General features: G+C 68.5%; 47 protein-coding genes and 2 tRNA genes (1 of these 49 cut by a window edge). 15 read left to right on the forward strand and 34 right to left on the reverse strand.

The window, feature by feature from the left end; genetic code table 11:
• Positions 1-380 precede the first annotated feature (380 nt).
• On the forward strand, positions 381-3,785 hold the full coding sequence (locus ACJ8AT_RS13925) for a hypothetical protein (RefSeq protein WP_407738200.1): 3,405 nt from the start codon (positions 381-383) through the stop codon (positions 3,783-3,785).
• A complete protein-coding gene (locus ACJ8AT_RS13930) occupies positions 3,786-6,329 on the forward strand; it encodes a hypothetical protein (protein WP_407738201.1) in 2,544 nt (847 codons plus the stop codon).
• Between the two features lie 87 nt (positions 6,330-6,416).
• Here ACJ8AT_RS13930 and ACJ8AT_RS13935 read toward each other — a convergent pair whose 3' ends face one another.
• From ACJ8AT_RS13935 to ACJ8AT_RS13960, 6 genes are read right to left on the reverse strand one after another with little or no spacing between them, the layout of a single operon-like run.
• Positions 6,417-8,990, reverse strand: a complete 2,574-nt coding sequence (locus tag ACJ8AT_RS13935) for a response regulator (RefSeq protein WP_407738202.1) — start codon at positions 8,988-8,990, stop codon at positions 6,417-6,419.
• A gap of 9 nt (positions 8,991-8,999) precedes the next feature.
• Positions 9,000-9,581, reverse strand: a complete 582-nt coding sequence (locus ACJ8AT_RS13940) for a chemotaxis protein CheW (RefSeq protein ID WP_407738203.1) — start codon at positions 9,579-9,581, stop codon at positions 9,000-9,002.
• A 7-nt stretch (positions 9,582-9,588) separates the two neighbouring features.
• Positions 9,589-10,005 carry a two-component system response regulator gene (locus tag ACJ8AT_RS13945; RefSeq protein ID WP_407738204.1) on the reverse strand — a complete coding sequence of 139 codons (417 nt, stop codon included), beginning with the start codon at positions 10,003-10,005 and terminating at the stop codon, positions 9,589-9,591.
• Complete coding sequence (locus ACJ8AT_RS13950; RefSeq protein WP_407738205.1) at positions 10,002-11,633, reverse strand: methyl-accepting chemotaxis protein; 1,632 nt, start codon at positions 11,631-11,633, stop codon at positions 10,002-10,004. Before ACJ8AT_RS13950 ends, ACJ8AT_RS13945 begins: the two co-directional genes overlap by 4 nt.
• 45 nt (positions 11,634-11,678) lie before the next feature.
• On the reverse strand, positions 11,679-13,022 hold the full coding sequence (locus tag ACJ8AT_RS13955) for a CheR family methyltransferase (RefSeq protein WP_407738206.1): 1,344 nt from the start codon (positions 13,020-13,022) through the stop codon (positions 11,679-11,681).
• The gene (locus ACJ8AT_RS13960) at positions 13,019-13,582 is read right to left on the reverse strand and encodes a chemotaxis protein CheW (RefSeq protein ID WP_407738207.1); all 564 of its coding nucleotides are present in this window, start codon (positions 13,580-13,582) and stop codon (positions 13,019-13,021) included. Before ACJ8AT_RS13960 ends, ACJ8AT_RS13955 begins: the two co-directional genes overlap by 4 nt.
• Positions 13,583-13,818: 236 nt before the next feature.
• Here ACJ8AT_RS13960 and ACJ8AT_RS13965 point away from each other — a divergent pair, with 236 nt between their 5' ends.
• Positions 13,819-15,828: a TonB family protein gene (locus tag ACJ8AT_RS13965; protein ID WP_407738208.1), complete on the forward strand. Its 2,010-nt coding sequence runs from the start codon at positions 13,819-13,821 to the stop codon at positions 15,826-15,828.
• Positions 15,829-15,864: 36 nt separating this feature from the next.
• Here ACJ8AT_RS13965 and ACJ8AT_RS13970 read toward each other — a convergent pair whose 3' ends face one another.
• Genes ACJ8AT_RS13970 through ACJ8AT_RS13985 form a run of 4 tightly spaced genes read right to left on the reverse strand, consistent with a single transcriptional unit; the run spans position 15,865 to position 18,983 of the window.
• Positions 15,865-16,563 carry an HAD family hydrolase gene (locus ACJ8AT_RS13970; RefSeq protein ID WP_407738209.1) on the reverse strand — a complete coding sequence of 233 codons (699 nt, stop codon included), beginning with the start codon at positions 16,561-16,563 and terminating at the stop codon, positions 15,865-15,867.
• Positions 16,564-16,573: 10 nt separating this feature from the next.
• A complete protein-coding gene (locus ACJ8AT_RS13975) occupies positions 16,574-17,518 on the reverse strand; it encodes a myxosortase-dependent metalloprotease, MXAN_2677/MXAN_2678 family (protein ID WP_407738210.1) in 945 nt (314 codons plus the stop codon).
• Complete coding sequence (locus ACJ8AT_RS13980) at positions 17,515-18,411, reverse strand: myxosortase-dependent metalloprotease, MXAN_2677/MXAN_2678 family (RefSeq protein ID WP_407738211.1); 897 nt, start codon at positions 18,409-18,411, stop codon at positions 17,515-17,517. Before ACJ8AT_RS13980 ends, ACJ8AT_RS13975 begins: the two co-directional genes overlap by 4 nt.
• On the reverse strand, positions 18,408-18,983 hold the full coding sequence (locus ACJ8AT_RS13985; RefSeq protein WP_407738212.1) for a hypothetical protein: 576 nt from the start codon (positions 18,981-18,983) through the stop codon (positions 18,408-18,410). Before ACJ8AT_RS13985 ends, ACJ8AT_RS13980 begins: the two co-directional genes overlap by 4 nt.
• 112 nt (positions 18,984-19,095) lie before the next feature.
• Here ACJ8AT_RS13985 and gltX point away from each other — a divergent pair, with 112 nt between their 5' ends.
• The 4 genes from gltX (at position 19,096) to ACJ8AT_RS14005 (ending at position 21,274) form a co-directional block, all read left to right on the forward strand.
• Complete coding sequence (gene gltX, locus ACJ8AT_RS13990) at positions 19,096-20,535, forward strand: glutamate--tRNA ligase (protein WP_407738213.1); 1,440 nt, start codon at positions 19,096-19,098, stop codon at positions 20,533-20,535.
• Positions 20,536-20,600: 65 nt separating this feature from the next.
• The gene (locus tag ACJ8AT_RS13995) at positions 20,601-21,014 is read left to right on the forward strand and encodes a hypothetical protein (RefSeq protein WP_407738214.1); all 414 of its coding nucleotides are present in this window, start codon (positions 20,601-20,603) and stop codon (positions 21,012-21,014) included.
• 58 nt (positions 21,015-21,072) lie between these two features.
• Positions 21,073-21,143, forward strand: a tRNA-Gln gene (locus ACJ8AT_RS14000).
• A 59-nt stretch (positions 21,144-21,202) separates the two neighbouring features.
• A tRNA-Glu gene (locus ACJ8AT_RS14005) sits at positions 21,203-21,274 on the forward strand.
• Between the two features lie 50 nt (positions 21,275-21,324).
• Here ACJ8AT_RS14005 and ACJ8AT_RS14010 read toward each other — a convergent pair.
• Positions 21,325-22,296: a response regulator gene (locus ACJ8AT_RS14010; protein ID WP_407738215.1), complete on the reverse strand. Its 972-nt coding sequence runs from the start codon at positions 22,294-22,296 to the stop codon at positions 21,325-21,327.
• A gap of 68 nt (positions 22,297-22,364) precedes the next feature.
• Between ACJ8AT_RS14010 and ACJ8AT_RS14015 the strand changes: the two genes are divergently transcribed.
• Complete coding sequence (locus ACJ8AT_RS14015) at positions 22,365-22,952, forward strand: hypothetical protein (RefSeq protein WP_407738216.1); 588 nt, start codon at positions 22,365-22,367, stop codon at positions 22,950-22,952.
• On the opposite strand, the gene ACJ8AT_RS14020 is transcribed toward ACJ8AT_RS14015, so the two are convergent.
• Positions 22,924-24,081 carry a sensor histidine kinase gene (locus ACJ8AT_RS14020; RefSeq protein WP_407738217.1) on the reverse strand — a complete coding sequence of 386 codons (1,158 nt, stop codon included), beginning with the start codon at positions 24,079-24,081 and terminating at the stop codon, positions 22,924-22,926. The two genes, ACJ8AT_RS14015 and ACJ8AT_RS14020, sit on opposite strands and share 29 nt — an antisense overlap.
• Positions 24,082-24,287: 206 nt before the next feature.
• Entirely contained in the window at positions 24,288-24,602 is a 315-nt protein-coding gene (locus ACJ8AT_RS14025) for a DUF2795 domain-containing protein (protein WP_407738218.1), read from the reverse strand.
• A gap of 153 nt (positions 24,603-24,755) precedes the next feature.
• On the opposite strand from ACJ8AT_RS14025, the gene ACJ8AT_RS14030 reads away from it, so the two are divergent.
• Entirely contained in the window at positions 24,756-24,962 is a 207-nt protein-coding gene (locus ACJ8AT_RS14030; RefSeq protein WP_407738219.1) for a hypothetical protein, read from the forward strand.
• Between the two features lie 66 nt (positions 24,963-25,028).
• Here ACJ8AT_RS14030 and ACJ8AT_RS14035 read toward each other — a convergent pair whose 3' ends face one another.
• The 4 genes from ACJ8AT_RS14035 to ACJ8AT_RS14050 form a co-directional block, all read right to left on the reverse strand.
• The gene (locus ACJ8AT_RS14035; protein WP_407738220.1) at positions 25,029-26,609 is read right to left on the reverse strand and encodes a pyruvate dehydrogenase complex dihydrolipoamide acetyltransferase; all 1,581 of its coding nucleotides are present in this window, start codon (positions 26,607-26,609) and stop codon (positions 25,029-25,031) included.
• Between the two features lie 5 nt (positions 26,610-26,614).
• The gene (locus ACJ8AT_RS14040; RefSeq protein ID WP_407738221.1) at positions 26,615-27,601 is read right to left on the reverse strand and encodes a pyruvate dehydrogenase complex E1 component subunit beta; all 987 of its coding nucleotides are present in this window, start codon (positions 27,599-27,601) and stop codon (positions 26,615-26,617) included.
• Between the two features lie 56 nt (positions 27,602-27,657).
• Positions 27,658-28,779, reverse strand: coding sequence for a pyruvate dehydrogenase (acetyl-transferring) E1 component subunit alpha (gene pdhA, locus ACJ8AT_RS14045; protein ID WP_407738222.1), 1,122 nt, complete (start codon positions 28,777-28,779; stop codon positions 27,658-27,660).
• 117 nt (positions 28,780-28,896) lie between these two features.
• The gene (locus ACJ8AT_RS14050) at positions 28,897-29,643 is read right to left on the reverse strand and encodes a hypothetical protein (protein ID WP_407738223.1); all 747 of its coding nucleotides are present in this window, start codon (positions 29,641-29,643) and stop codon (positions 28,897-28,899) included.
• A gap of 191 nt (positions 29,644-29,834) precedes the next feature.
• Here ACJ8AT_RS14050 and ACJ8AT_RS14055 point away from each other — a divergent pair, with 191 nt between their 5' ends.
• On the forward strand, positions 29,835-30,518 hold the full coding sequence (locus tag ACJ8AT_RS14055) for a hypothetical protein (RefSeq protein WP_407738224.1): 684 nt from the start codon (positions 29,835-29,837) through the stop codon (positions 30,516-30,518).
• Between the two features lie 68 nt (positions 30,519-30,586).
• Here ACJ8AT_RS14055 and ACJ8AT_RS14060 read toward each other — a convergent pair whose 3' ends face one another.
• From ACJ8AT_RS14060 to ACJ8AT_RS14070, 3 genes are all read right to left on the reverse strand, one after another.
• On the reverse strand, positions 30,587-30,787 hold the full coding sequence (locus ACJ8AT_RS14060; RefSeq protein ID WP_407738225.1) for a hypothetical protein: 201 nt from the start codon (positions 30,785-30,787) through the stop codon (positions 30,587-30,589).
• Positions 30,788-30,938: 151 nt separating this feature from the next.
• The gene (locus ACJ8AT_RS14065) at positions 30,939-31,709 is read right to left on the reverse strand and encodes an SDR family oxidoreductase (protein WP_407738226.1); all 771 of its coding nucleotides are present in this window, start codon (positions 31,707-31,709) and stop codon (positions 30,939-30,941) included.
• A gap of 112 nt (positions 31,710-31,821) precedes the next feature.
• Positions 31,822-32,229, reverse strand: coding sequence for an acyl-CoA thioesterase (locus ACJ8AT_RS14070; RefSeq protein WP_407738227.1), 408 nt, complete (start codon positions 32,227-32,229; stop codon positions 31,822-31,824).
• Positions 32,230-32,438: 209 nt separating this feature from the next.
• Between ACJ8AT_RS14070 and ACJ8AT_RS14075 the strand changes: the two genes are divergently transcribed.
• Complete coding sequence (locus ACJ8AT_RS14075; protein WP_407738228.1) at positions 32,439-33,137, forward strand: hypothetical protein; 699 nt, start codon at positions 32,439-32,441, stop codon at positions 33,135-33,137.
• Between the two features lie 36 nt (positions 33,138-33,173).
• Here the strand turns inward: ACJ8AT_RS14075 and ACJ8AT_RS14080 are convergent, their stop codons facing one another.
• The 5 genes from ACJ8AT_RS14080 to ACJ8AT_RS14100 form a co-directional block, all read right to left on the reverse strand.
• Positions 33,174-35,726, reverse strand: coding sequence for a tetratricopeptide repeat protein (locus tag ACJ8AT_RS14080; protein WP_407738229.1), 2,553 nt, complete (start codon positions 35,724-35,726; stop codon positions 33,174-33,176).
• A 66-nt stretch (positions 35,727-35,792) separates the two neighbouring features.
• A complete protein-coding gene (locus ACJ8AT_RS14085; protein ID WP_407738230.1) occupies positions 35,793-36,731 on the reverse strand; it encodes a hypothetical protein in 939 nt (312 codons plus the stop codon).
• A 265-nt stretch (positions 36,732-36,996) separates the two neighbouring features.
• Positions 36,997-38,568, reverse strand: a complete 1,572-nt coding sequence (locus ACJ8AT_RS14090) for a hypothetical protein (RefSeq protein ID WP_407738231.1) — start codon at positions 38,566-38,568, stop codon at positions 36,997-36,999.
• 86 nt (positions 38,569-38,654) lie between these two features.
• Complete coding sequence (locus ACJ8AT_RS14095; RefSeq protein WP_407738232.1) at positions 38,655-38,801, reverse strand: hypothetical protein; 147 nt, start codon at positions 38,799-38,801, stop codon at positions 38,655-38,657.
• A 91-nt stretch (positions 38,802-38,892) separates the two neighbouring features.
• Positions 38,893-39,564, reverse strand: a complete 672-nt coding sequence (locus ACJ8AT_RS14100; protein ID WP_407738233.1) for an NUDIX hydrolase — start codon at positions 39,562-39,564, stop codon at positions 38,893-38,895.
• 120 nt (positions 39,565-39,684) lie between these two features.
• Here ACJ8AT_RS14100 and ACJ8AT_RS14105 point away from each other — a divergent pair, with 120 nt between their 5' ends.
• From ACJ8AT_RS14105 to ACJ8AT_RS14115, 3 genes are all read left to right on the forward strand, one after another.
• Complete coding sequence (locus ACJ8AT_RS14105) at positions 39,685-42,039, forward strand: bifunctional metallophosphatase/5'-nucleotidase (protein WP_407738234.1); 2,355 nt, start codon at positions 39,685-39,687, stop codon at positions 42,037-42,039.
• Entirely contained in the window at positions 42,039-44,102 is a 2,064-nt protein-coding gene (locus ACJ8AT_RS14110) for a hypothetical protein (RefSeq protein WP_407738235.1), read from the forward strand. Before ACJ8AT_RS14105 ends, ACJ8AT_RS14110 begins: the two co-directional genes overlap by 1 nt.
• A 68-nt stretch (positions 44,103-44,170) precedes the next feature.
• Complete coding sequence (locus ACJ8AT_RS14115) at positions 44,171-45,706, forward strand: hypothetical protein (RefSeq protein WP_407738236.1); 1,536 nt, start codon at positions 44,171-44,173, stop codon at positions 45,704-45,706.
• A gap of 30 nt (positions 45,707-45,736) precedes the next feature.
• Here the strand turns inward: ACJ8AT_RS14115 and ACJ8AT_RS14120 are convergent, their stop codons facing one another.
• The 6 genes from ACJ8AT_RS14120 to ACJ8AT_RS14145 all read right to left on the reverse strand — a co-directional run bounded on the left by ACJ8AT_RS14120 (position 45,737) and on the right by ACJ8AT_RS14145 (position 53,089).
• Entirely contained in the window at positions 45,737-47,557 is a 1,821-nt protein-coding gene (locus ACJ8AT_RS14120) for a PAS domain-containing protein (RefSeq protein WP_407738237.1), read from the reverse strand.
• 55 nt (positions 47,558-47,612) lie between these two features.
• On the reverse strand, positions 47,613-48,104 hold the full coding sequence (locus ACJ8AT_RS14125; protein ID WP_407738238.1) for a DUF6855 family protein: 492 nt from the start codon (positions 48,102-48,104) through the stop codon (positions 47,613-47,615).
• Between the two features lie 73 nt (positions 48,105-48,177).
• The gene (locus ACJ8AT_RS14130) at positions 48,178-50,001 is read right to left on the reverse strand and encodes a GspE/PulE family protein (RefSeq protein ID WP_407738239.1); all 1,824 of its coding nucleotides are present in this window, start codon (positions 49,999-50,001) and stop codon (positions 48,178-48,180) included.
• Entirely contained in the window at positions 49,986-51,776 is a 1,791-nt protein-coding gene (locus tag ACJ8AT_RS14135; protein WP_407738240.1) for an adhesin, read from the reverse strand. The genes ACJ8AT_RS14130 and ACJ8AT_RS14135 overlap by 16 nt, the downstream gene beginning before the upstream one ends.
• Complete coding sequence (locus tag ACJ8AT_RS14140; RefSeq protein WP_407738241.1) at positions 51,773-52,315, reverse strand: hypothetical protein; 543 nt, start codon at positions 52,313-52,315, stop codon at positions 51,773-51,775. Before ACJ8AT_RS14140 ends, ACJ8AT_RS14135 begins: the two co-directional genes overlap by 4 nt.
• A gap of 12 nt (positions 52,316-52,327) precedes the next feature.
• On the reverse strand, positions 52,328-53,089 hold the full coding sequence (locus tag ACJ8AT_RS14145; protein ID WP_407738242.1) for a uroporphyrinogen-III synthase: 762 nt from the start codon (positions 53,087-53,089) through the stop codon (positions 52,328-52,330).
• 86 nt (positions 53,090-53,175) lie between these two features.
• Here ACJ8AT_RS14145 and ACJ8AT_RS14150 point away from each other — a divergent pair, with 86 nt between their 5' ends.
• Entirely contained in the window at positions 53,176-53,652 is a 477-nt protein-coding gene (locus tag ACJ8AT_RS14150; RefSeq protein WP_407738243.1) for a helix-turn-helix domain-containing protein, read from the forward strand.
• Positions 53,653-53,701: 49 nt separating this feature from the next.
• Here ACJ8AT_RS14150 and ACJ8AT_RS14155 read toward each other — a convergent pair whose 3' ends face one another.
• From ACJ8AT_RS14155 to ACJ8AT_RS14165, 3 genes are all read right to left on the reverse strand, one after another.
• Complete coding sequence (locus tag ACJ8AT_RS14155) at positions 53,702-54,652, reverse strand: site-2 protease family protein (protein WP_407738244.1); 951 nt, start codon at positions 54,650-54,652, stop codon at positions 53,702-53,704.
• Between the two features lie 2 nt (positions 54,653-54,654).
• Positions 54,655-55,260, reverse strand: coding sequence for a hypothetical protein (locus ACJ8AT_RS14160; protein WP_407738245.1), 606 nt, complete (start codon positions 55,258-55,260; stop codon positions 54,655-54,657).
• Positions 55,261-55,393: 133 nt separating this feature from the next.
• Positions 55,394-56,992: part of a hypothetical protein coding region (locus ACJ8AT_RS14165; RefSeq protein ID WP_407738246.1), annotated on the reverse strand (this coding region is incomplete at its 5' end). 540 nt of the annotated region lie beyond the right edge of the window; the window shows 1,599 of its 2,139 annotated nt.

The following is a 56,992-nucleotide window of genomic DNA, read 5'->3' on the forward strand; positions in this document are numbered from 1 at the left end:
CCGCCATGGCGAGCAGAATGCGTGCTCGGCGTGCGATGCGCTGCTCGGTCCGGCCGTCTTGCACCAGACCCTCGAGGTGCGCGACCTCTGATGGCGCGAGGTGGATCAGTCGCGGGGGGCGTCTTCTCATCGAGAAGAGCTATGCATCCCCAGCGACTATGTCTATGCACTTCGTGGACACTCCACTAGCGCACAGCCCAGACTCCATACGTCAGCGGCCCTCCTCGGCCCCTCTGCACCAGCCCACACCCTCAACCGGCCTCCCATTCGCCCTATGCGCAGGGTCTAATAGAGAGCGGAGATGAAGGGCAGGAGGCGAGACGATCCCCGGGCCGCGTTCTGGATCTGCCCGTAAATTTAGGTTTCGATACCCGGCAGCCATGCAGAATGATTCCAAGCGGCTCCAGACACACCGCGCTCGCCCAGAGGCGCTCCCCTACGAATGGGCCGATCTGACCGAGGACCAGCAGGCCGTCGCGGTGGAGATTCACAAGTATCTCCGCGACTTCGTCTCGCTCCCGCTCGGAGGGAAGCGTCCCGCAGGTCCCTTCAGCTGGAGGCCGGATCCCCACCGCGAGTCGAACGTCATCCTGATCGATGGAAGCCGCGGCAGTGGCAAGACCAGTGTCCTACTCACGGTGCTCGAGCTCTGGCTTCGCGTGCTCCGGCAAGAGCCCACCGGCAAGGCCCCCGAGGAGATCGTCGAGTGGCTGCAGCGCGGTGAGCTGGCGGGCAAACTGATCCCGCTCCGAGTGCTCGATCTGCAGCCACTCCCCCAGTCCACCTCGCTGCTCACCTGGCTGGCAGGGCGTCTGCTTGAACTCGTGGACGATCTGGAGGGCGTTGATGGAACGGAGCGGGGGGCTCCCCCTGCCCCGATCGGAAGTTGGAATCCGAAATGGGAGGTCGAGCTCCCCTCGCGAAAAGCCTGGCGCGAGCTGCTCCAAGATGCCGCCATCGGCTGGGAGAGCAACCTCTCGCAGCGAAGAAAGGACCTGGATCCCGAGTCGTACGCCGTCGAGCTCGGCCAAGCCGAGCGGGCCCGGCTCTCCATCCAGGACCGCTGGCGCGAGTTCGTGGACCGCGTCGCCGAGGATGCCTGCCAGCGGCTCCGCATGGTGAAGCCGGATGCACGGTTCATCCTGTCCATAGACGACGCAGACATGAACCCGCACCGGTGTGTCGAGCTGCTCGATTTGCTGCGAACATTTTGGCATCCCCGCCTGGTGTTCGTGCTCACTGGCGAGACGGACCTTTTCATCAAGACGCTCCGGCTCCACTATCTTGGGCGCTTTCGAGAGGCCCTCGGCTCAGGGGATCTCAGCAGCACGGAGAGCGTGGCCATTGATTCCAAGCCGAATGCGCTGGGGCTGGCATGGAACGCGTACAACAAGGCCGTACCTAGAGGGCAGCGCTTCTCCCTCCTCTCGCTCCGGCCACGCGAGCGGTTCAAGCTTCTCCAGCAGGAACTGGACATTCCACTTCGCCGTACCTTCGAGCAGCTGCCCCCCTCGAACCTCGCAGGCTATATCGAGCTGGCTCCGTTCCTGCAGCGCGCACTGCCAGATCGACTGAGGCGGCTTCAGGATCTCAGGCAACGGCTGAGCACTTCCGATCTCCGCAAGCGCGCGGCATTTCTCGTCCACGAGCTCTGGCAAGACAGCATCCGGTTCAGCGACCTCTCTTCGGCGCTCCAGGCATCCCTGTTGGAGTCTGTGCAGCTGCGGGATGAGGGACTCTTCGTTGAACTCCCGGATTATCTCTCGTGGGAGAGTCAGAGCTTCAAGGCAACCGTGCTTCCAGGTTCGAGCAACGCTCTCAGGATCAATATCCCCACTGGTTTTACCTACGCTCCGCTCCCCGATGAACCCCCTCTCCCAGAGCCAGTGACTGCCCTTCTGCAGTTGGCGCTGAATGTCGCTGTAGATGAAGTGGATGGAGAAATGCCAGATCGGTCACTCCCCCAGGGGTTCGACTCCCCTCTGGCGAGCACCGTCATCGCCATTGGCCGCGGCCGGAAGGCAGAGTTCGCTTGGCCCCTTCCCGATTGGACCACGCCTCTCGAGTTCCATCTAGTGATGGCCGCGTGGACCCGGCAGAGCCTCAGCTCGATTCTTTCTCACAAAGCCCCTGGAGCCCTGATAGGGCGGTTCGTCTCCGCTGTCCTCAGCGCCGATGCCCGGCGCCGACCGGACGAGCAGTTCCCTGAGGACAGGAACCTCTGGGAGGACCTAGCGGCGCGCATCTCGGAGGCCCTTCGCCGGCTCGCGGAAAACAGCTCAAGTTCCCCAAGGCAGCGCCGGCTGGATCGCTGGCTCTATGAGCGAGTCGGACTGCTCGCAGCACCCGAGTCAGGGCTTCCTCCTTCACTTGCCAATGACTTCCTTGGTGCACTGCTCGCGCGCATCCCGTCGGAGTTCCAATCTCTCTTGGTCTCTAGGCTGAAGACCGGACGCCGGTCACGAGCCAAGTCCGCACTCGACGAGATCCAGCTGGAGGAAACCGAGACGCCCTCGACCATTCTGCAGAAAATCGATGAGGCGCATCCCTCTTTCGACTGGGGTTCCAGGGTCGAAGATCGGCCGTCGGCTGTCCAAGGCCAGGATCTCACCGAGGCGCTTCAGAAGGCCATGACGAAGATCCCCGTCCACCATCACCCCGCGAGCTCAGCCAAGCTCCCTGAGTCCCTCAAGCATTACGTGGATGAGACCCTCAACCTCTCCACGCAGTTCCAGGGCATCCCAAGAGAGCGGCTCAGCGAATTGGTGGCGGCCATGGAGCGACTCGCCTCCGAGAAGGCATCCGCCAGTCAGGCGCTCCTGACGCTTTGGAATACCTTGATCGAGTCTAGACCACCGTCCGAACAAGCGGTGATCCGGGTCATGCTCTCCCAAGGCGAGGCAGGACTGCAGGTGGTGCTGCCTTCAGAGCTCGCGGGTTGCCTGCAAGATCCCATCGTCAGGCGAGCCGCGCCAGAGAGAAATCTTGAGGCACGAAACGGCATCATCTGGCAATTGCATGGCTACTTGCGTGCCGAAGATCGTGCAAGCGATGAGTTGCACAAGGTCCTGGCTGTGGCTTACGACATCGTGGCAGACGAACGGGATGTCGACGGCTCCACCGCAAGCAATGCTGAGCTCCACGACATAACCTGGGGTGCGGCTCTTCCAGGCGTATCGAGCATGTATCTCTTCCGGGGCAAGCCGGTCCACATCGACTGGCCCGTTCCAAGGTGGCTGTCTTTCTTGGACTGGCACCTGACTGATCAACTCTGGCAACGGTGCCGTCCAAAGCCCATGCTCATCCTCAGGGCTTCCTCTAATCGCACGAGTCTCGTTCGCGACCTGCTCTACCAGATGAGCGCCATCGCCAATGGGAGGCAGCTGACTACATCCAGCGTTCTTCTGTGGGACGATGCTCTGCAGTGGATCCGTACGTCTCCTCAGAAGATCGATCTCCAAGGCACACGCTGGGCACGCATCCGAGAGTGGGCAGAGATAGGCGTGCTCTTGTTCGCTACACCGGAGCTGGGGCTCCCATCCCAAGAATGCACCTTCCTGCTCGGACTGCTCTCGACGCCCGTCGACCCTTCCAGAATTGAAGCCATCGTCGCTGCGCGACGGGCCTGGGCGCGGCGCTCGCTTCACCTTGCTGGGCTCGATCATGATGGTGCATCCGTAGCGCGATTCCTCGCGGAGATGGACGGCTTGGACCCGAATCATCCCTGGAAACAGGTCATTGGAGCCGATGCATCCCACGCGATTCAGTTCGACACTCCCGCGTAGATGCCCAGCTCGGCGAACATCCACCAACTTGAGGCTGAGATCGCGGCTTGGCCGCTGACCTCCGAGGCGGGGTTCCGCCTGGGACTGGACACGCTCACCCGGACCGATGCGGGCGTCCTGGGCCGGGACACCCAGCACCTCTCGAATGCGCTCCTAGCCCACTTGCGGCCGCGCGCACGAGGGCTCTCACTCGAAGTGCTGTCCCAGTTCCGGGATGGGGTGTGGTTCGGCAGCGGCGAGTCGCCTCCAGGCTCTCGCGGCCTGCGCATTTCCTTGGCGTCCTTCGCCCAGAGCCTAGCAGGGCACTTGCTAGCCTTCGTGGGAGATCACGCGGTGCTGCGAATCGAGGTACGCCCGTCTCCCGAAGTGCTCGCTGCGCGCTGGCGCTGGCTCTCCTTCGCGCTCCCACCGGACGTCCTGATCGCGGCCCATGCGGCCGCCGAGCAGACCTCTCCCCCAACAGATTTCGTCAACCTCGGCATCCCCCACCTGGAGCGCTTCTTCGAGACCGAGGGCATCGCGCAGACGCACCTCCACCTGGGCGCCGCAGTGCCCTTCGAGTGGCTCTGGACCCACTTGATGACCCGCGTCGGCGATCACGCGCTTCAGCCCAAGGCACTCCAGTCGGAAGGCTCCTTGCCCTTTGGGTCAGCTCGGGAGTTCCTCGACTGGCTCGTAACTGCGGCCTTCGCCCGCCTCATCCTCGCGGGGTTCCTCTGGCGCCTCGAACTGGGACTGGACTCCCGCTTCGTCTCCTACGTCCGGGCTCAGGCCAGACGAGGGCGGAACGCAGAGGAGAGCCAGGCAGCGCTCAGCGCGCTGTACCGTGGTGCTCGCCCGCAGAGCTTCGCGTCGTTGAGGCCCATCCTACGGCGGCTCACCGGCACGGCTCACCCCTCCTCACCAGCGGAATCGCTGGCGGAACTGCGCCGCCGGGATCCCGTCTCGGAGTGGATCGGCGGTGAGGGTACGCTCCCCGAGACGCACCTGCTGACGCGGGGCCTCCGCTACCTGCTGGGCTCAGCGGGCAGCCGTGACGAAGAGTTCTCCCGGGTGTTCTGGCAGTACGTCCGCATCCGGAGCCTCACCTACCGGCATCTGGTCCTGGAACCAGGCACTGCGGGGCTCGATTGGTTCTCGGTGCACTTCAGGCGCATCTCCGCCCTTCGCGGAGGCATGAGCGAGCGGGCCTTGATGGCCTCCGCCCTCATGCTGGAGTCCCGGGGCCCTCCCTTGAAGTCGATCGAGGTGAGAACTTCCCCCTCCCCTCACTGGCAGGACATTCGCGATCTCGTCCGGCACATCGAGCGAGCGCCCGAGCCTCCGGGAGTCCGGGCGGAGCGAGGGCTCGTCCTTCACTTCACCAAGGTGCGGAACACCCGGCGCAGCGATCATCTGCCCCATGCGGATCCCCGGCAGATTGCGCACCTGTGCCGCTTCGGCAGCTACTTCCACGAGAAGCAGCGCGAGGCACTCGCCATCGAGGCGGCCCTGCAGCACCACCCGGAGTTGCTGATCGTGCTTCGGGGGCTGGATGTGTGCAGCCTGGAGCTGGCTGTTCCCACCTGGGTCTTCCTCCCCATTCTCCAGAGATTGCGCGAGCAGTCCGCGCGCATCGCACGCAGGCTCGCTCCCTATGGCCGAGTGCCTCCTCCGTTCCATCTCACCCTTCACGCGGGCGAGGACTTCCGCCGGCTCATCGAGGGCCTGAGGCGCATCCACGAGCCCATCGAGTTCGGCATCCTCAGAGGGGACGACCGGATTGGCCATGCCGTGGCGCTGGGAGTGGATCCCGAGCAATGGGCCGCCTCCATTCCCCTGGTCCGCCAGCCCGCGGAGGAGCGCCTGGACGATCTGCTCTGGGAACTCGGCCGGTACCGCCGAGCGGAGATGCCCGCAGATGCCGCCAGGGTGGAATACGTCCGTGGGCAGATCGACCACCTAGCCGAGCAGATCTACGGAAGGAACCACTTCACGCCCGAGGTGCTCCTGCGTGCCCGGGAGCTGCGGCACAAACCACGCTTCCTGGCAAGCCTGGGCTATCCATTCATGCGCCCCTCGCTCGGCGTCCACGATGAGGATCTCGCCGGGAAGCTGGTGCTCCGGTACCTCACGGACTTCGAGGTGTATGCCAAGGGGCAGGCGCCACTGGAGATCGAGACGCATCCGTCCGAAGTCCCCATGCTCCATCAGGCTCAGCGATTCCTGCGCACGCTGCTCGCCCGGCTCGGCATCACTATCGAGGCCAATCCTTCGAGCAACATCCTGATTGGCGATCTCCCGCTCGACGAGCACCCCGTGTTCCGGCTTCAGCCGCTTCCGGGACGCCCAGGCGAGCCCGGTGGTCCCGTTGCGGTGTGCCTGGGGGACGATGACCCGATCACCTTCGCCAGCAGCCTGCCGGATGAGTTCTACCACCTCTATCACGCGCTCATCCGCCACCAGGTCTCAAGCCAGGATGCCCTGGCCTGGCTCGATCAGCTCCGAAAGAACGGCGTCAGAGCGCGCTTCACGCTGCCGGACTCCATCCGGCCAGCCAAGTGACGAGCAGTCTTCTCCCCCAAGACCGGCCGATGACGTTGAAAGAAGCCAAGAACCTCTGCCTAATAGCCGCCCCATGGGCCCACGACACTACCCGGGCATCAACTGCCGGACGAGATCCAGCAGCTTGCCACGCTCCACCTCGCGCTTGACGAGGTAGCCGTCCGCGCCCGCCTCGAGGCCCTCGGCCCGCTCCTCGGGGCTGTCGAGCGAGGTGACGAGGATGACAGGCATCCGGTTGAGCGTCGGGTGGGAGCGGATGCGCCGCGTGAGCCCCACGCCATCCAGCCGCGGCATCTGCCAGTCGCTGACCACGAGCTGGCAGGGCGTGCGCTCCAGCACCTCCCACGCCTCCTCGCCGTCCGAGGCGGTGACCACCGGGTAGCCGGCGATCTCCAGCAGCGACTTCATCGCGAAGCGCGTGGTGAGCGCGTCGTCGCACACGAGGATGCGGGGGCGGCGGATCTCTCCCGCCACCGTGCGCGTCGTGGGAGACGCGGCGCGCAGCAACTCCGGCGCGTTGAGCACCGGCACCAACCGGCCATCATCCAGCACGGCCGCGCCGGCCAGGTGCGCCACGCCCTTCAGGTGCGGGCCCAGCGCCCGGACGACGATCTCCTGCTGCCCCGCCACCTCGTCGATGGCGAACACCACCCGGTCCTTGCCGAGCGCGAGCAACATCACCGGCTGCATCTTCCCGTTGTCGAGCGCCAGCGGCAGCCGGGGCAGCCCAACGGCCTCCGCCAGCGAGAGGAAGATGAGCTGCTCGTCCTCCACACGCGCCACCACGCGGCCCGCCACCGTCCCCACATCCTGCGGGGCCAGGCGGAACACGCGCTCGACCATGTCCGAGGGCACGGCGACGACCGAGGTGCCCACGCGGACCAGCAGCCCCAAGGCCGAGGCGAGCGTGAGCGGCAGATCGATCAGGAAGCGAGTCCCCTGCCCCTCCGTGTACGTCACGTCCACCGCGCCCTGGAGGCGCTGCGCCGTGGCGAGCACCACATCCAGGCCCACGCCGCGTCCGGACGTCTCCGTCACTTGATCGCGCGTGGAGAAGCCCGGCTGGAAGATGAGCCGCGCCGCCTGGGCATCCGAGAGCTTGGCCGCGGCCTCCGCCGTCAGCAGGCCGCGCCGGATGGCGGTGGCGCGCACCTTCGCCGGAGACAGGCCTCCGCCATCATCCTCCACGATGACGGCGATACGGGTGCCGCGGGACTCCACGCGCACCCAGAGCCGGCCCTTCTCGGACTTGCCCGCGGCGCGCCGGGCCTCCGGCATCTCGATGCCGTGATCGATGGCGTTGCGCACCAGGTGCAGCAGCGGATCCTTCAACGCGTCCAGGATGCGCCGATCCAGCCGCACGTCTCCACCGGCGACGAACAGCTCCACCTGCTTGCTCAGCCGCGCGCTCACCTCGCGCACCGTGCGCCGCAGCGGCTCGAGCACCTGAAGGGCCGGAACCATGCGCAGATCGCGCAGATCGTCCCGGACCACCTGGGCCACCAGGTTGAGCTGCTCGCCCTCGCGGGTGGCGTCCTTGAGCAGCTCCACGATCCGCTTCTGCATGCCGCGCAGGCTGACCACTCCGGCGCGCAGCGGCTCCAGCGCCTCCGCGCTCCCGTTCCCACTCGACAGGGAGAGCTGCGAGGAGGAGCGCTCCAGGTGCACGATCGTGTCGTGCGTGTTGTCGAGCAGATCCCTCAGGGCATCGGTCCGACGCGCCTGCAGCGCCCGGCCCGCGATCAGGTGCTCCACCTGGAGCCCCAGCGACTCGAGCGTCTTCACCGAGACGCGCACCGCCTGATCGACGCCGCCCTTGGAGCCAGCGGCCCCTTCACCCGCCGCGGGCATGACCGCCGCCTCGCTGGCCGCGCGCAAGGCCTCTGCGGCCTGCTTCGTCGGAGCGGGGGCGCGCTCGGGCTCCGGCGCAGGAGCGGACGCCTTGGCGGGAGCCTGGGGCGCGGCAGGACCGAGTGCACCCCGGATCTCCACGAGCAAGCCCGCGAGATCCGACGCGGCGATGCTCGCGCCATCCCCCGGCTGCTCCATCTTCGAGAAGCCCGCCGCCGTGCGCTCCGCGAGCGGGGCGATCTGCTCCTCTTCAGCAGCCTCGGCCGTGATCCGCAGCGAGCGCGCCAGCATCACCGCCGTCCGCACGGTGTCCGCGCGATCCGGCACGTTCGGAGAGACCAGGGTGACGAGCGCCGCCTCGAGCTTGTCCAGCACTCCCAGCGCGTCCTTGCGGAAGCGCTCGCTGGGGTTCTCCTTCGGCGCCTGGCCACTGCCGAGCGCGGCCAGCAGCCCGGCCAGCCCTTCGATGACGGGGGTCTCGCCCGCATCCCCGAGCCCCAGCGCCAGCTCGATGGAGGACAGCCCCCGCAGGGTGACCTCCACCACCTCACGCGGCAGCCGATCATTGGCACGGTAGCGCGCCAGCCCATCCTCGATGGCGTGGACGACCTGCTCGATCTCCGTCAGCCCCAGGCTCGCGGCCGAGCCCTTCAGGCTGTGCACCAGCCGCTTCAGCGACGGGAGCAGATCGGGATCACGCCCGGCCGGATCTTCCTCCAGCCCGAGGATCTTCGTGCCAATGGCCTGGATCTGCTCCCGCGTCTCCGCGGAGAAGATGGGCCAGATGCTCCGGAGCACCTGTTGATCCATGCGCCGTGCCTACCCTCGCCTCTCGGCGGACGGAGTCCCGAGCTGGGCCACATCGAGCACCGTCAGCCGGTCCGGAGTCAGGTGCAGAAAAGGTCCCGCGGGGGGCTGAGACAGGGTGGCGCGCAGCAGCTCCTGCCGCCCGTCCACCTGCTCCGCCGCGATCCCGAAGGCATCCCCGGTGAGATCCACCACCACCACCTTGCCCAGGTCGGACATGCCGCCGCCCTCGAGCCCCAGCAGCTGGCGCAGGTCCAACACCGGCACCACGCGCGAGCGCGACACGAGCGCCCCCATCACGTGCCGCGGCGCCCCGGGCAGCATGCACAGCCCGCGAGACTCCAGCACATGATCCACCTGCTCGATGGGGACGGCGTAGCGCTCGCCGCCGACGCGGAAGGTCAGCACGGTGAGCACCGCGGGGCGGGCCTGCTCGCGAGAGCCGGCCAGCACGCGCGCCCGGTTGGACAGCACCTCGCGGCGCTTCTCCGGGCTCACCTGCGCGTTCTCGATCAGCGCCCGCGCGTCATCCAACCTCTGGATGAGGCCCGAGTAGTCGATCTCGACCTTGGTGTCGGTGTCTTCCGTGGACATCGGGTGCTCAGCGGCCCGAGGGGCTCTTCACAGGAAGTTTCAACAGCTCGCGCACGCGCTCCCGCAGCTCGTCCACCGAGACGGGCTTGTTGAGGAAGGCGCTGGCGCCCACCAGCCTGCCGCGCTGGCGGCTCGCCTCGTCCTTGAGCGAGGTGAGCAGCAGGAAGGGCGTGGCGTGCAGCGCGCCGTCCGCCCGCACCGCCGCGCACAGCGCGAACCCGTCCATCTCCGGCATCTGTACGTCGGAGATGATCAGATCCGGCTTGATCTCGCGGGCCTTGGCCAGTCCCTGCACGCCGTTGCCGGCGTCAAAGAACTGAAGCCCCCAGCCCATCAGGTACACCTGCAGCAGGTTCGTGATCGTCTTGGTGTCCTCGACGATGAGAACCTTCAACGGCGCTCCCTTTGTCCCGGCCGTGTTCATAGCTGATATCTACCTACGAGCTCCGAGAACTTCTTGGAGAGGTTCGAGAGGTTACCCGCAACCTGTTCAATCTGACGCGTCCCATTGACGCTGTCAGCCATGGCCACCGACAGCTCACTCATCGCGGTGGCGATCTGCTCGACTCCGATGGTCTGCTGCCGCGTGTTGCCGGCGATCTGCCGCGCCGCGGCAGAGGACTCCTTGATGACCTCGGCCAGGCCGAGAATGGCAGAGCCCGCGCTCTGCGCCAGCGCCATGGCGGCCTGGGCTCTGCGGCTGCCCTCGTCCGTGGCGGCCACGGCGGCCTTGGTGCCCTTCTGCACCTCGCCCAGCAGGCCTCGCACCTGGTTGGCGGCCACCTTGGACTGCTCGGCCAGGGCGCGCATCTCCATGGCCACCACCGCGAAGCCGCGGCCATGCTCGCCGGCCTTGGCCGCCTCGATGGAGGCGTTGAGGGCCAAGAGGTTGGACTGCTCGGCCACGTCGCGCACCGTGGTGATGATGTCGCCGATCTGCAGGGTGCGCTCGTTGAGCTCGGTGATGGCCACGGCGATGGCGCGCACCTGCTCGCCCAGCTTCTCCATGCCGGCCACGCTCTCGGCCACGACTTTCTGGCCCTCGGTGGACAGCGCCTCGGAGCGCTGCGTGCCGCTGATCACCGAGTCCGCGTAGCTGGTGGCCTGCTTGGCCGTCTGGGCGATCTCGGCCACCGTGGTGCTCGTCTCGCTGATGGCGGAGGCCTGCTCGTGCGCCATGGCGGACTGCTGCGAGGAGGTGGTGAGCGCGCTGTTGGCCTCGCGCTCGATGTCCGCCGCGGCGCCGCGCAGGTCCGCCACCAGGTGCGTCACCGTCTGCGCCATCTGCCCGAAGCTCTCCGCCACATCGCCGATCTCGTCACTGGAGTGCACATCGACGCGCTGGCGCAGATCGCCCGCGGCGATCCCCACGGCTGCCTGGGCCAGCCGCTCCAGCGGCACCGTCACCAGCCGGGACAGCAGGGCCGCGGCGATCATGCAGAGCAGCAGGACCAGCACGCCCAGCTCCACCGCCCGGACGATGCTGTCGCGCACCGAGGAGGCAAGCGAGTCCAGCTGGATGCCCACCTGCACGGTGCCCACCTGGACCTGCTTCTCGGACGCCGCGGGCTGCCGCGGATCCTCCGCCCGGCCGTAGAAGATGGGCGCCGAGGTCTCCAGCACCGGCCGCCCGCCCACCGTCCGCTCGCGCTCCACGGCCTGCGCCGACTTGACGGGGGCCACCTTGTCGGCGCCCACGTACTCCTTCTCGGCGGCCTGGGCCAGCACCTCGCCCTGGCTGTCGCGCACCACCACGTACGCCACCTCCGGCACGTCGCGCAGCGTGGCATCCGCCGCCTGCTGCAGGCTGACCTGGGAGTTGGCCGCGGTGTGGGCCGCCAGGTTGCTCGCCAGTTGGATGCTCACCACACGCGCGCGCGACGCCAGCTCGTCCCGCAACGCGGAGCGCATCTGCACCGTGAACTCGGCGATCAAGAGACTGGCCACCAGGGCACCCGTCAGCCCCGTGATCAACAGGATCTTGGTGCGCAGGCTGAGCCGTCCCACCGAACGACGTCCCGGCTTGGACAGCTTGATGCCTTGGACTTCCACATGACCTCCCAACTCTCACGAGCGCCGCCCTGCTGGCGCTCCCTGCTAACCCTTCCGCTTCCGCGAAGCCAGCGCCTGCCGCAGGGCTCCCGCTGTCATCGGCTCCAGCCCCCGGAGCAGATGCTCGTCATCCAGCCCATCCAGCGCGCGCAGCGCGTTCTGCTCGGCCCGCTCCGCCTCCTCCCGTCGATTCAATCGCGTATAGAGGTTGACCAGCGTAGCGTGGGCGAGCGCCATTTGCGGATCCAGATACAGCGCCCTGCGGACCAAAGCCACCGCCTCGTTGAGGTTGTCCCGGGCCTCGGCCACCATGGCCAGTAGCTGGTAGGCCTCCGGCATGAGCTTCTTGGCCGCCTCCCGGCCCAGCTCCTCGGCCTTGTCGAACTGGCCCGCCTGCGCCGCCGCGTGCGCCTGACGCAGGATGTCATCACTCCCCGTGGAAGCAGCCGGGACTTTGGGTGCCACGGGGGACGGAGCCGGTGCGAGGGCAGGCACAACGCGAGGCTTGGGGGCAGGCGGGGGCGGCGGCGGCGCGGCCTTCGGCTTTGGCGCGGGCGCTGGCTCCGCGGGCGCCACTCGCAGCCGGGGCACGCGCAGCACGGGGGAGCCCTGCACGTCGATCTGATCCAGGCCCATCCCGTTGGTGAGGGGAATCTCCGCGGGCGCCAGGAAGAGCAGCCCTCCGGGATTGATCGTCGCGATGAGCTTGGCGAGCACCTGCTTCACCAGCTCATGCGGGAAGTAGATGAGGACGTTGCGGCAGAAGACGGCGTCCAGGTCGGCCACCGGCGCCGCCTCGAGGACCAGGTTGTGACGTAGGAACTCCACCGGCCGCCGCGCCTGGGAGTTCACCATCACCAGATCGCCCTGCGGCGTCAGGAAGCGCCGCTCCATGGAGGGCTCGATGCGCCGCACCGACCAGGGGCCGTAGGTGGCGGCGCGGGCGCGCTGCAGCGAGCGGGCGGAGATGTCGGAGGCCATCACCCGGATGCGCTCCACCGGCAGCCCCGCGGCCAGCAGCGTCATCGCGATGCTGTAGGCCTCCTCGCCCGTGGCGCAGCCGGCGCTCCAGACCCGGAACAGGCCGTCTTCCTTCAGGGTGGCCGCCCGGGCCAGCTCGCGCAGGTGCTCGGGGTGGCGGAAGAAGTACGTCTCTCCGATGACGGCGTACTCGATGAAGGACTCGACGAACGCCGGGTCGCGCGCCAGCAGCCGCTGGAGGAAGAAGGCGATCTCCAGCCCTCGCGCCTCGGCCGCCCGCGTGAGCGCGGTGCTCAACGAGCGCCGGACGCTGGAAGCGAGCGTCATGCCGCTGGCCTCGCGCAGCACTTCCTCGACCCGGCCGAGCGTGGCCTCGTCGAGCGCATCCGCGCGCGCTACCTCGCTCACGTCTCCTCCGAGATCGCCAGCAGGGCCGAGGTGCGCAGCAGGGGCCTCAGCCCCTCCGCCGTGCGGCACAGGCCCGCCATCAGCCCCGTCTTGTCCCAGGCCGTCCGCGCCTCGCCCTCGGCCACCTGATCCACCAGGAGCGGCGCCTCGACGATGTCCTGCACGTGGTCCACCAGCAGCGCCACCGTGCGGTCGCCCACGCAGACCACCAGGTGCGCGTCCAGCGAGGGCTCCCGGCGCACGCCCATGAGCGAGGCCAGGTCCACCGCCAGGGCGGACACCCCACGGTAGATGAAGGCGCCAATGATGTGCGCAGGCGTGCCCGGCAGGGGCTGCAGCTCCACCAGGCGGACAACCTCTTGCACGGACTCGGAGGGCAACAGCACTTGCGTGCCCGCCACCTCCACGGTGAGGTAGAGCCCCGGCAGCCGATGCTCACCGCCCAGGTGGACCAGCTCTCGCCGCAGCCGCGTCACCTCGTTCTCCAACGAGTTCAGCCGCTGCTGTACTGACGCACGACGCGCCTGGGCTTCCGCAGGTGTTGTGGGAGTTTCAGCCATCGGGGAGACCCAGCCAAAGCCTCTGCTCGGGTGGGGCCGAAACGTAATCCGCCCGGTGGAGGACCGTCAATGCGGGCGAACAGGCGGCGATGCTTCCTTGGCTGCTCCTAATGATCCTGGCCGACCTGCTACGGTGGGTGCGCGCGCCGGATCGTACAGTGCCTGCGGTTGTGCTGTGATAGGCTGCGGGGATAGCGCATGGAGGCCTGGATGCCGTTTGCGGTGTGGGGGTTTGAATGATCAAGAGTGACGCCTCGGGCCCTGCGGCCCCTGGAACACCTGGTGTGGATCCCCTCGTTGGCCGGACACTGAATGGACGCTTCAGCATCGTGGAGCCCATTGGCATCGGGGGCATGGGCAAGGTCTACCGGGCCATGCAGGCCCCGCTGGATCGCGTCGTCGCCCTGAAGATCCTCAACCCCAGCTTCCCGAGCACCAAGGATCCGGGCTTCCAGCAGCGCTTCCTGCGCGAGGCCTCGCTCACGTCCAAGCTCCGCCACCCCAACACGGTGACGGTGATCGACTACGGGCAGACGGACGACGGCATCTACTACATCGCCATGGAGTACCTGGAGGGTAGGACGCTGGCGCAGGTGCTCGCCCAGACCGGCCCCCTGCCCTGGAGCCGGGTGATCTCCATCGTGCAACAGGTCTGTCGCTCGCTGCGCGAGGCCCACGCGACGGGCATCGTCCACCGGGACCTGAAGCCGGCCAACATCATGCTGCTCAACGAGTCCGATCAGGATCTGGTGAAGGTCCTCGACTTCGGCCTCGTGAAGTCCATTGCCCCGGTGCCCGAGGGTGAGGGCTCGCTCAGCCCGGAGATCACCCAGAGCGGCACGTTCCTCGGCTCGCCGCAGTACATGGCGCCCGAGCAGGCCCGCAATGTGGCGGACGTGCGCAGCGACATCTACTCGCTGGGCGTGGTGATGTACCAGATGCTGCAGGGGCGCCCCCCGTTCATCGCGAGGGATCACCTGGAGCTGATCTTCGCGCACTGCAAGGAGCCACCCCCGCCCTTCAACTCGCTGCGGCCGCACATCCCCGTGCCGCACGACATCGAAGCGGTGGTGATGCGCTGCATGGAGAAGGATCCCGCGCGCCGCTTCCAGTCGATGGACGAGATGCTGGAGGCCATGCGCACGGCCAACATGGCGGCGGGCGGCCACAGCGGCATCTTCAAGCGTCCCGGCGGTGGCACCACGGGCCCGCACCCCTCTCCCCTCTTCGCGAGCGCCAGTGGGCCGGACAGCAATGCCTCCACCCTGGCGCTGGACATCAGCGTGGAGGTGCCCGAGGCGGTGGCCAAGGCGCGCCGCCGCAGGCTGATGGCCACCGGGGCGCTGGTGGCCGGCGCGGTGATCGTCGGCATGGGAGCCACCGTCCTGGTGATGCGCCCCCGCGAGGCGCCGCCCGTGGCGCCGGCCCCCGTCGAGAAGCCCGTCGCGGTGGCCCCGGCTCCAGTGGCGCCTCCGCCTCCCGCGCCCGAGCCCGCTCCGGCCGCGCAGCAGATGGTCCGCCTCCACCTGATGAGCGAGCCCACCGGCGCGCACGTTTATTACAAGGGGAAGGACCGCGGCACGACGCCGTTCGTGCTGGAGATCCCCGCGGGCGGAGATGGCACCGTCACCGCCGAGCTCACCTTCGCGGCCGACGGCTACCAGCCCGAGATCGTCATGACTGGCGGCTCGGGAGACGTGGTGCTCTCGCAGAAGCTTCAGAAGCGCCGGGGCGGCGCGGCGAGCAAGGTCGAGTTCGCCAGCGCCCACAGCGCGAACCTGGAGCCAGCCGCGCAGATGAACTCGCTCGACCCGGCCGAGTCCCTGGCGCCGTCGACCCCCGCGCCCGCGGCGAAGCCGGCCAAGGCCACGGCACCGGAGGATGGCGCGGACATCGGGGGCAACCTCGCCGTGCCAGTGCTCCCCACGGGAGCGCTCGCCGCGGTAGGCAACAGGCCCATGCCCTACGGCGAGGGCATGAGCCGGCCGGAGCAGCTCGATGGCAAGGAGATCGCCTATACCCGCGAGGCGCTCGCGGCCAAGGTGCAGGGCACGATGCTGGTGAAGTGCACCATCACCCGCCAGGGCCACGTGGAGAACTGCCGCATCCTCAAGGCGCTCCCGCACATGGAGGAGGCCGTCCTCGAGGCGCTGCAGTCGCGTGTCTACAAGCCCATCCTCTATAAGGGCCAGGCCGTCGCGGTGGACTACGTGTTCAGCATCAAGCTGCAGCTGCCGCGGCACTGAGCGAGGCTCTCCCGGCGCTGGCTCCCGCCTCCTGAGTCACGGAGCCGCGGACGAGCCGGCGACCGGGACGCCCGCGGCGGGTACTCCCCAGTCCACCACCGGCCAGCCGCGCCGGAGGGCCTCCCGCCGCAGCCGGTAGTCCGGGTGCACGACCACGGGCCGGCCCACCACCTCCAGCACGGACAGATCCGAGTAGGAGTCCGTATAGAAGGAGCACGCGGACAGGGACACGCCCGCCTCGCGTGCATAGGCCTCCGCGTGGGTGCGCTTGCCGGGCCCGAAGCAGACCTGGCCCAGCGGCCGGCCCGTGTGCAGCCCGCGCTCATCCACCTCGAAGCGGTTGCAGAGGATCGCATCCAGGTGGAGCTCCCGGGCGACGAGCTCGGAGAGGTAGCCCGAGGAGGAGGTGAGCAGCACCAGCCGATCTCCCTCGCCGCGGTGCTCCTCGAGCGCGCGCAAGGCTCCGGGGCGGTAGAGCGGGCGGACCTGCTCCTCATAGAAGGTGGCGGTGCGCTCTCGGATCGTCTGGGCCGAGGTGCCCGCAAGCTGAGAGATGGCCACGAGCAACGCGTCCTCCATGGACACGAAGCCCAGGTGGTAGCGAGCGATCCACAGGCTCGCCCGGAGCGCCTGCATCCGGGTGATGTGCCCCAGGGCCAGCTCGCGGCGAATCCACAGCGCCCCGGAGTTCACCGCGAGGAGCGTCTTGTCGAGATCGAAGAACGCAACGCTCATGCACGCACCCTCACGAACCGGAGGCCTGGGCACCGCGCTCGCCGCGTGCCCCCTGACGAGCCCTTCTCCGAGCCCACACCCTCCACACGGACAGCAGCACTCCCGGCAGCAGCGCGCCCGGAGCCGCCGCGCAGCGGGTCCCCGCGTTCTGGGCGGACAGGTTCTTGCTCGACACGCCGAGCCCGGAGCACTGGTTGGGCGGCAGGCCTCGCGGATAGATATCGCAGAAGCCAGCGGCGGTCCCCACGTCGATGATGCGCTTCTGGGTCTCCCCGATGGGCGCGGTGGGCTCCATGGTGGACAGCGGCACGGTCACATGATCCAGCCCCATGGCGTGGCCGATCTCGTGGGTCATGGTGTTCTGGATGTCCGAGCCCACGCACTCCGGCGAGGGCAGCCCCTCGCACGGGGGAGAGCTCACGGTGGTGAAGAGGAAGCCGAGGTTGCCCCCAGGCTGGGCGGCGTTGAGCTCGATGTCCGCGTCCAGGATGACGCCCGTCTTGAAGCTGAACGTCGTCGTGGTCAGCGCGATGGTCAGCTCGCCGTGCTCCCAGCACGAGTAGTCATTGGCGCACGTCTCCGCCGCGCGGCAGGGATCCAGCTCCGGGACAACGTCCTGGCAGGCCGTCTCGCGGAACGTGACGACATTCTCGTTGGTCTGGCCCACGACGTAGCCCACCGAGGGGCGGCTCACATCTCCGCCCCGGACGAAGGTGAAGTCGCTGCACGTGGCCGACAGCGTCCGCCAGGTGTCGAAGGCGGCATCAATGGCGGGGAACTCGGTGTCTCGCGGCGTCCGGAGGCTGCCAGCGGAGTCGATGTGGTAGACGAACTCGCGGCTGAGCCAGTTCAGGCACAGGTCCTTTCCGGGCACCACGGTGCGCTGGTAGGCCTGGGCTCCCGCGGTGGACGCCATGAGCAGGAGCGCCAGCAGGAGCCCCCCACTCTCCTTCACGAGCACGCTCCCCTGCGCCGCCGGGCAAGCATGAGCGCCCAGCCGGCCAGTGCGGGCAACCACGCCTCGGCGCCAGCGGTGGCGCACCCCGCCGACTTACGGCCGAGGTTGATGTCCGTGGTGGGGTGGATGCAGGCCTGGCTGGGCTCTCCCTTCGGATACGCCAGGCAGACGAAGCTCTGAGAGCCCGGGTCGACGGTGCGCTTGGCGGTCTCGCCGGCCGCGGCCTGCGCGTTCATCGTCGAGTTCGGGTAGGTGGTGTGGTCCAGCCCGATGAAATGGCCAATCTCGTGCGTGGCCGTGTTCTGCACGTCCGTGGACACGCAGTTCGTGGTCTCCGCGGGCAAGTTACAGATCCCTGGCCCGTTCGAGGTGGTGAAGAAGAACGAGGGCGAGTTCAGCTCGATGTCCGAGTCATAGATGATGCCGGACTTCTCGTCGTACGTGGTGAGGGTGATGGCGATCGTCTGCGCGAGGCCGTCCCAGCAGTCATAAACATTGGCGCACGATTCCTCGTCCTTGCAGGGATCACCGGCGGGAACCACGTCCGAGCAGCGCCGCGTGCGGAAGAGCACCAGGTTCCGGTTGTCGCCCTTGGCGTCGTAGCCCACCGTGCGGTCGTCCACGATGCCCCCATCCTCGAAGGAGAGGTTGCCGCACCTGTCGAAGACGGCCTCCCAGCTCTGGAAGGAGCGGCGGATGGCGTCGAACTCGGAGCCCGCGGGCTGCGTCTGAGGATTGCCCGCGCTGCTCTGGTAGTAGGTGATCTTCGGCACCGTCCAGAAGAGGCACTGGGTCGAGGGATCTTTCGAATTGACATGACTGCGCGCATACGGATCCGCAGGGACCTTCTGGCCCAGCGCGAGCGCCAGCATCAACGCCGCGATCTTCACTGCTGCTTCTCCTGCCCCGGCTGCTGCAGGGCGGTCCGGATGGCGGCCTTCAGCGCATCCAAGGTGAGCGTCTGCTGCTGGGAGCTCGTGGGCTGACGCGTGGTGGGATCCAGCAGGAGCGCGTCGCTGGTGTTCTCCGGCACTGCCAGCACGGACCGGCTGTCCTCCGAGCGCCGCACCTGGTACTTGCCCTGCGCCATCCCGGTGACCTGGAAGGCATTCGACCCGTGGCGCTCCAGGAAGACCACCACCTCCTCGCCCGGCGAGAAGGAGGCCAGGCCATGGACGATCTGTCCGATATCCCCCACCCGTCCGCCCGGCTGGATGATGAGCACGGTGCTGCTCGCCTGCCCCTTGAGCGTCTCGGTCACCTCGAGCTCCACATCGGTGACGATGCGGCGGTGGTCCCCGCTCCAGCGGCTCTCCATGCGGCGGACCGTGCCGTGCACCACGGTATCGGCGGCCTGGGCCAGGCTGGTCAGGTCCATCCGGAGCATCGTCGTGGCGGCGGCTGGCAGCCCCAGCAACAGGGTGGCAGTCAGGAGTGCGGAGAGCGCGAAGCGCAGTGTCATCGGGTCACCTCGGTTAACGTCAGTGTAGCCCAGGGTCTCCAGTGGTGCTCGAAGCACTGTGGACTCGCGTTGACCACCCATCCGCACCCTTGCTATCCCGCCCGTCCTAAATATGGCTCCTGCACCCCGCGTACGATTCGCACCCTCTCCCACTGGCTACCTCCACATTGGTGGCGCCCGGACCGCGCTCTTCAACTACCTCTATGCGCGTCGCTTCGGTGGCACCTTCATCCTGCGTATCGAGGACACGGATCAGGAGCGCTCCACCGAGGCCTCGCTGCAAGCCATCCTCGACGGCCTGAAGTGGCTGGACATCGGCTGGGACGAGGGCCCCGAGAAGGGTGGCCCCTACCCGCCCTACTTCCAGACGCAGCGGCTGGACACCTACCGCCAGCACACCGAGCAGCTCATCGCCGCGGGCAAGGCCTACCGCTGCTACTGCACTCCGGAGGAGATCAAGGAGCGGCGCGCCCAGGCCGAGAAGGCAGCGGGCGTCACCGGCGTCTACAAGTACGAGGGCACCTGCCGCAACCGCAAGGACATCCCCGCGGGCCGCCCGTCCGTGGTGCGCTTCAAGATGCCCTCCAACGAGGGCTCGGTCTCCTTCGACGATCTGGTGCTCGGGAAGATCACCAAGGAGTACTCGGACCTGGACGACTGGGTCATGCTCCGCGCCGACGGGATTCCCCTCTACAACTTCGGCTGCGTCATCGATGACCACCTGATGGACATTACGCTGGTGGCGCGCGGGCAGGAGCACGTCAACTCCACCTTCCCGCAGCTCATGCTCTACCAGGCGTTCGGCTGGGAGCCGCCCCGGTTCGCCCACCTGCCGCTCATCCTCGGCCCGGACCGCGAGAAGCTGTCCAAGCGCAAGCACAAGGAGGCGGACGTCATGCTGCACAAGGCCAACGGGATCCTCCCGGAGGCCCTGCTCAACTTCGTCATCCGCCTGGGCTGGAGCCACGGCAATGACGAGGTGATCTCCCGCCAGCAGATGATCGAGTGGTTCGACTTCAAGGACGTGGGCAGCACCTCCGGCGTGTGGAACCCGGAGAAGCTGCTGTGGCTCAACCAGCACTACCTGAAGACGCTGCCCCCGGCCGACATCGCTGGGCGGCTGGCGCCCTTCCTCTCGGAGAAGGGCTGCCCGCTGCCCGCCAATGATCCGCGCCTGGAGCGGTTCGTGATGGCGTTCCGCGAGCGCGCCAAGACGCTCGAGGAGATGGCCGCCATGGCCGTGCCCTATCTGAAGTCGGGCGTGACGCTCGATGAGAAGGCCGCCGCCAAGCACCTCACCGCGGACTCCCTGAAGCTCGTCCGGCAGGTGCGCGACGAGGCCGCGGCCCTGCAGGAGTGGAGCGTGGCCGCCCTGGACACGGTCATCAAGACGGTCAGCGAGCGGGCAGGCGTGGGCATGGGCAAGGTGGCTCAACCCATCCGTGTGGCCGTCACCGGCAACACGGTGAGCCCGGGCATCGGCGAGACGCTCCTGCTGATGGGTAAGGACGAGGCGCTACGCCGCCTGGATGCCGCGCTGGCTCGCGGCTGACACATGGCTAGGGCTCGTATGAAGGCGGTGGACGCCGCCCAATGCGGGCCCTATCTTCCCGCCCCATGACGCGAGCGCTTGACAGCTTGAAGGGCCATTTCTATAAGGCGCGCCCGCTCTGGGCAGCAGTGGTTGGCCTGTGGGTGACGGCGGCGGGGGCGGATGCGGTCAGCGGGGCGCAGCTCCCCGATGGCGCGCAGAAGGTGGGCGAGAATCGGTACCGGGCGCCGCGGGATTTCGAGGAGACGCTGAAGTACTACAAGACCGTGTATCCGGTGCAGGCGTACCCTCGAAAGTCGATCGTCAACCAGCCGGGCGTGAAGGCTGTGCACATCGTCAACCCCTCGGGGAAGAACTTCGAGGGGCTGAATATTTATGAAGCGAACGACGAGGTCCGTATCTACGTCGTCCCGGTTCCGCCTCCTCCGAAGCCAGTCAGGAAGGCGCCGGAACCCAAGTCGGGAAAGAAAACTCGGTAGTTCACGAGCCCCGGCGAGTTGTGGTAGAGAAGTCGCGAAGTCGCAGCACGGCAGTCCTTGGGGAATCGTCTAACGGCAGGACAGCAGACTCTGACTCTGCTTATCTAGGTTCGAATCCTAGTTCCCCAGCTTGAAAACTTCGGTTGACGTGAGGACACCGAAGCTGTAGTTGAGGTCGCGGTTTTAACGGCCCTGTCGTCTAGTGGTTAGGACGGAGCCCTCTCACGGCTCAAACTCGGGTTCGAATCCCGGCAGGGTCACTAGAAGCGCCCGCTCTCCCAACGGAGGCGGGCGCTTCGCTTTTGCGGGCTCAGCGACGAGTGGTGATGCTGCGGTGGAACAGCAGCAGCGCGTTGGCCAGCCGCGTCTGGGCCCGCTCGATCGACCGGCGCACCAGCAGCATCTTCACCCGCTCCGGCAGGCTCTGAGTCCCCGAGGAGGAGCCGAAGCCCACCAGGTCCAACCTCAGGCCGATGGCCTCCAGCAGATCCGAGAGATCCGCCTGCGGGTTGGCCAGCAGCAGCACGTCCGGCGAGCGCGACTGGAGGATCTCCGCCAGCATCCGCCACCGAGGCTCGCCCGTCTCCAGGATGACGACGTCGCACGTCTCGAGTTCGGGAGAGGTCGCCGGCAGGGACACCACCTGGAAGCCCTCGGCGGTCAGCACCTGCTCGGCCTCGGGGCTGCCCACCACGGCCACGCGCCCCGTCATCGCCCCGCTCCTCACCGCCTGCTCGTAGTTGCGCAGCTCGTCTTCCAGCGCTTGATGGGCGTTCTCCGGCGCGTCCTGTCCGCTCTCCAGGAGCGTGGAGGCCTGCCTTGCCACGTCCCGCGCCTGCTCGCGGCCTTTGATCCGCTCGGAGCGCCGCTCGAGCGCCGCTCGCACCTTGGCGCGCAGCACCCGCAGGTCATCAAAGGGCTTGAGGATGTAGTCGCTGGCCCCCGCCGCGAAGGCGGCGATCACGGACTCCGAGCTGGCATAGCCGGTGATCATCATCGCCTCGAGGGCCGGCTGGAGCCGGCGGGCCTCGGCGATCAGCTCGATGCCGCTCATCACTGGGAGGTTCTTGTCGGTGATGAGGACGTCGATGCGCTGGCTCTGCAGCAATGGCAGGGCCTCCTCGGCGCTGGTGGCCTGGATGACCACCAGATCCGACTCGCGCGCCAGCAGACGACCGCACACGTCCAGCACGACGGGCTCATCGTCGACTACCAACAGGGTCGAGGCGAGCGTCCCCCCACTTCCTCCCTCTTCCTCCTCGGTCTCGAACGGCAGATCCATTGGGGGGTAGGTTCTCACAGCTTGAAGGTAACTTCGAGCGATGCGAGCAGAAGACCTATGCTGTAGGTGTGAGCTTCGCCGACGCCCTGGTGGAGAACCGCATCCCCCCTCGCCTCGGGGACGTGCTCCTGAGGTATGACGAGGGGCGCCTGGTCGGCGAGTCCCTCCCCCCCTCCTGGGAGCGGCGCCTGCTGCCCGAGCTGTGCCTCTGGCTGGCCGCGGCCTGCGGGGTGGGCAGCCTCGCCCTGCTGGTGCTGGCGCCGAGCCACTATGGCGTACCGGCGGCGCTGGGGCTGGCCGCGGCCGCCCTGATCGGGTACGCCCTGCGGCTGGAGGCGCGGCTGGGGCGCCGGCGCTTCGTCCTGCACTTCGCAACGGAGACGTTGCGGCTGGACCGGCTGAGCTGGGCGCCCTCGGCCACCCGGACGCAGGCCATCCCCTTCGATGATGTGACGGCGGTGGAGGTGGTCCAGCGCCCCTCCGGGCACTACGCGATCATCGTTACCTGGAAGGCCGGCCCGGAGAACAAGCGCGAGGAGCGGCGAGCGGCGCTCGTGGAGCAGGTGCGCCCGAGCGAGGCTGCCACGCTCGAGCGCGTCTGGCGCATGCTGCACAACGCCTTCGGGCTCAAGGCATCGGCGCCCGCAGAAGGGTGATCTCGATGGTGGTCCCCTCGCCCGGGGTCGAGGCCAGCTTGAGCTTGCCGCCGTACTGCGTCACCAGCTCCCGGCAGATGGAGAGCCCCAGCCCCGTGCCAATCCCCACCGGCTTGGTGGTGAAGAGCGGCTGAAACACTTTCTCCTGCAGCTCCACCGGGATGCCGCAGCCGTTGTCCGCGACGTTGAGGACCACGTGGTGGTCCTGCGCCGTCCAGCGCACGTCGATCTTGCCCGGCCGGCCCACGCCCTCCATGGCCTGCGCGGCGTTCACGACGAGGTTGAGGATCACCTGGCAGAGCTTCACCGGGCCGAACAGCACTCGCACCGGCTCTCCGCTGCTGGTGAGGCGGGCCCGGTCGCGCACCTCGGCGCGCGCCAGCTTCACCGCGAAGGACACCACTTCGGAGACCTCCGCGGCCTGCTCCGTCTCGTCGCCGCGCGCCTGCGCCTTCAGGCCATGAGCCACCTGCCGCAGGTGCTCGGTGCCCGTCACCAGGTCGCCGATCAGCGAGGGCAGATCCTTCACCGTCTCGCCCACGGCGCGGTTCGGATCATGGGCCAGGTGCTTGTTCACGTACTCGATGACCTGCTCGATGTCCCGGCGCAGCGAGGACACGTTCTGCGAGAGGTAGCCCACCGGCCCCATCAGCTCGTGGGCGATGCCGGCCGTCACCTGTCCCAGCGTGGCCAGACGCTCGGCCTTCATCATGCGGCTCTCGACTTCGCGGATCTTCAGCTCCAGGCGCGCGATCTTCAGCGCGTCCTCGAGCGCGGAGAGCATCTCCGCGCGATCCCACGGCTTGACGAAGTAGCGCGTCACCTGGCCGCGGTTCACTGCGTCCACCACGGCCTGGAGATCCGCGTAGGCGGTGACGAGCATGCGCTTGGCGTCGGGCGCCAGCGTGCGAGCGCGCTCCAGCAGCTCCACGCCGCTCATGCCGGGCATGCGCTGGTCGGAGATGACGACGCCAATCTCACCGCGCCGCTGCTCGAGCAGGGCCAGCGCTTCATTGGGCGAGGAGCAGCGGAAGATTCGGAAGCGCTGGCCGAAGTTGGCGTCGAACACCCGGAGGTTCAGGGCGTCGTCGTCACAGTAGAGGACAGCGGGAAGATCGTACGGGCTCATGGCAGGGGGCCAAACCGAGGAGGAAAGCGGCCTGGAATAACGACAGGATAACGCGACCTGCCGCCATCGCATCTTCCTCCAGCCAGAAGCTGCTCAAGGAGCGAGCACGCGCGTAACGCACCGCGTCTGAAGACCCGTATACCCCGACCGAGGACGGCGCATGCCGCAGCACGCCCGCTGGCTTGGAGGCGAAGCGAAGGCTCGGCTCAGCTCTCGGAGCGGGACTCGCGCGGCGAGGGCTGCGAGGCGCGAGCCTGCTCCTGAGCATCCCCTTCGAGGGCGAACTCCACGGCTTCGAGCGAGCGGAACTCTCCGCGAGGCAGTGCGCCCAGCAACGTGAGGACCTCCGCTGGAGCCGCGTTCTCCCGAGCGATGCGGCCCAGCTGCTCGGCCGAGAGCGGATACACCGCGCCCTGGAGGGCCTGGCGCAGCAGCGATGCGACTGAGAGCAGCGGCTTCACACGTGCCTCCGGACCACCGTCGCCGTAGGTGGACCGGGCCCGTGACATGTCGTCGTTCATTGAGGGGGAAGTTAAGCAGGCAACGGGCTCATTGCGGGCTTTTTTCATCGTCCGCCGAGCCAGCGAGGGAGCATGCCCCCTCCTGGGAGCCCCATGGCTACCACCCTCGCCACACCTCACCGTATCTCCACGGACACCCCGAGGAGGCGGACCATGGAGAAGAAGGACAAGGGCTACGTGGAGCACATCGAGCACGCGGAGGCGACCCGGCCGGAGCCCTGGCCGGGAATCCAGGGCCGCTCGAAGGAGCATGAGGAGGAGTTGCCCACTGGCACCCCGCGCGAGGGACAGGCCAGCGTCACCGAGGCCCAGCGCAAGCTCGAGCAGGAGATGGAAGAGGAGGAGAAGCCGCGGAGCTGAGCGTCCGCGACAGCGCTGCACCGAGGAGGGCCGCCACGTTCATGCCGTGGCGGCTGGCTCCCATGGCTAGAACAGCAGGCGCATCGGGTGCTCGAGCAGCGCCTTGAGCTCGCGCAGGTACTCCGCGCCGATGGCGCCGTCGATCACTCGGTGATCGCACGAGAGCGTCACCGTGAGGATCTTCCGCACGAGGATCTGCCCGTCACGCACCACCGGCTTGTCCGCCACCGAGCCCACCGCGAGGATGGCCGCCTGCGGCGGGTTGATGACGGCGACGAACTGATCGATCCCGTACATGCCCAGGTTGGACACGGTGAGCGAGCCGCCCGAGTACTCGTCCGGCTTGAGTGCCCGCTTGCGCGCGCGCTCGGCCAGCTCGCGGGACTCGGCCGAGATCGCCGCCAGACCCTTCTGGTCCGCGTCCTTGATGATGGGCGTGATGAGGCCTTCCTCCAGCGCCACCGCGATGCCCACGTCCGCCGTCGCGTACTGGACGATGTGATCGCCCTGCAACGAGACGTTGATCTTTGGGTAGCGCCGCAGCGCGATGGCCGCCGCCTTCACGATGATGTCGTTGACGGAGACCTTGGACTCGAGCGCCTTGGCCTCCTCGCGGATCTTCATCGCCGCGTCCATCTCCACGTCCACCGTCAGGTAGAAGTGGGGCACGCCCGGCTTCACCTCGCTCATGCGCTGGGCGATCACCCGGCGCATGGACGAGATCGGCACGGACTTCGGCTCGGGGCGGACCCCCGGAGCCACCGCGGCACGCGCGGGCGCGCCAGCAGCCTTCGGAGCGGGCTGAGCGCCTTGAGCCAGCGCCGCCTCGATGTCCTTCTTCACGACGCGGCCCAGCGGTCCGGAGCCGTGCAGCGACGCCAGATCCAGGCCGCGCTCCTTCGCCATCCTCTTCGCGAGCGGACTGGCGCGGACCCGGCCACCCGCGGCAGCGGCGGCCTTGGGAGCCTCCGCCCTCGGTGCGGCCGGAGCAGCCGCCGGAGCAGCCTTGGGAGCCTGGGCCTGCGGAGCAGCGGGAGCAGGCGCGGCGGCAGCAGCCTTGCCACCCTTGCCAGCGATGAACGCGATGGGAGCGCCCACCTTGGCCATCTGGTTCTCGCCTACGACGATCTTCGCGAGCGTCCCATCCTCGTAGGACTCGATCTCGAGGTTGGACTTGTCCGTTTCGATCTCGGCGATGATCTCGCCGGAGGAGACCTTGTCCCCCACCTTCTTACGCCAGCTGAGGATCTTCCCCTCCGTCATCGTCGGGGAGAGCGACGGCATGAGGACCGGGATCCCCTCGCCTCCCGCGGCCGGAGCAGCGGCGGCGGGCGCAGGCGCGGGCGCGGCAGGTGCAGCAGGCGCGGAGGGAGCAGGCGCGGAGGGCTTGCCAGCCTCGACCTTCTCGCCCTTGGCGCCGACGTAGGCGATGGGCGCGCCCACCAGGGCCATCTGGCCCTCGGGCACGACGATCTGCAGCAGCACGCCGTCGTCGTAGGCCTCAATCTCGAGGTTGGACTTGTCCGTCTCCACCTCGGCGATGGCCTCACCGGAGGAGACCTTGTCCCCCGCCTTCTTGAGCCACTTGACGATCTTCCCCTCCTTCATCGTCGGGGAGAGCGACGGCATCTGGATCGGCTTGGCCATACGTCTCAGGCTCCCTCTCGGTAGAGGACCTTCTTGACGGCGTCGATGATCTTCGGCGCGTCCGGCTGGGTCTCGTTCTCCAGGTTCGCCGCGTAGGACATGTTCACGTCGAGCCCGGTGACACGCAGCACCGGCGCGTCCAGATCATCGAAGGCCTTGGACTGGATGATGTCCACCACGGAGGCGCCCACGCCCGCCAGCGCCCAGCCCTCCTCCACGATGACCACTCGGTTCGTCTTGCGCACCGTGGCCAGGATGGCCTCCTCATCGAGCGGCCGCAGCGTGCGCAGGTCCAGGATCTCCACGGAGATGCCCTCCTGCTCGAGCTGCTTCGCGGCCTGCTCGCAGAAGTAGTACATGCGGCTCCAGGTGATGATGGAGACGTCCTTGCCCTCGCGCTTCACGTCCGCCTTGCCGAGCGGGACGACGTGCTCGCCCTCGGGCACCTCGCCCTTGAGCGCGTAGAGCCGCTCGCCCTCGAACATGATGACGGGGTTGTCGTCGCGGATGGCCGCCTTGAGCATGCCCTTGGCGTCCGCGGGCGTGGCCGGAGCAATCACCTTCAGGCCCGGGAAGTGGGCGTAGTTGGCCTCGAGCGCCTGGCTGTGCTGGCTGGAGAGCCGGCCGCCGGCGCCACCCGGGCCGCGGAAGACGATGGGGCAGCGCAGCTGGCCGCCGGACATGTGCCGCAGCTTGGCCGCGTTGTTGACGATCTGGTCCATCGCCAGGATGGCGAAGTTCCACGTCATCATCTCCACCACCGGGCGCAGGCCCACCATCGCAGCGCCCACACCAAGGCCGGTGAAGCCCAGCTCGGAGATGGGCGCGTCGATGATGCGCGCGCTCCCGAACTTGTCGAGCAGCCCCTGGGACACCTTGAACGCGCCGTTGTAGCGGCCCACCTCCTCACCAATGAGGAAGACGTTGGCGTCGCGCTCCATTTCCTCGGCGAGCGCCTGGTTCAGCGCCTCGCGGTACATCAACTCGGCCATTGTTGGCTCCGGCTCGTCAGCTCGTATTCAGTAAAGGGTTGGAGGGAGGCTCGCTGCTAACGCGCCAGCCCCGCCTTCTTGTCCTCGCGCTCGGCCTGCTGGCGCGGCTCCAGATCCCACGTCACCTTCAGCTCCTGGCCGGAGGGATAGGAGGGCCACTTCACCTTCATGCCCAGCACGCGCTCGCGGGGGCGCACATCCTCCTCGCCCGGCTCGACAATCGTGTCGCGCCACAGCTCGTCGAGGCTGGGCTCGGGCGACTCGTCGGCGAACTTCACCGCCGCGTCCACCTGGGCCTTCACTTCCTCCTCGATGGCGTCGAACTCCGCCTCCACGCCCAGCTTCTTCTTGAGCGCGTACTCCTTGAGCTTGGGGATGGGGTCGTTCTTGCGCTCCTCCTCCACCTCCTGCTTGGGGCGGTAGGTGGCGGGGTCCACCACGGAGTGGCCACGGAAGCGGTACGTGTGGGCCTCCAGGAGCACCGGGCCCTTGCCCGCGCGGCAGTACTCGGCGGCGTCCTTCACCGCCTCGTACATCTTCAGGCAGTCCATGCCGTCCACGGCCTCGCCGCGCATGTTGTAGGCCGCCGCGCGCTTGTGGATCTCCGGCTCGGCGGACACGCGGCCGATGGCCGTGCCCATGCCGTAGCGGTTGTTCTCGCAGATGTAGATGACCGGCAGCTTCCACTTGACCGCCATGTTGAACGTCTCGTGGAACGAGCCCTGGTTGGCCGCCGCGTCGCCGAAGTAGCACAGCGTGACGCGATCCTCGTTGCGGTAGCGGCTGGCGAAGGCCATGCCCGCCGCCAGCGGGATCTGCCCGCCGACGATGCCGTAGCCGCCGTAGAAGTGGTGCTCGATGTCGAAGATGTGCATCGAGCCGCCCTTGCCCTTGCTGTAGCCGGTGCCGCGGCCGAACAGCTCCGCCATCACCATGCCCGCATCCGAGCCGCGCGCCAGAGGCTGGCCGTGATCTCGGTACGCCGAGAGCATGTAGTCATCCGGCCGGAGCGCCTCGTTGGGCCCCACCGCGACGGCTTCCTGCCCGATGTAGAGGTGGCAGAACCCGGCGATCTTGCCCTGCTTGTACGATTGATCCGCGCGCTCCTCGAAGCGACGGATGAGGTACATCTTCCGGTACATCGTCAACAGCAGTTCCTTCGAGTACTGGCTGGCCACCGCGAGCTGCCTCCTGAGAGGTCGCCCCACCCTGTCCCGGAGGGGCGTCAAACGCCGAGCGCCTCATAGCGCGCGGCTGTGGGACTTCAAAGCCAAAGTGTCCCTAGGCGCACTGCGTCAGAGCACTCCCGTGAAGTGCGGAATGGAGATGACCGCCTCCAGCAACTCCACGGGCCGGCCCGAGTGGTCGGTCGCCAGGTGGACGACGGCCGCCTCGGGGAACTGGCGCTGGTAGTCGTTGACGTGCGTGGGCTCGTTGTCGAAAGCGGCAATCACCCGGCCGAGCGTCCCGAGCCTGGCATGGGCCGCGCGCTTGAAGGCGTCATCGCTCTCGCGCAGCGTGGGCTTCATGAGGAGCTGGGTGGAGCCCTCGCCCGGCAGCGCCAGCCCGTTGCGGCGCATGGCCTCTACCGTCCCAGCGCGCATCTCCTCGGGGCGGCCCGTCACGTAGACGAGCTGGGCGCCGGTGCCCGCCACGGCGTGGGTGAAGGCGGCCGCACCGTCGATGGCGACGTCCTCGGTGCAGTACTCGCTGGTGAAGAAGCGCTGCAGCCAGAAGGCGCGGGCGTCGGGGTAGACGGCCTCGATCTGCTCGGAGGACAGGCCGCAGTTGCGCATGGCCGCCTTCATGTCCCAGCCGCTGCTCCAGTGCGAGGCCACGCACACCCCGAGCGGTGTCAGCCCGCGCGCCGCGCCGAACTCCCGCAGGATGCGCGCCTGGCGCGGCCGGTTGTCGAAGAGCGTGGAGTCGAGATCGAACGCCAGCACAGCCTCCGCACCGAGCGAACGGGCGCGCGCCAGAATGCCGCGCAGCGTGTCCTGCCAGCCTTCACGGATGCGGCTCTTGAAGTCGTCGTAGGCCATGCAGCCGCGAAGATATACGCGGCTGACGCCCAAGCCGTACGGCGGAGCCCGCTGGCTTGGGCAAGAACGGGATGGCTCCGATGTGGCACCCAAGCACACACAGCCTGATTGAAATTTTAATGCGTAGCGACGCAACTACCTGGGCCAAGTCCCGAAAATCCTGACGTCGATTCACTTTCGGGAAATTCGCCATGACCAAGATCAACTCCGCCGCGGGCAGCACGCTCCCCACCCTGACGGCGTCCCCGTCGCTCACGAAGCCCACCCTGCCCAAGCCCGAGCCGCTGCCCCTACCGAAGCCTGGCCCCGGCCTCCTGGACAAGTTCCTCACCCCGTCGCGCTCCGAGAAGCTCGCGAAGACCCAGGCCGGCCAGCTCAACTCCATCGAGAAGGGCGTCAAGAGCGGCGCCCTCACCGAGCAGGAGGCCTCGAAGCTCCTCACCGAGCAGGCCAACGTCGCCGAGGCCACCAGCCGCGCCGCCGCTGACGGGGTGATCACCGCCAAGGAGGCGGCCAGCATCCAGCTGCAGCAGGCCAAGGCCGGGCTCGACGTGTTCCTGGCCAGCCACAACAGCGCGCACAGCGCTCCGAAGGATCCGGCCGTCGCCCAGAAGCAGGCCTCGCAGCTCGACCGCATCGCCCAGGGCGTTAGCAGCGGCTCGCTCACCGGCGCCGAGGCGAGCACGCTGCTGAAGGATCAGGCCGACATCGCCCAGACCGTGTCCGACGTCCAGTCTGATGGCGAGGTGGACTTCATCGAGCAGCAGCTGGTGGGCATCCGCCAGGACGCGGCCTCCGCCGAGATCGCCCAGGACAAGCGCAACAGCGACAAGGCGCCGCACGCCTCGCGTCTCAACTTCCCTGTCGTGTTCTAACGAAGCAGACGATCCGCGGTAGCCAAGAAGGCCATCCTCGCCACGGCGTGGGGATGGCCTTCGCCGTGTCAGGGCTTGATGCGGGTGCGCCAGCCGGACTCGGTCCCGCGCTCTGCCGCCAGGATCCGCTGTACGTCTTCGCGGGCGGCGGCCTCGGCCTCGGCGCGCGGCATTGCGCCCAGAAACTCCCGGATGGCGGCACGCTCCTCGAAGAGCGCGTCCTCGGCCTCGGACGTGGCGGGCAGATCCATCGGGGGACGTGGCTTCATGCGACCCATGCAGCCACAGGTCTAGCCCGACTGTCTGACAGCGGTGAAACCCCGCTCGGAGCGAGGACCCCGAGCGGCGGGCAGCTTCCGTGTGCGTGGACCTGAAGCGTCCTTCCGTGAATTCCAATCCCGCGGGTAGGCCGCGAGTGGCTCAGCGGCGGAAGCGGGTGCTGGCCTCGGCCTCGTACGCCGCGACGTCGCGGTAGTAGCGCTCGACCTCGGCCTTCGTGGCCGGGTTGGTGTAGGCCTCGGGCCGCGGGTGCTCGATGACGTCGACGATGACCTTCGTGGCGTCCTCCACGCTCTGCGCTCCGGGCAGCACACGCGAGTCAGGCCCGCCGCCCAGCGCATTGGTGCCGAACTCCGTGGCCACTATCCCGGGCATCACCACGCTCACCATGATCCCTGGATGCGACTGCAGCAACTCGATGCGCAGACACGCGCTGAGGGCGTTGAGCGCGTGCTTGGCCGCGCTGTACGCCGAGCGGAAGGACGCCATGGGCACCCGCCCCAGCCCGCTGGAGATGTTCACGATCTGCCCGGCGTTGCGAGACTTGAAGAGCGGCAGCACGGCCTGCATGCCGTAGAGCGCGCTCTTCACGTTGTCGCGGATCATCATGTCGAGATCCTCGTCCGTGAGCTCCGACACCGTGCGGGTGATGCCTCGCCCGGCGTTGTTCACCCAGACGTCGATCCGGCCGAAGCGGCTGAGCGCCGCGTCGCGCAGCTTCTCCACGTCACCGCGCTGGGTGGCATCGGCGACGACCGCGATCGCCTCTTTCCCCGAGCGGGCCGCGACCGCCTCCAGCTCCGGCTGCCGGCGCGCCGCCAGCACCAGCTTCGCGCCCTTCTCCCCAAGCTGGCGCGCCAGCTCCGCGCCGATCCCCGCGCTTGCCCCTGTAATGACGACGACCTTATCCATGAACACTCCTCCAAGAGCCCGCCGCGACTCGCGAGCGGACGCAAGCCCTACCAAGACGGGCGCGAGAATGCGAGGCGCCCGCGCGGACTGCTCGACACCGTGGGGACGCCGGTCAGAGGGGCTCGAGGGTGAAGCGCTGCACCACCTCGGGGGGAATCCGCACGGGCCGCCCGGTGGTCGTGGAGATATAGGCCCACTGGGTCTGCGCCTGAACCAGCACGTGCCCGTCCGAGAGCCTCCGGATGAAGTTCTGCCGGGTGGCCGTCACCTGGCTCACCGCCACCACTCGCGTCTCCACCTCCACCTCGTCTCCGAGCAGCGCCGGGCGCAGGTAATCCACCTCGTGACGGCGCACCACGAAGACGGCGCCTCGCTGGCGGTACTCCTCCAGGCTGAGCCCCACCGAGACGGAGTGCGCCACGGCCGCATCCTGAATCCACCGGATGTAGACAACGTTGCTCACGTGCAGGAGTTCATCCAGATCCTGCGGAGTGACACGCACGCGGATGGCAAATGGCATGGCGACACCTCCCCCCGGGAGAATAGGAGCACTCCCAAGGCCCTGAGGGAAGGCGTCTCTGTCACAAGCGTCGCACCCTGGACGGCCCCGGCGAGTGCCTCCCCCCCGGGGCCCGTCACCTGCACGTGCGCGCTGTGGCATCATGGAGCCCAGCCCACGATGGCTCTCAAGGACGTTCGGCCGTGGTCCGATCGAGGAGTGTCCGACCGATGGAGTGGATCAACGAACCGCCCTGCCACGCGATGACCCTCAAGCTGTCGGATCCAACCACTGGGAAGCTGGAGCTGATCGGCCCCGCGCCCTCCGCACGGGTGGGGGGTGGCCTCGTGGCGGCGATGGGCGCGACGTTCGGCTCCGTGGCGCTGCCGTTCCTCCGGTTGCCGTTCCCCGCCCCGTTCAAGCTGATCCCGCTGACGCTCGGGCTGGTCGGCGGTGGAATGGGCGCGGCCGGGTTGGCCTTTGCCACCGCGAACGCCTCCGTGCTCTTCGAGCGGGGCAAGGGCGTCCGGTTCCGCTGGAAGCTGGCGACGAGGCCCCAGAAGGAGCTCTTCATCCCGGTGAAGGACATCGCGGGGATCGACATCTCTCGCGGCGAGCACGCCGTGAAGGACTCGTCCGGGTTCACGAGCACCCGCTACCACTACGGCCTGCACGTGGTGACGACGGAGGGAAAGGCCGTGCAGTTCGAGTCGTTCTCGCTCCAGACCCAGGCCCGGCTTCGGAAGGAGCAGATCGAAGCAGTGCTGCGCCCGGTGGAGGTTGAGCGCAAGCGCGGGAACAAGCCCGCGCGCAAGAAGACCGCGGCCAAGTCCACCGGGGCGAGCAAGAAGACCACGGCCCGGAAGTCCCCTCCGGCTCGCAAGGCAGCTACGGCCCGCAAGACGACCAGAGCCGAGCACACCCGCTGACCCGAGGCCGCGTGGCTGGCCCCGCCCAAGCGCCCTTCACCGGCGCTGGGCGCTCACGGGGAAGTGCTCGTTCAGCCACTGGGAGACGGCTTCGCCCCGGGGCTTGTTGCCGATGGAGCGGTAGTGCTCCAGCGCCTCATTGGCCAGGCTCCGGGCGCGCTCCGGCTCCTGGCCCATGGCCTTCAGGGCCCGTGCCAGGGTGAACTGGAGCTCCGCTCGCTCGGGAGGCTTCACCTCATCCAGGGCGCGCTGGAGCGGCGGCAGGGCCTCCGCGGGCCGGCCTCGCTCCAGCGCCACCTCGCCCAGCCCCAGCAGCGCCTCGGCCACCTGCGGGTGCTTGGGCCCCAGCGCCTTCTCCGAGATGAGCAAGGCGCGCTGCAAGTCGCGCTCGGCCTCGTCCAGCCGCCCCACACGCACCAGCGCACGGCCCAGGCCGATGAGCACGTTGCCCACCTCCGGGTGATCCGGCCCCATGGCCTTCTGCGAGGTCTGCAAGGAGCGCTCGTAGCTGGCGCGCGCCTCCTCGAAGCGTCCGAGCTCCGTGAGCACCACGCCCACGTTGTTCTGCATGGCGGCGACGAACGGGTGGTCCGAGCCCAGCACCTTCTCCATCAGCAGCTGGGCCCGCTGGAACCGGTCGAGCGCATCCTCGAGCCGCCCGACCTTGTAGAGCACGCCGCCGAGGATGTGGAGCGACTCGGCTCGCGCCAGCTCGTCCCCGGCGCGCTCGACGGCCGTCTCCAGGAGCACCGACTCCGTGTCCAGCACGTCGAGCGGCTTCGACATGCGGACCTCCGCGTTCCAGATGACCATGTTCCACAGCCGGGCCAGCAGCACGTCATCCTTGGCCCGAGCGGCCTGCACCAGCGCCTGCCGCAGCAGCGTGTCCGCGGCATCGAAGTGGCCCACCGCGCCCTGCAACCGGCCCAGGTGGTAGAGCGCCTGCGCACGCAGCGGCGCGTGGTCCAGCGCCTCCACCTCGGGGAGCACCTGCTCGCCCAGCGTCAAGCCCTCCTGGTACTTGCCCGCCATCCACATCGACTCCAAGCGGTCCACCTTCGCCTGAAGGGCCTCGGCCCGAGCGCGCGCCGCCGGCTCTCGGGGCAGGGGCACGGCGGTGGTGAGCGCCTGCGCGTTCACGCAGTCCTCCAGCGGCGGCAGCAGCCGCACGGCCTGGATCGCCTGGGACAGCATCTCCGGCTGCGAGTCCGTGGACAGCAGCTTCACCACGGCGCCGAGCTGGGCCCGGCGGCGCTCCAGGCAGGACACCTGCAACGTGCCCAGATCGCGCTGCCCCTCATCGCTTCCGCGGCTGGCCTCGCATACCTCGGTGCGCAGCCGGCTCCACTCGCCGGCATAGACATCCAGCGACGCCTGCACGCGCTGGGCGGTGCTCTCGGCATACGAGAGGCCCGTGCCCAGCAGGGCCCGCCGCAGCTCCTCCCGCGACGGCCCGTCCCACACGCCGACCAACCGCCGCTCCATGTTCCGGCAGTCCCCGCCCCGCTCCTGCGTGCCCCAGGTGAACGCCAGCACCACCAGCGCGCCCATGGCCACCACCAGGCCCGCCAGCCGCAGCCGCGCCCGGCGCTTCTGATCCGGATCATCCTCCAGCGCGGTGATCAGCTCCTGCACGGAGGCAGGCCGCTGGGTCGGCTCGACCCGCAGGCCCTTGAGCACGACCGTCGCCACCCACGCGGGCACGGGCGACGACTCAGGCGGAGGGTTCACATGCCCCAGGCGCTGCGCCTCCCAGCGCTCGTTGATGCCCTCGCCCGGGAACGCAGGCTGCTTGTAGAGGGCCTCGTAGAGCGCCACGCAGAAGGAGAACAAGTCGCTGCGCGCGTCCACGGGCTGCCCCGAGAGCACCTCGGGAGCCATGTACGAAGGCGTGCCCACCAGCATGCCGTGATCCGTGTCGTGGCCGCTGGGCTTCGGAAGCTCCGCGCCGGGTGGCAAGGGGCGGGGGGCGCCCTCTCGCGCCAGGCCGAAGTCCGTCACCCGGGGCCGCCCATCCTTGCCCACCAGCACGTTCTCGGGCTTGAAGTCGCGGTGCACCAGCCCGGCCGCGTGCGCCGCCGCCAGCCCGCGCGCCGCCGCCACGAACATCCCCAGCACCTCGCGCCACGAGCGCCCCGCATGGCACCACTGGCGCAGCGTCTGCCCCTCCACCAGCTCCATGGCGATGAAGACGGTGCTCTCCTCCAGCGTGCCCGCGTCGTAGACGGCCACCACGTTGGGGTGGCTCAGGCGCGCCATGGCCTGGGCCTCGCGCAGCATGCGCACCTGGAGCGAGGCGCCCTGCTCATCCTCCTGCAGGCGCATCAGCTTCAGGGCCACCCGGCGATCCAGCCGCGTGTCATACGCGGCCCGCACCGTGCCCATGCCGCCCCGGCCCAGCTCGTCCAGGACGACGTAGCGGCTGGCCAGCGAGCGCCACTCCGGCGTCATCGCGAAGGCCGGCACGCTCCGAGGCGTCGCCAGGCTGATCTCCGGCGAAAGGCCATCCTCCCCTCGTTTGGCGACGAGGGTGTCATCGAGCGGATCCTTGCCTTGCCCCTCGTGGGGGCCACGCTGGTCACCGCTCACGTCCGCTTATCCTTGGCGCATGAATCGGCCCTGATAGCGCAGCCCGCTGGACATACCCGCAGCCTGTCAGGGGCAGTGGCCGCAGTCCACGCCGCAGTTGTCGGACGTCCTCGCCTGCCCCCTCCCCTTGCCGCACTGCTCGGTCACCTGGCACACCCCATCGCCGCAGACGTTGATGTCGGACGCCTGGATGCGCGTGGTCACCGGCCGGTAGGTCTTCCCTCCCATCTTGCACTGCATGTAGTAGAGGCCCGACGGATCCAGCGTGCAGAGCGAGCTGCTGCAGAAGCCGATGCGGTAGATGGGCTCGCAGTCGGGGTTGGTGCCGATCACGGTCCTCGACAGCCCGCAGCCGCGCACGGTGCTCTCGTCGGGATCCAGCCAGTTGCGATCGTTTCCGGCGTACAGCCCCTCGTTGCGGAAGAGGTTGCCGAAGAAGCACGCCTCCCGCACGTTGTAGGTGGCCAGCTCCTGCGAGGTGTAGCCAATCACCGCGTTCGTGGCGTTACGGCCCAGCAGGGAGAAGTTCACGTGCAGGCCGTAGGGGTTGGCATGCGCCGCCAGGCAGGCGGACACGAGCTGCTCCTCCACCTCGGTGGCCGCATGTCCCAGGGCCCACTGGGGCGTCAGCCCGAGCTGGCCGTTCCACGTGTACGTCACCCCCGTGGCCGCGTTGGTATAGGTGCGGACCTGTCCGGCCGGCACGGCGCAGGCGATGACGTACTTCATCAGCTCGGCGCGCACTTCCGGATCCTCGTTCAACCAGTTGGCGAAGGCGCCGTTGGTGGCCAGTCCGTTGGTGGCCAGCCCGTTGGTGGCCAGCCCGTTGGTGGCCAGCCCGTTGGTGGCCAGCCCGTTGGTGGCCAGCCCGTTGGGGTCCTCGAGCGCCTGGATGCGCTGGCTCGGAGCCGCCTCGGGCTCCTCCTCCGGAACCGTGGCGGCACCGCACCCCAGTCCGACGCTGAGCAGCACGGCGAGCCCCAACCCGCTGGCGGCTGAAGTCATTCTTTTCCCCACAAAAACAGCCACGCTTGACAGGACTGAGCTCACTGGGCAACCCCCTTGCAGTGGTATTTTCCAGCGTAGCCGAACTCGAAAAAAACAACACTAGGTTTTCCCGAAAAGAGAACGATCCCGATTTCTTCGGGAGTACCTTGTAGGCGTGGACTTCTGGAATCCACACACCCACGCAGAGGCCCCAGCCTGGGCGCTCGGGGGTGTCCCGCCGTGAAGCCCGCGAACAGGCGGGTGGAGCCCCAGCCGCGCGAGCTCAGGCCGCGTCGCGGTAGGGCTCGGGGCGCCGAGGCTGGCTGGGCTGCTCGGGGATGAGGCGCAGCATCCGCTTGATGCCGTTGCGGTCCAGCACCAGCCGCACCAGCTGCACGGACACCTTCTCCTGATCCGCCTCGTCCGTGGTGAAGCGGAACGCCAGATCGACCTGGTAGCTCTTGGCGGCCTTCACCCGGCCCACCGAGAAGTCCTCCAGGTCCACGTACTCCAGCGCCAGCTCCGGATCATCCATGTCGCGCAAGAAGCGCTCCACGTTGAAGCGGATGATGTCCGTGACCCCCGTCAGCCCCCGCTGGGTGCGCGGGAGCAGCTCCGCGTCCAGAACAATCTCCTTCTGGTAGCGGATGACCGACTCGGCCAGCTCGCCCTGGGACACGGTGATGAAGTCATCCAGCCGGCGCAGCGAGGCGATCTCCTCCGGCACCTTCACCAGGCGCCCATAGTCCACGCGCTCCTCGAGCGTGCCCAGGGTCTTCTTCGTCACCGGATCGACGATCTCCGCCATGCGATCGAACAGGTGCCGGGAGGCGAAGCTGCTGAAGATGCGGCGCAGGCCTTCCTTGATGCGGTCCTTGGCCATGTAGCCCAGCACGACGATGAGGAAGAAGTTGAGGCTCACCTGGGGGAAGCGCGCCTGGGCCCAGAAGGCCACCGCGGTGGCGAACGCCATGGCCAGGCCCGCGGCGAACGCGAAGAGCACCTCCTCCCAACCCTGGCGCTTGCCCTTCCGGCGCGCCGACAGGAAGAGGATGTTCATGCAGAACTTCTTCAGGAACCCGATCCGGTGCATGTACTCCTCGTTGTCACCGGTGGGGCTCAGCACGCTGCGCAGCTGGTTGTCCTTGCGGTACGTCTCCTCGAGGATGACGGTGTTCATCAGCGCCTTGCGCGGCTCGATGTAGACACCCGAGCGCGGCAGCGAGTCCATGTCCGCCACGGCCTTGCGGAAGTACTGCTCGACCGTGAGGCTCATGTACTCGTCCACCAGGCGGAACGAGGCGCGCGTCTTCTCCTGCAGCCGCAGCCCGGCGGTGGCCTTGGTCCAGGCACGGAAGCGCTCCAGCACCCGCGTCACCGCCTCCTGGGAGCCGAGCACGATGCGCTGCAGAGCCGCGCAATCGGCCTCGCTCAGCGAGGAGGCGGCGGGGGGTTCGCACCGTCCATCCACCACCTTGGCGAAGCGGCGCAGCGCTCCGCGGAAGATGCAGCACAGGAGCTTGGCCTGGTAGACGATCTCCGCCTCGGTGCCGGCCCCGGTGGTCAGCCACGCCTCCAGGTTGGCCAGCGGCGAGGAGGCCGAGGACAGCAGCTCCTCCAGGCTCATCACCGGCGTGGTGAAGCGCACGTAGTTGTGGATGTCCGCGTAGAAGTCGGCCCGAGGGTAGGTCTCCGCGTCGATGTTCAGGCTGTTCGGCACGAACAGGAACATCTCCACCAGGTAGCGCGTCTCGTCGTCGGCACCCGACGGTTGATACTCGAGCTTGATCTCAAACTGCTTCCGGTCGTGGACTTCCAACCGATTCTGAAGCAGCGGGGCGGGTTCCGAAGGCACACCCGCACTCTACGTCACGCCCCTGCTCCGTAGAAGCCAGGGGGGCCCGTGCGTCCGCCGTTGAACGACGCGGTGCGACCCCAAGCCTAGCCCCCGGTTCCAGTCCGAGGCGCGGAGGCGGCGGAGGCGGCCACCGCGGAGGTGGTTGGGGCCACAACCTTCGCCTGGGGCTTGGCGTTCCACACCCGGGTGGTGAGCGCCAGCCCCACCACGGACAGCGGCATCAGGGCCATGGGCCAGTGACTCCAGTTGTTGGGATCCTTGGCCGCGTCCCCCGAGGGAATCAGCCCCCCACCACACCTGCGGCCAACCCGGGCGGTGTGGCTACGGCTGCTCGGCCAGCAGCCGGGTGATGGCGATCTCCAGCTTCGCGTCCGGCACCTCTCCGCGCCGGCACGCCGCCAGCACCTCGGGCAGCGGACGCCACCGCAGGTGCGTCCCCTCCTCCAGCGGCGAGCCATCTCCCTCGGGCTCGCGGGCCTCCTTGCCCGTCACGTCCACCGCCGTCGGGAACACCTTCTCCGATAGAATGCCGGGCGCCACGAAGAAGCCCCCGCCCAGCAGGCGGATCTCCTCGGGCTTCACCTCATAGCCGGCCTCCTCGCGCACCTCCTCCACCGCGCGGCGCCGCACTCCCGCTTCGCCCTTGTCCTCCAGCTCCATCACCCCGGCGACGAGCTCCTCCACGAACAGGTAGCTCACCGGATCCGGCACCACCATCTCCTTGCCCTGCCGGAAGTAAGCCGCGGGCCGCAGGTTCTTGCGCGTGAGCACCTCGAGCCCCGATGCACCGCGCCGGTAGACGAGCACCGCCACCGCATCCAGCCGCGGGCGATCCACCACGTCCACGCGATACACCGGCGATACGGATCCATCCGCACGCCGGTTGCGACAGCGCAGGCGCCGCAACCTGAGAAAGCCTTCATCGCATCGTGCCGTAGACGAGAAATCCTCGATGATCTCGATATCTGTCACGGTCGTCCGCACCGTCCGCATGCCTGCCTCCCTGGCGGGTGTGTTCTCCACTCCTGCGTCGCTTGCCCGTACAGGCCTGATCCCGTACCTTGCGCCGTCTCCTGCTGAGTCCCCTTCACGCAAGCTCCCCGGAACCACCTGATGAGTCGTACCCTGATCGGCCTCCTGTGCGCCCTGGTCTTCGCCTCTTGCATGCCCGTGCTCGATGGCGAGGACTACAACCTTGCTGGCCAGGAGGTCCGCCTCACCCTGCTTCATACCGCGGACATCCACTCGCGGCTCATCCCGTATGACTTCGCTCCGCTGAAGACGGACACGGATCTGGGCATCATCCCCGAGGCGGGCCCGTTCGGCGGCGCCACCCGCATCGCGGCGATCCTCAAGCGCGAGCGCGCCAAGTCGGATCGCATCCTCCACCTGGACTCGGGCGACTGCTTCCAGGGCGCGCCCATCTTCAACGTCAACAACGGCGAGGCCGAGTTCAAGTTCCTCTCGGACGTGCGGCTGGACGCGGCGGTGATCGGCAACCACGAGTTCGACGCGGGCGCGAAGAACTTCGTGCAGAAGGCGCGTGACTTCGCCGCCTTCCCGCTGCTGGCGGCCAACTACTCCTGGGACGTGCCCGCCGACAGCAGCAACAACGGCGGCGCGCAGGTCTCCGCGCCGTACACCATCCGCGTGGTGAAGGGCCTGCGGGTGGGCGTCATCGGCATGGCCAACCTCTCCTCGCTCAACTCGCTGGTGGAGGGCGGCAACTCCCTGCAGGCCACGCCGCTGGAGCAGAACGAGGCGCTGCGCGCCTACGTGGATCTGCTGCGCCCGGTGACGGACCTGATCGTCGTCGTCAGCCACCTGGGGCTCACCGAGGATCAGCAGACGGTGCTCGGCTACGAGGCCTTCTACGAGTACGAGCGCGCCAAGCCCTTCATCGAGCGCGAGCAGAACCCGTGGCAGATCCTCGAGTGGTCCGGCACCGAGGGCGATCCCAAGTCCGTGGTCCGCGTGAAGATCCCCGGTGTGTCCGGCATCGACGTGATCCTCGGCGGCCACCTGCACGTGGTGCTCAACCCGCCGCAGGAGATCACCGACCCGAGCGGCCGCAAGGTGCTGCTGGCCCACTCGGGCGCGTTCGCCAAGTACGTGGGCCGGCTGGATCTGGTGGTGAAGGTGCCCGAGCAGCAGAGCCTGGACGGCGCGGAGCTGGTCAGCCACGACTACCGCGTGTTCCCGCTGGACTCGCTCTGGTGCGATGACGCCATGCGCGCCTACTACACGCAGAACTTCTGGAACCCGGGCCAGTTCGCCCTGCTGCCCCAGGTGCGCCAGGCCATCGAGGCGTGCCGCAACCAGGAGGACCGGCCCACCACGGAGCTGCTCCAGCCGTACATCCTGGGCATGGACGCCAACCTCCGGCTCACCTCCATCTTCTCGTACGCGCCGCAGGACGTGGCCCGCCGCAGCAGCTCCACCGGCGGAGACTCGCCGCTGGGCAACATCACCGCGGACTCCATGCGCAAGCGCCGCCGCGTGGAGGCGGAGATGGCCCTCACCAACTCGCTGGGCATCCGAGACAACCTCTACGCGGGCGTGGTGACGCAGGAGGCCATGTTCAACGTGTTCCCCTTCGAGAACACGATCAACATCATGTACCTGTCCGGCGTGGAGATGCAGGAGATGTTCGACTTCGTCGCCGAGCGCTCCTCCGAGCGCGGCTGCGTCAGCCAGGCGCAGATCTCCGGGGCGCGCTTCACCATGGACTGCGCCCAGGTGCAGATCAACGATCTGCGCATCGCCTGCGATCCGGACAACGGCGGCGCGGACCGCTGCCCCCAGGAGGGCCGCGAGGGCCACGCCCCGTGGCAGTGCCTGGAGGACATCGGCGGCAGCCGCTGCTGGGCCCACCCGGCCATCGACATCCAGATCAACGGCAAGCCGTTGGATCTCAACGGCACCTACCGCATCGCCGTGAACGACTACATCGCCAAGGGTGGCTCGGGCTTCAAGGTGCTCAAGCGCAACACCAGCCGCATCGAGACGGGCATCAGCTTGCGTGACTCGCTCATCGGCTACATGCAGGGCTTCTGCACCTGCGACGACATCAACGCCGGCCGGGAGACCTCCTCCACGGGCGAGCGCTGCGGCACGCTGACCAACGGCCAGTGGGTGGTGCCCGATCAGCTCCGCGGCATCTGCCGCCAGGCGCAGGACTTCAAGGACGCGCTGACGAAGACGGTGGGCACCTGCACCTGCCTCGAGACGCTGGGCCAGTCCGACGCTCCCACGCGCTGCGGCGCCACGGCCGAGCAGATCGCGGCCACCTGCCAGATTCCAGCGGGCCCCTACACGGGCCGGTGCAGCTGCCGTGACGCGCTGGCGGGCACCAACCCCACCTGCGGCACCCTCACGCCGCAGCTGCGCAGCTTCTGCGAGAACCCCACGACCATGGCGATCGCCAACGCGATCGAGGATGGCCGTATCGGCCGGAGGGTGAAGTGATGAAGCGCCTGCTCCTGGTGTCGGCCCTGGCGGCCGCTGGCTGCTACTCCGCGGATGGCAGCCTCTCCACGACCGAGGACAACCCCTCGGGGGTGAGCTCCTTCAAGGTCGAGGTGAAGGGGCTGGTGTCTATCAACGCGGACTCCGGGGCCCGTACCCCTCTCCCCCTGGTGAACTCGTGCCTGGCTCGCTACGGCAACAACCCGAACGCGGTCCCCGCCACGGAGAAGGGCACCGCGAGCTGCCCCTACGCCATCCCCAAGGGCCCGGTGGGCATCGATCTGGCCATCACCGCGCTCAACGGCCGGGGCGAGACGCTCAGCGCCTTCAACGGCCCCGTCTCGTACCGCGTCACTCCGGGTGATCTCAGCGGCCCCTACCCGACGCGGTGGACCACGATGAAGGATGGGCAGGGCACCGGCACCGTCCAGGTGTCCCACGTCTACGGGCAGGTCCGCGTCTGGGTGCAGGACGAGCCGCCCCAGGTCGACTACTCCGACGGATCCGTGGCCGGAGACCCGAGCAAGCTGCCGCCAGCCACCGGCTCGTACACCTACTCCACGGGCCTGAGCACGCCCATCGCCTTCGAGGAGCCCACGCTCGCGCGCGTGCAGGAGCCGGAGACGTACAACGACAACCGCACCTCGCCCTTCGCCAAGCAGTTCCTGATCATCGGGCGGCCGCCCGAGTCCGGAACGCCGCTCGTGCAGAGCTGCCCCCCGGGGTACGATCCCAAGGATCCGACGAAGAAGGATCCCAACGACGGCCAGGACGTGCGCATGGTGGTGACGGGCCTGGATCCGGGCGGCTTCTTCGTCACGGACCTGACGGCCTGCCACGCGCACGAGTACACGGGCACGGGCTCCAACGTCCGCACGCCCGAGCCGGATGGCTTCCTGCCCGGCACGTACGGCTCGATGTACGTCTACAACTACTCGTTCCCCGAGGGCCTCTACCCGGGCGATCTGATCTGGTCGCTCTCGGGCTCGGTGCAGGACTTCGCGGCCACCACGCAGCTCACCTTCCCGGCGTGGACCATCCGCGAGAGCGTGCGCCTGGGCCCCCCGTCCACCTGGGACAAGTACCTGAAGCTGGTGCCCATCCCCGAGTTGAACCTGCGTCACTGCGGCCTGGACAACGCCGTGTCGCCCTACGTCACCGACGCGCTGTGCGGCTACAGCTACGGCGACTACAAGATGGAGAGCCTGGAGTCCGCGCTGGTGAAGCTGCGCCACGTGCGCTTCCCCCAGATCTTCAAGAACTGCGACGCCAACGGCAATGGCACCGTGCCCTTCTTCTGCCCCGGCGCCAGCGGCGGCGCGTGGACCTCGTGCGCGCCGGATCTCCCCGGCGATCCGGACGTGCCCGAGCGCCAGTGCAACATCGACTGCACGGTGGGGCTCGGCGAGTTCGCGGGCAAGGTCTGCGCGGAGCGCAACACGTACACCACCTTTGGCCAGTTCGTGGTGGAGATGTCGGGCCCCGGCCCGCGCGAGGCGGGGCTGGATGACTCGCTCACCAAGCGCACGCAGCTCGTCTCCGTCTCCACCACCTCCCGCGCGACGGCCTCGGCGCTCACCACGGGCGTCAACGGTCCGGGCCAGGTGCGCGTGTGGTGCGACACGCCGGTGCGGGTGAAGTTCGGCGCCGCGGGCGTGCAGGCCACCTCGGCGGACTTCCCGCTGGCGGCCAACGCGCGCATGGATCACACGCTGGCGAGCGGCGAGCTGTACGTGGCCTTCCTCGCCGACGGTGACATCATCAACAAGGGCCAGTGCTCCGTGGCGATCAACAGCCGCACCCGCATCAACATCGTCACGCGGGACGCGGTGCCGGACCTGCAGGTGGACTGCAACGAGGCGGACACGGACGCCGAGCGCGCCCGCCAGTGCCGGCTGCTGCGCGCGGCCACCTACAACGTCACGGGCCACGTGCGGCAGGTGAGCGCCGCCCGGCCGCGGTGGATGGTGCTGCCGCGCGACGTGGATGACATCTGCTGCTTCCCGGGCTCGGAGGGCGAGTGTCCCAAGCCCATCAAGCCGTGCCCGGCTGAAACGCCGTAGACAGAGAAGTACGCCCCGGCAACGGGGTCTTGGGAGGCGCGGTCCCCCCCGCGTCCTTGGAGGGTAGTTTGAAAACGCTGAGCACCCTGGCCCTGACTGGGCTGTTGTTCCTTGCCGCGCCCGCCTGGGCCGGTGACTTCGTCGACACCCGCCTGTCCTTCGTGTTCGCGGACGACAACGTCTTCGCGAAGGCGGGAGAGACGACACCCAACAGCCCCAGCGCGCGCTTCGGCGCGGGCAACCAGAACACCCAGTTCTACGACAACTTCAACACCAAGTTCTCCGGCTTCGAGACGCTGTCCAACATCGTCTTGTACAAGCGCATGCCGGCCTTCTTCGAGGGGCTCACCACCGAGGCGGCGCTGACGATCCTCGTGCTGGAGCAGCCCTCGGGCGGCGTCACGCTGACGGACAACTCCAGCTACATCCGGCTCAACTACACCCCGCCGGGCTGGGGCGAGAAAGAGGGCCTCTCGCTCACCGGCTTCCCGGTGTCGGCCGATCGCTTCCGGCTGGGCTACGCGTACCGCATCTCCTGGGGCGGCAGCAGCATCTTCACCAACCGCGCCTCCGCGGCGGGCGTGCCGGGCGTGAAGCTGCAGCTCACCCGGGACAAGTGGTACGCGTTCGTGGGCGGCAAGACGGCGCTGGTGCTCAATGATCTGATCCTCGAGCAGGAGACGCTGTACGGCGCCATGGCAGGCGCGGGCGTGGATGTGCTGGAGACGCTGCGGATCGAGGCGGACGGCGGCTACTTCCAGAAGGGCATTGTCCCGGGCCTGGCCAACCAGGGCATCCGCGCGCCGGTGAACTCGGCGGGTGTGTCCGCGCAGGCCGTGTACCACGTGGGCGTCCCCGTGGGCACGAGCGTGGACTTCCGGCTCTACCGGAACGATCCGGACGTGTACCAGCGCTTCTTCGCGCCCGAGGCGTACCCGGGCGGGCTCTCCTACTCCGTGTCGCTCGAGGGCAGCTTCCTGACCCAGACGCTGGAGGACCCAGACGTGTTCGCCCAGACGGTGCCGCAGAACGCCCGGGCGGCGGCGCTGCAGGCGCGGGCCAAGTGGAACTTCCTGCGCATGCACCTGCTGGGGCTGTACCGGGATCTGTCCTTCATCCAGTTCGACGTGCCGGGCCTGCCGCCGTTCCGCGACTTCCCGAATGGCACCAAGGTGAAGCCGGAGATGTTCATCGCGGTGGGCGCGGACTACTACCTGCCGAAGCTGCACCTCACGCCGGGCATCATCTTCGGCGTGCAGCAGCCCGCCTCGTACCGCAGCCCCCAGTTCCTGGGCGGCGGCAACAACCCGCCCCCGAGCCTGACGGGCACGCGCACGGTGGTGGTGCGCGACGTGAACCAGCTCAGCATCCTTCCGGAGACGTGCGGCTCGGGCACCTCGGCGTGCGAGCCCGAGCCCATCCTCTCGGCGAAGACGACCTTCCGGTGGGATCTCTCGGAGACCGTGGCCGCGGTGGGCGAGCTCTATTACACGTTCGACAACAACCGGACCACGTTCCGGGACGACGTGACGGGCGTGGCCCAGCCGCGCTTCGAGAAGCCCCACGCGCTGGGCTTCAACACGCTGCTCCAGGCGCGCTTCTGAGCCGCCGCAGCTGCGAAGCTCGAGGCTCGCTCAGGGGCGAGGCTCGGGCTTTCGCGGCAGCCGCACGGTGAAGGTGGTGCCGTGCTCCGCGGTGGATTCGAAGGTGACGGTGCCTCCGTGGGCCGTCACGATCTCCCGGACGATGTAGAGCCCCAGCCCCAGGCCCTGCTTCGCCTGCGCCCCACCCCGGAAGGGGCGGAAGAGGTGGGCGCGCACGGCGTCGGGGATGGGCGCTCCCTCGTTGTGAACCTCGAGCACCACGCTGTCCTCCGCGGCATGGCAGCGCATCCTCACGGGCGCGTCGGGTGAGCCGTGGCGCAGCGCATTGGTGAGCAGGTTCCCCATCACCTGCATCACCCGCCCCGGATCCCACTCGCCACAGGTGTCCCCGGTGACGGTGAGCAGCACCTGGGCCTGGGGAGAGGCCCCGCGCACCTCGTCGCAGACCTGTTCCGCGAGCGCGTTCAGGCACACGGACTCGCGCTGGAGTGGCAGGGGCTGGCCAAACTGCACCCGGGTGTAGTCCAGCAGCGTGGCCACGAGCTTCTCGATGCGATCCGCGCTGCTGGCGATGCGCTGCAGGGGCCGCAGATGCGCTGGCGGCAGGCCCTCCTGCTTGAGCAACGTGAGGGCGCTCAAGCTGATGGCCGACACGGGATTGCGGATGTCGTGCCCCACGATGCCCAGCAGCCGCTGCTGGAACTCCTGCGCGCGCTTGCGCTCCGTCACCTCGATGGACAACCCCATGACGCCCTCTACCCCGCCCGCCGCGTCACGGTGGGGGACGTAGTGGACCTCGAACCAGCGGCTCCCCACCTCCTCCTCGGCGACGAACTCCTCTCCCGCCAGCGCCCTGCGCACGTTGGCGGTGACCCAGGGCAAGTCCTGGTACAGCTCGAAGAGGGACTGCCCCACGGTTCCACCCGGCCTCAGGCCAAACTCCTCCACCCCCTTGCCCTCCGCGAGCGTGACGACGCCCCGAGTGTCGAAGGCCCAGAGGACGATGGGCATGGAGCCCAGCACCATGCGCAGCCGCTTCTGGGCTTCTCGCAGCGCTTCCTGCGCCTGGATGCGCTCGGTGATGTCCGTGGAGATGCCGCCCACGGCGTTGGGGCGCCCCTCGGCGTCGTGGAGCGGAAACTTCAGGGAGATATAGGTGTGAGGCCCGTCTGCCTGGGGGATCACCTCTTCCAGTTCCAGGGGTGCGTTCGCGGCCAGCACGCGCTTGTCATTGCCCCGGGTGGCGTCCGCCGCCTCCTTCGGCAAGCGCTCGTAATCGGTCTTGCCCAGGATCTCCGACTTGGGGAGGCCGAAGATCTGCTCCAGCCGCCGGTTGGCCACCAGGCAGCGGCCCTCCAGGTCCGTCACGTAGATGGCGGCCGGCGCGTTGTCGATGATGGCCTGGAGCCGCTCCTCCCCCGCTCGCTGGAGGCCCTGGCTGTAGGCCACGTAGTGAGTCACCGAGTCGGCGGTGGCGGCGGACACGCAGTCCGAGAGGATGCGCAGCTCCCGGACCGTAGGCGACACGCCCTTCTCCTCGAGCAGCTCGAAGATGCAATCGCGGAGCAGGCCGTACTCGCGCGTGAGGGCATCCAGATTGAAGCCCACCCGCAGGCGCTGGCGCCCATGGCGTTCCGCCGTGGCGTTGCGGGCGAAGACCTGCGAGGGAGGCCACACGTTCTCCCGAATGGCCTCGATGACCGCGGCCAGGAAGTCTGGCAGGTGATCCTCCAGCTCGCGCTCGGACAGGCCCGCGGGAGCCAGCACGGCCTCCACGCGAGCCTTGAACCACTCCACCAGCATGTCGCGGTGGGCCGTCAGGAAGTCAGCCAGGGATGTCGCGGGGCTCATGAGCAGGGGCCGGGAGCATGAGGCGATGGAGCGCGCTGGCGAGCCGATACCACGGCTACAGCGCCCGCATCCGATTGTTCTTCGGGTTGTGCTCTACCTCCGCCAGCTTCAAGATCTCCATGACGGGCGGCACGTAGTTGCCGAAGCGGCCACGAAGCCCCTTCTTCAACCCATACCAACCGCCGACGGGATTCTTAGGGGAGCGAGCCCACGCCTCGACGGTTCCTTCCGCGGCGGGCTTCTGCTCGTCCGCGCTCCCCAGCGGCATCCAGTCGCCGTGCTTCTTGAGCATCCCCTGGAGATCGGTCAGGCAGCGCAGGTGGTAGCGCAGCTCCGTCTTGCCGACCACGACGACCAGCGCGGGCGGTTCCAGGGTCTCATCGCGGTACGCCTGGAAGTCCGACTGCCCGCTCGGGGTCTTGAGCTCCCACGGTTGCGCCTTCGTCCCCGCGGCCCTGCCTCCCGCTGCTTGCGCCTTGGCCCCTGGGGCCTTGGCCTTTGGCGCTGCTGCCTTGGTCTTGGTCGCTGCCTTGGCCTTGCTCGGCATTCCGCGGGCTCCTCACGAGAGTGGATGGGTTCGGTGAGGATAGGCCAACCTGGCAAGACGGACATCTACGAGGTCACACGGACGTCATCCGCATTACTTCCTCGAAGGTGGTGAGCCCCTGCGCCAGCTTGCGCACTCCGGCCTCACGCAGCGTGCGCATCCCGGCTCGCCGGGCGGCCTCCACCAGCGCGTGGTGCGAGGCCCCGCCGGTGATGAGCTCCTTCATCTCCGCGCCGATGCTGACGATCTCGAAGACGCCGGTGCGCCCGAAGTAGCCGGTGCCGCGGCAGCGCACGCACCCGGCCCCCTTGCGCAGCTTCACGCCGCCGGGGAGCAGCGGAATGGGCACCAGCAGCGCCGTCAGCTCGTCTGGCGTCAGCGAGTCCTCCTGCGCGCAGTGCACACAGATGCGCCGCAGCAGGCGCTGGGCCATCAGCCCCACCAGGCTCTGCGAGAGCAGGAACGGCGGCACGCCCAGATCCTTCATGCGCGCCACCGCGCCGATCGCGTCATTGGTGTGCAGCGTGGAGAGCACCAGGTGGCCCGTGAGCGCGGACTGGATCGCGTTCTCCGCCGTCTCCCCATCGCGGATCTCGCCCACCATGATGACGTCCGGATCCTGACGCAGGATGTGGCGCAGCGCCCCGGCGAAGTCCAACCCCAGCTTGTGCTGCACCTGGACCTGGTTGAAGCCCTCCCACACCATCTCGATCGGATCCTCGATGGTGGTGACGTTCACGTCCGGGCCCGCCACCGCCTTGAGCGCCGAGTACAGCGTGGTCGTCTTGCCGCTGCCCGTGGGGCCCGTCACCAGGATCAGCCCGTGCGGCTGATCGATCCAGGACTCGAACGAGCCCTTCTCGTCAGGCTCGAAGCCCAGCTGGGCGATGTCCTGCACCAGCGTGTCCGGATCGAAGATACGGATGACCACCTTCTCGCCAAAGGCCGTGGGCAGCGTGGACACACGCAGCTCCACCTCGCGGCCCTCGCGCTCCGTCTTGATGCGCCCGTCCTGCGGCTTGCGCTTCTCGGAGATGTCCATGCGCGAGAGCATCTTCACGCGCGAGATGATGGGCGGATGCACTCCGGCGGGCAGCATGTAGACGGTGTGCAGCACGCCGTCGATGCGCAGGCGCACGTGGGACTGGGCGCGCTTGGGCTCGATGTGGATATCCGAGGCCCGGTTGTCGAAGGCGTAGCGCAGCAGGTAGTCCACCGCCTGCACCACCGGCTTGTCCGCCGCATCCAGCTCCTGCGTGCCGCTGAGCGACACCAGCTGCTCGAAGTTGGTGAGCTGCGGCGCGGCGGCGAAGTCATCCGCCGCCCGGGCCAGCGTCTTCTTGAAGCCGTAGATCTCCGCGATGGACTTGAGGATGTCCGACTTGGAGGACAGCACGGGCTCGATGGGCAGGCCCGCCAGGCGGTAGAGGTTCTCGAACAGCTCCCGGTCGAACGGGTTGGCCACCGCCACCACGAGCCGGCCCTGCGCGGTGCGCTCCAGCGGCAGCAGCGCGTGCTTCAGCGCGAAGGGCCGGGACACCGTCCGCGTCGCCAGCGCCATGTCCAGCTTGAGCGGGTCGATCTTCCGGTACGGCATGCCCGCGGCGCGCGCGGCGGCCTCCGTCACCCGGTCCTCGTCGAGCACGCCCCGGTTCTCCGGCAGCGGCACCTGGAAGGCGGCGACGATCTCCACCGGCGACACGTCATAGCGCGCCGCCTCCTTGGAGCCGGCCTGCGCCTTGCCTTTGAGCACCCGCGCGCGAGCAGCGGACTCGCGCGCGAGGATCTCCTGGGCCTGCTGTGGGGTGAGCAGGCCCTGGGCCACCAACGCCTCCAGCACGAAGGCCGTGCTGAAGTCCGCCTGGCTGCGGCTGAGGGGGCCTACCGGCGCTGCCAAGAGCGGCGCCTCCCGGAGAACAGCCCCAGCGCGAGCACCCCGAAGAACACCAGCGCCGAGGCAGGTGCCTCGCCACACCCGCATCCGCTCGGGGCGCCGGTGCCCCCGCCCGTGCCACCATCCGTGGGCGGAGGCGGAGGCGGAGGGCCACCGTCGCCGCTACAGAGCGTGCAGCCAGCGTCCGGCGTCTTCAGGGGATCGTAGCAGGCCCCCGTCCGGTCACACTCGAAACCTGTCGGACAGTCAGACCGGGTGCGGCAAGCCGGCGTGCACGAGTTGGTGTCCCCCACCGGGTTGCACTGGAGCGGCGAGGCGCAGGTACCCACGTCGCAGTTCTTCATGCACACGTGGTCCGGCCCGATGTTCTTGCAGGCGCTGCCCAGGGGGCAGGCGCACTGGGCCGTGTTACAGGTCTCCGTGCAGACCCCCTGCGGGTTGTTGTTGATGAAGAAGCAGATCTGCCCCGTGCCGCACTGCTCGCTGGAGGTGCAGGGGTCTCCCACCGAGAGCACGCTCGGCTTGTTCTGGACGCAGACGCGATCGCACACGCGGCAGGAGAAGGTGATGTTGCCATTGGGGGGGCAGTCCGCGTCCGCGTAGCAGGGGGGGATGCAGACATTGCCCTGGGCGAGCGGCGCGCAGGTATAGCCATCCCGGCAGTCACCCGACCCCGGGCGGCAGGGCTTCATGCAGCGGTCAGGAGTTCCCAACTCGACGCACACCGAGCCCGCGGGGCAAGAGCTGGTGGCTCCGCCGGCGGTGCAGTCCTCCTGACAGTAGCCACCCACCCAGGCAATTCCTCCGGAGGGCAGCGCCCCGGGCGGCTGGCAGATCGAACGGGCCCCGCCGCAGTCGCCATTCACGTTGCAGGCCTTGCCCACCTGCGTCACGGCCTCGCCGGGCACCGCGAGGCAGGCGTTCGTCTGGCCCGAGATCAGGGTGGAGGCCTTGCACACGAAGGGGCTCGGGCACTCTCCGTTGGTGACGCCGGGGCAGCCCTTCGAGCAGTACGAGTAGAGCGTCACGCCGCTCGAGTTCTTGTAGGGGATGCAGCTGAGTCCACCGGTGCACGGATCGCTGGCCGAGCACGGCGAGCCCACCGCGCCGTTCTCCGGGTAGTAGTCGCAGAGCTTCGTCACGTCCGACTGATCCAGCACCCGCTTGCTGCCGCCGGCTGGAAAGTCCGGGTACATCACCGACGCTTCGGGGAAGTAGGAGTCCGCCAGCCCCAGGCAGTGGCCCACCTCGTAGGTGAGGATCGACTGAAGATCATGGAAGTTCTCACTCTGGGGCGTGTTCGGCAGCGTGGTCCACCGGAAGTTCACGCCGTTGATGAAGATGTCGCACTGGTAGAGGTAGCCCGCGTAGGTGAGCGGGACGGCCCCTGACAGGGACTGCCCCGACGCGAGCGCCGTCTCGTAGTAGTTGTCACTGGTGGACGTGACCCAGACGGTGCTCACGTTGAACGCGTCCGTGTTGTTGCCCACGTCGTTGGGGTTGATGGCGGAGTTGCTCGTCGTCAGCCCCGCGTACTGGAAGGACGGGTACGCGCAGCTCACGTCATCCCAGGTCTGGAACGCCGCCTTGGTGGCGTTCACCACCTCGGTGAGGGCAATGCCCCCCGGGGTCTGCGCGCGAGCGTCGACGTAGTAGCGGAACGGGTAGTCCCGCGTGTTGAGCATCTTGTAGCCCAGGTAGCTGGAGCTCTGCGCGGAGGCCGTGGCACTGAGCGCCATCAGCACGAGCCCTGCGGTCCATTGCAGCCTGCGATTCATCGCTTACCCCTCTCCTGCTGCGCCGGGGGCGGGGTCGCCCGCCGGATCTCTTCGAGGACTTCATCGAGCGGGCGCCGGACCGGGCCGCCCTTCACTTGAGCGGAGAGCTGAACCTCTCGCTTCCCCGCTGCTCCGGACGTCACCGGCTGCTTGCCCGCACCCAACCCCACCAGCACCACCCGCTCCGCCGACTTGGGATCCGGGCAGCGCAGGAACAGCAGCGCCGTCTCTCCCGCCTCGAGCTTCGCATCTCCCGCGAGGTGAGACTCCCACAGCCCGCTGCGCCCGCCGAGCTGCACCAGCTCCAGCGCGCGCGGCCCCTGCCCACGGTACTCCTCCAGCACCTCGAGCCGCGAGATGGTGGTCATCTGTCGCACGTTGCCCTGAGGAACGTTGACGCGCTGATCCACGACGCGCGCGAGGACAATCCGGTCCGAGGCGCGAGCCAGATCGGCGAGTGTCTGTGGAGGCAGCGCGCCCCAGGCGAGCACGGGCAACCCGAGCACGAGCGACAGGCCCAGGAGGCGGAGGAAGTTCATGGCGGCGGTAGCTTACCCGTGAATGGCGCGGATCGCGGCGTCGACGAGCCCCTCGGAGGTGGGACGTTCGGCCACCGCCGCCACCTCGATGCCCAGCCGAGCCAGCGTGGCCGCGGTGGTGGGGCCAATGGCGACGACCCGGGCCTGCCCCAGGCGCTCGCGGCCCGCGGACTCCAGGAAGATCTCGGCCGTGCGCGGCGAGGCGAAGAGCACCACATCCGGGGGCGCGGCGCGCAGGAGCTCCTGGGCCTCGGGAGACAGCTCGGCGGGCGTGGTCCGATAGGCCGTCACCCGGGTGACGCGCACGCCCTGCTCGCGCAGCGCGAGCTCCAGCTCCCGGCGCCCCTCCTCGGCGGCGGGCAGGAGCAGCTCGTCCTCCGGGTGCAGCTCGGAGCGGAGGACTTCATAGAGCCCCTGGCCGGTGGACTCGGTGGGCTCGGCGGCCACCTTCAGGCCGTAGCCCTCGGCGGTCCGCGCGGTGCGAGGCCCCACCGCGGCCACCCGCACCTGGGCCATGCGATCCACGGTCCCGGCCTCGCGCAGCGCGTCCATCAAGGCCTCCACGGCCGAGGGGCTGGCGAACACCACCCAGCGGTAGCGCTGGATGGACTCGGCGGCGGCGGCCAGCGGCCGGGGATCCTCCGGGGGCCGCAGCTCCAGCAAGGGGAGGCTGAGCACCTCCGCGCCCTCATCCTCCAGGAGGAAGCACAGCTCCTCCACCCGCTCCTTGGGGCGGGTCACCAGCACACGCTTGCCTTCGAGTCGCCTTTCCACGGGCGCGGACTCTAGTCCATCCGCGGGGGATGGCACGTCCTACCTGTGAGGTCATTCCTCATCCTTTGGACGTACCAGGAGGCTCCTTGAGCTACGCTACGGAGATGGGAGGAGCCCGCAAGCGGCTCTGTGCAGCCATGCCTCGAAAAACCCACCACGCCCCGCCACGCCCCCAGCAGCGAGCCCCGGCTCGCAAGCACCCGTGGATCACCGCGTTCGGCGCCGCCGTCCGGGCCGCGCGCGTCCGCAAAGGGCTCTCCCAGGCCCAGACCGCCCGGCACCTGGGCATGACCCCCTCGGTGTACGGCCGCGTCGAGCGAGGCCTGCTCGTCCCTGGAGTGATGCGGCTGTACGAGCTCTGCCAGCTCCTCGAGGTCTCGCCCGACACGCTGCTGGTGCTGGAGTACGGTGCGCCCTCCCCCACCTACCGGCGCTGGCGCACCCGGGTGGCCGTGAAAGACTCCACCACGCCCGCCATGCGCAGCCTGCTGACAAAGGCTCGCCAGCTCTCCCCGGCCCAACTCCGGCGCCTGAGCCAGATCGCCGCGCTGCTCTTCGAGTAGGCCCCGCCCCCCTGGGAGAACAGGCGCGTCAGGTTCTTCCACCAGCGCGTCAACGCGAAAGCTGCGGAAGCAGCGCCGGCAACTCGTGCATCGCGATGATGAGCAGCGCCGCAAGACCGAAGTAGACCGAAGCCGCGATGACCCGCTGCGGCTGCGTCACGCCATCATCGGAGACCGCCCGCTGCGCCGCGGTCAGGCTGTTGAGCTGCTCCAGCGCGGACAGCCGCTGCTTCGCCCGCCGGGCTTCCCACCACCGCGTTCCCACCTTCCACGCCGACACCCCCGCGACACCGAGCGCAAAGGGGTTCACGTGCGTCGTGCGGACCATGCCGACCCCGACCACCGCCAGCAAGAGCACCGTCCCGGCGGCCGCGAGCTCGAGCGACACCGGCCCCATCATCCGGTTCCCATCGAGCTGCCAGAACGGGATGAGGTTGAACAGGTTCATCATCAACGCGAAGTATCCGACCGCGAGGAGCAGTCCACTCCACTCCCCCGTGAAGAAGAACGACGCGGCGACGCACGCGGCTCCACCCAACGAGCCGAAGAGGGGCCCGCCCGCGCCGATGACAAAGTCCTGCCAGGTGGACTTCGGCTTCTCCTTGAGCGCGATGAAGGCACCGAAGAACGGGATGAACACCGGGGCGCCGACGTCCAGGCCCACCCGCCTGGCCGCGTACCCGTGGCCAAGCTCGTGAATGAGGATCAGCAGCACCAGCCCGGCCGCGAAGCCCGCGCCGTAGAACTGTGCGTAGACCAGCGCCATCAGGATCATCGTGAAGCCGGTGGTCGCGAACTTGGCGAACTTCGCCAAGACCAGCAGCGACTTCAGCTTCCACGCGAGCAGTCCCGCGGCCCCCAGGCCGCCGATGACCCGGCCCCGATTCTTCGAAGGCGCCACGGCAGCCTCCGCCGTCACGCCCGCAGCCGCCGCGGCAGCAGCCGCCGCCCGAGCCTGCTTCTGCGCCTCGAGCTGACGCAATCGCTCCAGCGCGGACATGGCTACCGCCCGACCTCAATCTTGGAAGGCGCCGGAATCCGCCACGCCGTCATCAGCGCGAACGCGATCCAGAGCAGATCAAACGGGCTCAGCGAGCTGCCAATGTTCTGCAGAAAGAGACTGAACAGTGTGGGGCTGAAGTAGCCCAGGCCCAGCTCCGCGCCGCGCGGGTCGCTAATGACGACGTGCGCGAGGATGAAGTACTTCGCGATGACGAGCCCGAACACCGCCATGCCCGCCGCCGCGATCTGCAGCGGCTGGCCACGGCCCTTGCCCGCGCCGAGCTTCACCCCGCGGCCCGCCAGGTAGCCGACGAGCACCGCGACGTAGCCAATCTCGTAGTCGGTCGCGACCACGATGACGGCCCAGATGACCGCGCCCACCAGCGCACCTGCCGCGCCGCCCGCGAGCGCAAGGGGAAACCGCGCGCCCGTCTGTTGCTCCGCCGCGAGCTCCGCCTGGACCTGCGCGGCACAGCTGCCGCAGACGAGGTTGCCATTGATGCTCGTCCCCGCTCCGGCCGCTATCGGCTTCTGGCAGAGCGAACAGGCGGCAACGGCGACGGCGGCGGCGGGCTGAGAAGGCGGGAGGGCTTCGGGTTCGGACATGGCGCAGACCATAAGGCAAGTCCCCACGTTCCCGGAAGCAGCCAGGCAGGGGGACTCGCGGGCCCCACCCGAGCCGGGCCCCCATGCCCTCCGCCTGAAGCCTGGCACCCAGGCGGAGGAGAACCGCGGGCACTCAGGCGAAGATGCGCAGGCCTCGCCTGGCCAGCTCCACCGGCGTCCCCTGGAAGTGGGTGAGCTCGGTCTGATCATTCACGGTGTCCTGGGCGTTGAGGTCCACCTTGATGCCCGGGATGTCGTCGATCTTCAGATCGAACTTGAAGCCGGTCTCCTTGTAGGCGTCCACGGACACATCCAGCTGGGTGTTCTTCCCGATGCGCCGCAGCGCCCCGTCGAAGTCCCCGGTGGCCGCCGCCGCCAGCGCATCCGCGAACTGGCGCGTGGGGATGCTGCCGGACAGGTTGAGCTCAATGCCGTCCTCCCCCTCGAGGGAGGCGGCGCCCTTGGCGAGGGCCGCGCCACCGCTGGCCTGGGCGCTCACGGAGAAGGTGGTGGTGGACTTGTTGAGCACGTCATTGCCCACGGACTTGAGCGTGCGCAGCGGGTCCGAGATGAGCCCGCGGAGGCTCACGCCATCCAGCGGGATGTCCGTGGTGGCGCTCAGTGACAGCTTGCCGCTGACCTTGCCGGACAGCTCCACGCCGTGGCCCAGATCGAGCGGCGCGCCCAGGTTGAGCGAGCCGTCCGCGCTCACGTTCTGGCTGAGCTCCAGCGTGGCGGGCTTGCCCGGCCCCCACACGACGCCCACGGACAGCTGCGCTCCCGCGTGCACGTCGCCGCCCGCGCCCAGGCCCGCCGTCTGTGCCAGCTCCGCCTTCACGTCCGCGTTCACATTCACCGCGGCGTAGCCCTGGGTGAAGTGGTTCTTGAGCACGCTGAGCTCGTCGCCGCTCACCAGACCCGACACCAGCGTGCCCACCGGGCCCGCGGCCGCCGTGGCCACTCCGATGCTCGCGATGGTGTCGGCGGCCTTCGCCACGTCGTCGGCGCTCTGGAACTTGAAGGTGGCGCTCACCTCGCCTCCGGCGGAGGCACTCCCGCTCGCGCCGCCGAAGCCGGGCAACGGCAGGTTGCCGAAGATGCCCGCGCTCGCCTTGCCGTCCAGCTTCAGCTCGTAGCCGCCGTCCTCCGTCTTGGTGATGGTCATGGACGCCTCGGCGCTGGCGGACACGTCCACCAGGCCCACCTCGCCACCCACGGCGAGCGTCACCGAGTCCCCCGGCGAGTTGAGGCTCTTCACGTTGTCCTTGATGTGCAGCGCCGCGTCTACCGCCGAGCGCAGCGCCCCGGCCACCTTGTCCTTGACCCAGTCGACCGCCTCGCCGATTGCGTCCTCGATATGGTCGTCCAGTTGGGTGAGGTTGCCGGCGAACGTGTCATCCGGGACCTGGTCGCTCTTGCCCGTGGCGATGGCACCCGCCATGGCCTTGGAACCCTTGTCCATCAGCCCCTGCACCACGCTGGCCGACAGCAGGTCCCCGCCCGGTGCATTGTCGTCACGCAGGCGGCGGAACGCGTCCACGATCTCGCGCTCGCTGTTGTGCTTGTTCTGGCCGAAGAGGCCCGAGTCATCGCCCTTCTGCTGCCAGTCCCCCTTCTGGTAGGCGCGGGTGAAGGCGTCGCTCACATAATGCGCGTTCAGAGCTCCGGCGCTGTCCGTGGCGGCCGCCAGGCTGGCGATGGCCTTCCTCGTGTCGTCCTTGCTCAGCGGCGT

The organism is Hyalangium sp. (genome assembly GCF_045802625.1).
In the GTDB taxonomy this organism is placed as follows: domain Bacteria; phylum Myxococcota; class Myxococcia; order Myxococcales; family Myxococcaceae; genus Hyalangium.

Bases quoted from the DNA above. Each gene is read 5' to 3' on its own strand.
- ACJ8AT_RS13925 (WP_407738200.1), top strand. From the start codon at position 381: ATGCAGAATGATTCCAAGCGGCTCCAGACACACCGCGCTCGCCCAGAG.
- ACJ8AT_RS13930 (WP_407738201.1), top strand. From the start codon at position 3,786: ATGCCCAGCTCGGCGAACATCCACCAACTTGAGGCTGAGATCGCGGCT.
- ACJ8AT_RS13935 (WP_407738202.1), bottom strand. From the start codon at position 8,990: ATGGATCAACAGGTGCTCCGGAGCATCTGGCCCATCTTCTCCGCGGAG.
- ACJ8AT_RS13940 (WP_407738203.1), bottom strand. From the start codon at position 9,581: ATGTCCACGGAAGACACCGACACCAAGGTCGAGATCGACTACTCGGGC.
- ACJ8AT_RS13945 (WP_407738204.1), bottom strand. From the start codon at position 10,005: ATGAACACGGCCGGGACAAAGGGAGCGCCGTTGAAGGTTCTCATCGTC.
- ACJ8AT_RS13960 (WP_407738207.1), bottom strand. From the start codon at position 13,582: ATGGCTGAAACTCCCACAACACCTGCGGAAGCCCAGGCGCGTCGTGCG.
- ACJ8AT_RS13965 (WP_407738208.1), top strand. From the start codon at position 13,819: ATGATCAAGAGTGACGCCTCGGGCCCTGCGGCCCCTGGAACACCTGGT.
- ACJ8AT_RS13970 (WP_407738209.1), bottom strand. From the start codon at position 16,563: ATGAGCGTTGCGTTCTTCGATCTCGACAAGACGCTCCTCGCGGTGAAC.
- ACJ8AT_RS13985 (WP_407738212.1), bottom strand. From the start codon at position 18,983: ATGACACTGCGCTTCGCGCTCTCCGCACTCCTGACTGCCACCCTGTTG.
- gltX (WP_407738213.1), top strand. From the start codon at position 19,096: ATGGCTCCTGCACCCCGCGTACGATTCGCACCCTCTCCCACTGGCTAC.
- ACJ8AT_RS13995 (WP_407738214.1), top strand. From the start codon at position 20,601: ATGACGCGAGCGCTTGACAGCTTGAAGGGCCATTTCTATAAGGCGCGC.
- ACJ8AT_RS14010 (WP_407738215.1), bottom strand. From the start codon at position 22,296: ATGGATCTGCCGTTCGAGACCGAGGAGGAAGAGGGAGGAAGTGGGGGG.
- ACJ8AT_RS14020 (WP_407738217.1), bottom strand. From the start codon at position 24,081: ATGAGCCCGTACGATCTTCCCGCTGTCCTCTACTGTGACGACGACGCC.
- ACJ8AT_RS14025 (WP_407738218.1), bottom strand. From the start codon at position 24,602: ATGAACGACGACATGTCACGGGCCCGGTCCACCTACGGCGACGGTGGT.
- ACJ8AT_RS14030 (WP_407738219.1), top strand. From the start codon at position 24,756: ATGGAGAAGAAGGACAAGGGCTACGTGGAGCACATCGAGCACGCGGAG.
- ACJ8AT_RS14035 (WP_407738220.1), bottom strand. From the start codon at position 26,609: ATGGCCAAGCCGATCCAGATGCCGTCGCTCTCCCCGACGATGAAGGAG.
- ACJ8AT_RS14040 (WP_407738221.1), bottom strand. From the start codon at position 27,601: ATGGCCGAGTTGATGTACCGCGAGGCGCTGAACCAGGCGCTCGCCGAG.
- ACJ8AT_RS14050 (WP_407738223.1), bottom strand. From the start codon at position 29,643: ATGGCCTACGACGACTTCAAGAGCCGCATCCGTGAAGGCTGGCAGGAC.
- ACJ8AT_RS14055 (WP_407738224.1), top strand. From the start codon at position 29,835: ATGACCAAGATCAACTCCGCCGCGGGCAGCACGCTCCCCACCCTGACG.
- ACJ8AT_RS14060 (WP_407738225.1), bottom strand. From the start codon at position 30,787: ATGAAGCCACGTCCCCCGATGGATCTGCCCGCCACGTCCGAGGCCGAG.
- ACJ8AT_RS14065 (WP_407738226.1), bottom strand. From the start codon at position 31,709: ATGGATAAGGTCGTCGTCATTACAGGGGCAAGCGCGGGGATCGGCGCG.
- ACJ8AT_RS14070 (WP_407738227.1), bottom strand. From the start codon at position 32,229: ATGCCATTTGCCATCCGCGTGCGTGTCACTCCGCAGGATCTGGATGAA.
- ACJ8AT_RS14075 (WP_407738228.1), top strand. From the start codon at position 32,439: ATGGAGTGGATCAACGAACCGCCCTGCCACGCGATGACCCTCAAGCTG.
- ACJ8AT_RS14085 (WP_407738230.1), bottom strand. From the start codon at position 36,731: ATGACTTCAGCCGCCAGCGGGTTGGGGCTCGCCGTGCTGCTCAGCGTC.
- ACJ8AT_RS14095 (WP_407738232.1), bottom strand. From the start codon at position 38,801: ATGGCCCTGATGCCGCTGTCCGTGGTGGGGCTGGCGCTCACCACCCGG.
- ACJ8AT_RS14100 (WP_407738233.1), bottom strand. From the start codon at position 39,564: ATGCGGACGGTGCGGACGACCGTGACAGATATCGAGATCATCGAGGAT.
- ACJ8AT_RS14105 (WP_407738234.1), top strand. From the start codon at position 39,685: ATGAGTCGTACCCTGATCGGCCTCCTGTGCGCCCTGGTCTTCGCCTCT.
- ACJ8AT_RS14110 (WP_407738235.1), top strand. From the start codon at position 42,039: ATGAAGCGCCTGCTCCTGGTGTCGGCCCTGGCGGCCGCTGGCTGCTAC.
- ACJ8AT_RS14120 (WP_407738237.1), bottom strand. From the start codon at position 47,557: ATGAGCCCCGCGACATCCCTGGCTGACTTCCTGACGGCCCACCGCGAC.
- ACJ8AT_RS14125 (WP_407738238.1), bottom strand. From the start codon at position 48,104: ATGCCGAGCAAGGCCAAGGCAGCGACCAAGACCAAGGCAGCAGCGCCA.
- ACJ8AT_RS14135 (WP_407738240.1), bottom strand. From the start codon at position 51,776: ATGAATCGCAGGCTGCAATGGACCGCAGGGCTCGTGCTGATGGCGCTC.
- ACJ8AT_RS14140 (WP_407738241.1), bottom strand. From the start codon at position 52,315: ATGAACTTCCTCCGCCTCCTGGGCCTGTCGCTCGTGCTCGGGTTGCCC.
- ACJ8AT_RS14155 (WP_407738244.1), bottom strand. From the start codon at position 54,652: ATGTCCGCGCTGGAGCGATTGCGTCAGCTCGAGGCGCAGAAGCAGGCT.
- ACJ8AT_RS14160 (WP_407738245.1), bottom strand. From the start codon at position 55,260: ATGTCCGAACCCGAAGCCCTCCCGCCTTCTCAGCCCGCCGCCGCCGTC.